This window comes from [Flexibacter] sp. ATCC 35103 (assembly GCF_001975985.1).
Classification (GTDB): domain Bacteria; phylum Bacteroidota; class Bacteroidia; order Flavobacteriales; family Flavobacteriaceae; genus Flavobacterium.
Genome location: NZ_MTQF01000003.1, coordinates 50,099 through 107,769, shown reverse-complemented (window position 1 = coordinate 107,769; position 57,671 = coordinate 50,099). Strand labels below are relative to the sequence as shown.

Sequence of the window (57,671 nt, the reverse complement as noted above, 5' to 3'; positions counted from 1 at the left end):
CCAAAGTTGTCAATTGATTAGAAATACAATATAAGTTTGTTAAAGATGTAAAATCTTGAATCCCTGTCAAATCTTCGATTGAAGAGTAGGAAACATCTAATTGAGTTACTGAAGATATCTTAGAAGTTAATATTTTACCGTCCGGGATTCCTGAATCTATTCCAAGAGAAATTAATTTTTTTTCAAAATTTTTATCCGGAATATTTGTTGTTGGATTACAATTTAAGCTAAAATTTGATGCTGCATCCTTACTGTTTGACCAATTAGTATTAGAATACGATATATCATCAACTTGAATACAAGTTAGTTTAGAATTGTTTTTAAAGTTGACACTAGTAAGGATATTATTGTTTGCGTTTTGGATATTCACAAACGTCAGGTTTCCGTTATTAGCGCAATTTAAAATCTGCAATTTTTTATTAGCAGTCAGATCCAGTTCTTTTAATTGATTTCCGGATACATTTAAATTAGTTAATAAAGTAAAGTCCTGAATTCCTGCTAAATTAGCAATGGAGCTAGAAGGAATATCTAAAGAAGTTACTGATTTTAGATTTTCGGTAAGGACTTCGCCATCCGGTGTTCCTGAGTCTATTCCGAGTGATATTAATTTATTCTCGAAATTAATATCAGGAATTAGTGTATAAAAAGGTTTTTGATTTTTAGCATTATATAAGTTCGTAATTTCCTCTTGCGTTAGCACGCGATTCCAAACTCCGATATCGTCAATTGTTCCTTCAAAATAATTGTTTGACTTGTTTTTTCCAATTCTAAAAAGAGTGTTGAAGCCATTTGTATACAAATCAGCAGTTCCGCTTAATTTGAGAACATTATTTATGTATAATGAAAAAGTATTTGTGTCATCATTGAAAACCATTGCATAAAATGTCCACTGATTATTAAAATAGTTTTCCGGAGATTGAAAAGTTTTAGAGTCCAACTGAATATTTAAATACCCATTTTTAGAAAAACTAATTTTAAACCAATAATTAGCATCAGTTTGATTTCCAAAACTTACAAGGCAAAAATCAGACTCTTTTGAGGTAATAATGTCAGTAGCTTTAAACCATCCGGTTAATGAGCGTGAACCGCCTTTAAGAGGATAGTCAACTATATTTGCTTCGATATTACTACTAGTACCATTAAAAGAATATGCAGCATTACTAATCCCAAATCTGTCAGATGTTAGTGTAACATCTTTAGGAGTTGTGGTACTCCCGCTTCCTGTTACGTCAGTTGCATTACCATTAAAAGGAAAATAAGCAAGTAGTCCATCCTTAGGTACATATGTTGGAACATTTGTGGTTTGTGCAGAAACAGAAAAGATGCCTAATAAAAGCAACAAGAGTAGTTTTGTTTTCATAAATTAAATTTAGAATTTTGGAAGTACAAGTATACAAATTGCAATTCATATTTCCTTACGGCAAGACGTAATCGTTTATTATTTAAATTTTTAAGAAAATGATAAACATAAAAAATCCCATTTTCAAATGAATGAACAATGGGATTTTTAATTAACGAATTGTAATTTTTAAAATTTTATTTGGTCTTGAATTTCCAAATCTGACCAACAGTTTCTCCTCCTTTGTTGTCTTTTACGACAACTCTCCAGAAATATTGTGTTGTAGGTTCAATTGTAGCATCAAACGAAATTGCACTTGTATTTGCGCTTACTTTCGTTGTAGGCGGATTTGTTTTTCCAAAATAAACATCATAACTCAAAACATCTGTTGCGTCTACATCTGTTGCATTCCATTTTAAAGAAGCCGTTGTTGTAGTCAATAGAGAGTCAATAACTGGCTGTACCAATTCAGGAGAAAATGGTAAATGATTCACCACAGCTTCTCCAGTTGTATAAAGTTTGAAAGTAGCAGAATATGCACTTGCTAATCCTTTACTGTCTGTTGCTTTTACTCTCCAGTAATAAGCCGTGTTTTTCTCTAATGCAATAGAAGTATTGTTAGCTGTAGCTTCAGTTGTTTTTACAATTTGAGCAAATGTATTGTCTTTTGCTACCTGAATTTGATATGTTATTACATCTTTTTCGGTATCGGTAGACAAATTCCATTGAAACGATACGGTATTGTCGACACATAATTTGCTGTCAGCAGGAGTAACTAATGCCGGTACAGTTGGTGCCGTGTTTTCAGGTTCTGAATCGTCTCCACCGCATGAAATAAATAAAAAACCAATGATTGCGAGGTATATATAATTCTTCATTTCTATTTTTTTATAATTTTAAGATATTCCGGAGTGTCTAAATTAATTTTGGCTGCATAAATTCCTGAAGGTTGACCCTCAAGGTTTAGATATACTTTTCCGTTTTCGATAATATAATTTTTCTGAGAAACTAACTGACCTCCAAAATTGTATAATTCTATAATAACTTCTTTTTTAGTTGTTGGAATTTCAATTTCAAAATGTCCGGATGTTGGGTTAGGATAGGCAGAAACTGTTCCTGATTCAAAATCTGAAATTGAAACTTTTTTAGCATAAATACCTTCACAAGCTTTTGCCGTTGCTACTTCTACTAATGCATCTTTATTAACATCTACAGAGAAACTGGCATCATTAGTTTGAAACTGTTCTGTTCCATCAACAAAAACGGTAAACGGCGCAGTTCCTTCTGTAATTTCTACTGCTAATTTTTTAGAACTTACAGTAGATTTTCCTGTAATATTGGCTCCTTTTGCAATCGCAAGAGTAAAGGTTTGTTCATATACTTCTCCCGGAATGGTTACAATAATAGTATATGTTCCCGGTGTCAGGCTGCTTACTTTTAAGGCATTGTTTGTAAACGCACTGGTTTTTCCGTTTATGTTTGCAACGTAAGGTAATTGTGCATTTGCTGTTATAGTGATTTCGCCATTGTTTTCACCAAGACAAGATTCTCCTTTTGATTCTACAGTAAAGTTTTTTGATGGTAAGCTAAAACCACATTCTGTATTATAACTTGCATTTGCATCCTTAAAAGCTACCCAAGTTTTATTCGCATAATCAACATCATCAACAGTTATGCATGATAAATTTGGGTTATTGGCAAAAGTGCTGAATATAGTAGTGCTAACTTTTTTATTACCGCCATTCTTTAAATTTAATTTCGTCAAATTATTACTACTACATATAATTTGCTTCAAGTTAGGATTTGCAGATAAATCTAAAATCGTTAATTTATTATTGTCGCAATAAAAAGTTTCTAATGCAGGGTTTTTTGAAACATCTAAGTTTGTCAATTGATTATAGCTGCACATTAAAACTTTTAACCCAGGTTTTTGCGATACGTCTAATGTTGTTAGTTGATTATAAGAACATCTTAAAGATTCTAAAGCAGGATATTTAGAAAGATCTAAACTTGTTATCTGATTGTTTTCGCAAGCGATATTTTTTAAAAGTTTATTGGCCGAAAAATCAATAGAAGTTAATTTGTTATTACTAACATTAATAGATGTTAAATTACTGTTTTTAGATACATCTAAACCAACAAGTTTTTCGTTCATACTGCAATCTAAAAATTCTAATGAACTATTTTTAGAAACATCCAAACTCGTTAGTAAACCTTGTTGTAAGCTAAATACGCCTTCTTTATTAGACGAAGAACAAGATAAACTTTTAAGGTTTATATTATTAGTAACATCTAAAACTGTTAATCTATTGTAAGAACAATCAAGGGTTGTTAATGCACTATTTTTAGAAACATCTAAACTAGTCAATTTGTTGCCATAACAGTTTAAATCTGTTAAAACAGTGTTTTTAGAAATATCTAATGTAATTATGCCGGATTGTCTACAATCTAATTTTTTTAAGAATTGATTTTTAGACAGGTTTACAGTTGCTACATTAGCTTCATAATTGTTCGGGAATTTTAATTCTTCTAATGCTTCAAAATCCTGAATTCCTGTTAAGTCCTGAATTTTATATTTAGTATTGGTATTGCTTAAATTCAATACTTTTATTTTTGCAATTCTATTAGTTAGGACTTTACCATCCTGAACACCGTCAATTCCTTTTTCTATTAATAGTTTTTCAAATTCAGCATCGGGAACAAAGGTGTATAATGGTGCAGAACATGCTCCTGAAGTATAATCTACATATGCGTCTTTATTTGTCCAGTTTTGAGTTGAATAATTTACATCATCTACCTGAATACAATACAAACCTGGATTAAGGTTTAAGGCTACACTACCATTTATAAGCTTTGTATTGTTACCATTTTTTAGGTTTATTTCGCCTAATACTTGATTTTGTTGACAATATACGGTAGTTAGATTAATGTTCTTAGACAAATCAATACTTTTAAACTGACTGCTGTTAGCATTAAAATATCTTAATTTTAAATTTTTAGAAACATCAATAGTGGTTAATTGAGCAGATCCACAATTAACGGATGTTAAATTGATATTTTTAGAAAGATCTATTGACGTGATTGCAGTAGCGCCAAAATTTACACTAGCCAATAAAATGTTATTAGATAAGTCAATATTTGTCAGTGGATTATTGTAACAAGAAAAATTAAGTAAACTTAAATTTTTCGAAATATCAATTGATGTTAGCGAATTTGCGTCGCAATAAAAGTTATATACATTTATATTTTTAGACACATCTAAAGTCGTTAGTCCGTTACCACTTACGTCTAAAACTTGTAAGCCTGGATTTTTACTAACATCAATGGCTTTTATTTTCGAGTAAGAACAATCAAACAAAGTTAAAGCCTGATGTTTAGAAATATCAATAGTACTGATTAAAGTGCTGCTAAATGATAATCTCTGTAAATACGGATTATTTGTTATGTTGATAGTTGTTATTTTATTTCCGTTAAAGATTAAAGAGGTCAACTTTGTATTATTAGAAACATCTAAACTTGTCAATTTATTAGAATTGCAACTTATAGAAGTTAAGTTGATATTTTTAGAAAGATCTAATTTTGTCAGTTTTCCATCTGAATCTCCATTAATAACATGACCACCTCCAGTAGCAGAAAGTGTTTCTAAGGCTTCAAAATCCTGAATTCCTGTTAAATCAGAAATAACTCTTGTATCAACGGTTAGTGATTTAACCGTTTTAATGTTAGACGTTAATACTTTACCATCTGTTGCACCAGCGTCAAGACCTAGAGAGATTAATTTTTTTTCGAATTCAATGTCAGGAATTGCAGTGTATACAAGCGGACATGAGTTTGAATAACTGGCAGAAGCATCTTTAAATTTTGCCCAATTTGTATTAGAATAGACCACATCATCCACAAGTACACAGCTTAAATTTGGATTGTTTTGTAAATCGATAAAAGTTATCTGACTGTTTTTACTGTTTTGCAGGTTCAAAGTTGTCATTTCACTATTTCCATTACATGATATTGAAGTCAAAGCAGTGTTTTTGCTTAGGTCTAGTGTTGTCAAACGATTTGAGTCAGCAGTTAAGCGAAGTAAGTTTTTATTTGTAGAAAGATCTAATGAAGTTAATTGATTAGAATCGCAATGAAGGTAAAGCAATTGGGTGTGTTTAGAAACATTTAGCGATGTGAGTCGGTTAAAGCCGCAGGATAGAACTACTAAATTTAAATTATTAGAAATGTCAAGCGTTGTCCATTTAAGCCCCTGAATGTCGAGCTCCCTTAAATTTGTAAGTTTAGAAATGTTTAAACTTGTTAAAGAAGTAGATCCACAATATAAATAAGTTAATGCTAAATTATTAGAAATATCAAGTGTAGTAATTGGGTTATTGCTTACAAGTAAGTATGTGAGAGCAGGGTTTGCAGATGTGTTAAGACTAGAAATTTTATTATAACTCATACTCAAAGTAGTCAATTTAGTATTATTAGAAATATCTAAACTACTAATTTGATTTCCGCCAATACCCAAAGATGTCAAATTAACATTTTTAGAAATGTTTATCGTTTTAAGTTTACCATTTCCTCCTGCACCAGTATATGAACTTGCATTACAAGTTAATGACTCTAAAGATTCAAAATCCTCTATTCCTGTTAAATCAGAAACTATAGAAGGATCAATAGTTAGTGATTTAACCGTTTTAATAGTAGACGTTAATACTTTACCATCAGTTGCGCCTGAGTCAAGACCCAAAGAGATTAATCGTTTTTCGAATTCAATATCCGGAATCGAAGTATATTGCAAAGGAACATCGGCAATATCTACAACCGATACATTATCAATTAAAATCTCAGAATTAAGAGATCCGGTTGTCCAGATATCAACTTCGATATTTTCTGAAACTTGTGAAGTATATTCAAATTCAATTTTTCTCCATTCCAGATTAGAAAAAGTAACATTAGATTTTTTGATTATTTCCTCTTTAAAAGTGCCTGGTTTATGATATAAACTCAAATCAATAGAAGAAAAGACTCCATTTAAAAGTCTGTGGTATATCGTTATACGATAGGTTTTGTTTGCCTGTACAGGAAAATATTCGCTATTAATATAGTTATATGTTCCTGAGGCAATCCTCATGTTTATGCTTGATTTACCACTTTGAGCACTCGCACTTTGAGAAACATACCCGCTAAAGTAGCGATACCAATTGTCAGGCTGCGATGATGAACTCCAGTTTTCGAAATCACCATTTGGCACCAGATTAGTTTGGGCAGTAATGGTTAAAGAAAGCAATAATAAAAATAAGAGTAATTTTGTTTTCATATAATCAGGTTATAGTTAGGTCGCGCAAGTATACAAATTGTAGTTCTTGTTTCCTTACGGGAAGACGTAATCAGTTATTATTTAATCTTTAAGAAAATGATAAACTAAAAAATCCCATTTTCAGATGAATGAACAATGGGATTTTTTAGTTTAATTAAGTTATAATTACTCGACGATCACTTTTTTCGCTGAAGCAGCATTCTGATTAATCAAATAGACATAATAAACGCCTTTTGGTAAACCAGATAAATTAATCGTGTTATTGGTACTATTTACATTCAAAGCAAAAGATTTTACTAATTGTCCTGTCGAATTGTAAACCGTTGCTTTTTCTAAAGCGATATTATTAATGTATACTTCGCCTCTTGTTGGGTTTGGATATAAAACTACTTTATCAAAAACAGCATCTTCGATACCTAACGTAGAACAAGTCGCGGAATAAGTAGTAGTAGGTTCTTTAATCCTGGACCAATTTGCATTAGAATATGCAGGATCATCTACTTTTATACAACTTAAAGTATTTAAACCCAGAAAAGTTGTCGTGATACTATTTGCTTTTTTATCTGTAGGAGATGCTACAACCATATTTCTGTTATTTCCATTCTGTAGATTTAATGAAACGATTGGATTATTTGCAATATAGATAATTTTAAGATTCCTGTTTTTAGAAAGGTCCAATGTTGTGATTTGGTTTGAAGAAGCATTTAAAGTTTCCAAAGCCAGATTTTTAGTAACGTTCAAAGTCGTTAATTGATTATTGCTGCAATCTAAATATACTAAAGAAGTAAAATTTTCGATACCTGATAAATCTGTAATATTACTATTCGAAAGATCTAAAGAAGTAACTGAACTAATATCTGCAATTGTTATTTTTCCGTTTAGACCATCAGTGTCAATTCCTAAATCAATTAATCGCTGCTCAAAATTCTGATTTGGAATCAAAGCAAAATCTCCTGCACAATTTGTATTATAAGTTGCCACAGCATCTTTTTGAGTAGACCATTTTGCATTAGAATAAGCGGCATCATCTACCTGAATACAAGTTAAATTTGGATTATTTCTAAAATCTACACTGTATAAAATAAAGTTTGGATTAGGATTATATCGGTCTAAAAGAGTATTATTTCCATTCTTTAAATTTAAGCTTACCAGTTTGTTAGAAGCACATTCAAATGAATTTAAATTAGTGTTCAATGAAACATCTAATGTTGTTAACAAGTTATTACTGCAGTCTAATAAACCTAATTTTGTGTTTTTAGAGACATCAAGATTCGTTAGCTTATTATTGTCACAATACAAATAATCCAGGTTTAAATTTTTCGAAACGTCCAAAGTTGTTATGGCATTGAAACTACAGTCAAAAGTCTCTAAATTAGTATTCAGAGAAACATTTATACTTGTTAACTGATTTCTGTAAACAAGAAGTCTTGTCAAAGCTAAATTTTGAGAAACATCTAAGTTTGTTAAGTTATTCGTATTACAGATTAATGTAGTTAAAGCCGTATTTTTAGAAACATCAATAGTAGAGAAAAAATTGTTTCCGGACCATAATTCAGTTAGTGCTGTGTTTTTAGTAATATCAAGATAATATATTTGATTAGAAGTACATGTTAACGATTTTAATGCCGTGTTTTTAGAGACATCAATATATCCTATTTTGTTATAACCAACATCAAGTTTTGTTAATGCAGTATTAGCAGTAACATCTAAATAAGTGATCTGGTTCGACGCACATTGTAAAGTCGTTAATGCTTTATTGTTGTAAACATCCAGCGTTTTTAATCCGTTAGAATAACAATTTAAATACGTTAATGCCGTATTTTTTGATACATCTAATGTTACTACCAAATAATTATTGTTACTGTCTAAATAGGTTAAAGCCGTATTTTTAGAAACATCTAATGTTTTTAATTGATAATTTCCATTACATTCTAATTTAGTCAAAGCAGTAAAACCTTGAATCCCTGTTAAATCAGTTATAGAACTGTAAGATACATTTAAAGAAGTTATGGTATTAATACTTGAATTTAAAACTTTTCCGTCAGCAACACCAGAATCAATTCCTAAAGCGATCAATTTATTTTCGAAATTTACATCAGGAATCAAAGTGTATAAGTTCGCACAATTTGCAGAATAACTTGCAGTTGCATCTTTGGCAGTAGCCCAGTTTGCATTAGAATAGTTTACATCATCAACCTGAATACAGCTTAAATTTGGATTTTCAGTAAGATTTAAACCAGAACTGTCCAACAACGTGTTTTTTCCATTTTTCAAATTTAAGGCAGACAAATTATTCCAGTCACACCATACATTGGTCAACGCCGGATTTTGAGATAAATCTAAACTTGTTAACTGATTTGAACTACAAGATAAATAGCTTAAAACCTTGTTTTTTGAAAGGTCAATTGTTGTTAAAAAATTTGAATTAAAATTAAATTGAATTAAACCTGTGTTTTTAGAAACATCTAAAGCGGTTACTTTGTTAGAAGGACAATCAAGGATTCTTAATAGAAGATTTTTAGAAACATCTAATGTACTAATGTCATTTAAACCACAAAATACGGTGGTTAATTGAGTATTGTTACTAAGATTTAATTCTGATAATCTATTAGCACTACAGATTAAAGTTTCCAGAGCTTTATTCTGAGAAACATCTAAACTTGTTATTTGGTTATTACCACAATATAAATATACTAATAATGTGTTTTTAGAAACATCTAAGCTGGTTAGTTTCCCTTCTCCACGATCGTATGAGTTTCCGCTAAAGCCATCACATCTCAATCCAGTTAACAAAGTATTTTTAGTAACATCTAAACTTAATAGATATTTCGAACTACAATTTAGATCAGCTAATAATGTATTCTGAGACAGATCTAAAGAGGTCATTAAATTTTCACTACAGTCTAAAGTTTTCAAAGCAGTAAAACCTTGAATACCTGTTAAATCTGATATAGAACTTTTATAAACATTTAAATGATTTACAGTGTTGATATTAGACGTTAAAACTTTTCCGTCAGCAACACCAGAATCAATTCCTAATGCGATTAATTTATTTTCGAAATTAATGTCTGGTATCAACGTGTATAAATTGTTACAATCTGCTGAATAATTTGCAGTTGCATCTTTGGCAGCAGCCCAGTTTGTATTAGAATAAGTTACATCATCGACTGTAATACAAGTAAGGTTTGGATTTTTAGTAAGATTTAAATTTGAACTGTTCAACAACGTGTTCTTACCGTTTTTCAAGTTCAAAGTAGACAAATTATTCCAGTCACAAGATACAATAGTCAATGCCGGATTTTGAGATAGATCTAAACTCGTTATCTGATTTGAACCACAAGATAAATAGTTTAAATTACTATTTTTAGAAACGTTTAAAGCCGTAAAACGGTTTCCGCTGCAGCTTAATTGCGCTAAAGCCGTATTTTTAGAAACATCTAAAGTGGTTAATTTATTACCACCACAATCTAAGTTTTTTAATGCAACATTATTAGTAACATCTAATGTCGTGATATCGTTTACATCACAAGATATGGTAGCTAGCGAAGTATTTGTGTTAACATTTAATGCAGACAATCTGTTAAAACCGCACATTAAAACTATTAAAGATGTATTCTTAGAAACATCCAGACTTGTTATTTGATTGCTATTACAGTATAAATGAGTTAATGCCGTATTTTTAGAAATATCTAAAGAAGTTAATTTTCCGTCACCTCTGGCATATGAGCTTCCGTTTAGACCGTTGCAGCGCAATGTAGTTAACAAAGTATTTTTTGTAACATCTAAACTTAATAGATATTGCGAACTGCAATTTAAATCTGTCAGTAAAATGTTTTTTGTAACATCTAAACTTGTCATAAGGTTTGAACTGCAATCTAAAGTTGTCAAAGCCGTATTTTTTGTTACATCAAGATTTGTTAAACTATTACTTGAAGCTTTTAGCGTTTTTAAAGCGGTAAAATTTTCAATTCCCGTAAGGTCAGCAATATTTGCACGACTTACATCTAAGGTAGTCACAGTTTGAATTCTTGAGGTTAAAACTTTTCCGTTTTTACCATCAGTATCAATTCCTAAAGCAATTAATCTTGTTTCAAAATTAGCATCCGGAATCAAAGTATACGCAGCACAACCAGTAGAATAACTAGCCGTTGCATCTTTTCTGTTTGCCCAGTTGGTGTTTGAATAAGCTACATTGTCAACAGATATACAGCTTAAATTAGGATTGCTTGTAAAATCTATATAAGTTGATAATGAAGTGTTTTTACCATTTTTTAAATTAAGATTTATCAATTGGTTCGATTTGCATGCAAAACCGGTAAGCTTAGTGTTTTTAGAAACATCCAGACTTGTTATTTTATTATAAGTACAATCTATATTATAAAGAGCCAGATTTTTAGAAACATCTAATGCCGATAACTTATTAGATTCGCAACGCAAATCTCTAAGAAGGGTATTTTTAGAAATATCAAGAACCGTTAATTCATTTGATCCCAAAAACAAATCTAATAATAAAGTATTTTTAGAAACATCTAAAGTTGTCAATTGATTTGAGATCGCATATAATTCTGTCAATTTAACATGTTTAGAAACATCAATTGTTTTTAACGGATTTGAACTAACACGTAAGGAAGTTAAATCTAAGTTTTTAGAAAAATCAAGAGTTGTAAGTTGGTTGTTCTGACACCATAAACTGGTTAGTTTAATGTTTTTAGAAACATCAATATTCGTCAACAAATTACCATTAACATCCAGATAAGTCAAAGCCAGATTTTTAGAAACATCCAGATTTGTTATTTGATTATACCGGCAATCTAAATAAGTCAAAGCCAGATTTTTTGAAACATCTAAGCTGCTTAATCTATTAGGACTATAAATACTCGAATCGCATGATAAATAAATCAAGTTCACATTTTTTGTAACATCCAGAGTCGTTAACGGATTTGTGCCAATGTAAAATATAGTCAGATTTAAATTCTTAGAAACATCAATATTTGTTATCTGGTTAGAATCACAATACAAATTGCTTAAGGCTAAGTTTTGACTAAGATCTAAAGTTGTCAAATTATTAGAAGAACAAACCAGTTGGGTCAGAGCCGTAAAATCCTGAATTCCGGTTAAGTCAGAAATATTGCTATAACCAACATTAAGCGATGTTACAGAATTAATATTAGCAGTCAAAACTTGTCCATCAGGAACACCGGAATCAATACCTAATAAGATTAATTTGTTTTCAAAATTAATATCCGGAATTACGGTGTATTGTGCATAAATAGAAAAATTTGCTAAAAACAGCAACAAAAGTAGTTTTGTTCTCATAAATTAAATTTAGAATTTGGAACTACAAGTATACAATTTACATTTGGAATTTTATTACGGAAAGACGTACTAAATTAATTCTCGTTTTTGATCCTGATTCATCATTAGCTATTTGTCTGACCTTTATTATAAGGTATAACAAATTGATCCGTATTACAAAGTTTTTGAAGTTCTTAAATATTAAAACAAAAATCATAACACAGTGTTAATCGTTAGTTTTATGTAACAAAAAATCATAATTTAGGCGCATATTTTAACTTTTATTAAAAATAGATAGATGAGTCCTATAAAAATAAATACTTTATCTGCTTTTGCATTACTTGTTTTAGCAGGTTGTAGCGCTACTGTACAAGCGCAAGTTTCAACGCCAAGAGAGCCTCTTATTGCTCCAATGGCAATTGTAAAAAAAGCACCCCTTAGCGAGAATGAATTAAAAAGATGGAGTCATCTTGATTTAGTCAAAGATTCAATTCCGGGAATGAGTGTTGATAAGGCTTATGCCGAATTATTGCAGGGAAAAAAAGGTGTAAAAGTAATTGTAGGTATAGTAGACTCAGGAGTTGATATCGAGCATCCGGATTTACAGGGAATGATCTGGACAAATCCTAAAGAAATTCCGGGTAACGGAATCGATGATGATAAAAATGGTTTTATTGATGACGTACACGGATGGAATTTTCTTGGAGACGCCGTTCATGAAAACCTTGAATTAACCCGTATTATAAAAAAAGGTGATGACGGTTCTGCAGCGTACAAAAATGCTTTGGCACAATATGAAGAGAAATCTAAAAAAGTTGTAGAAGACAAAGAACAAGTAGATTTTTTAATAGATGTTCATAATACTATAAAAAAAGAGTTAAATAAAACATCTTATAAATTAGAAGATTTAAGTGCTATTACTTCAACAGATCCAAAAGTTTCAAGAAGTAAAATGATTATGACTCAAATCCTGACAAACGCCGGACCTACTTTTGATCCGGAAGCAGAGTTAGAAGATTATAGAGAATCTGTTTACGATCAGTTCAATTATAATTTGAATAAAGATTATGACGGAAGAAAAATCGTTGGTGATAATCCGGATGATATTAAAGATGCTCATTACGGAAATAATGTAGTTTTTGGTCCTGATAAAGAAAAAGCACTTCACGGAACTCACGTTGCCGGAATTATTGCACAGGTTCGCGGGAATAATTTAGGCGGAGACGGTGTTTCAAACAATGTAGAAATCTTAACTGTTAGAGCCGTTCCGGACGGAGATGAGTATGATAAAGATATCGCTTTGGCAATTCGTTATGCAGTTGATAATGGAGCAAAAGTAATCAACGGAAGTTTTGGAAAAAGTTTTTCTCCTCATAAAAAATGGGTTTATGAAGCTATAAAATATGCTGCCAAAAAAGATGTTTTAATTGTACATGCAGCAGGAAACGACGGGTATGATATCGATAAAACAGAAAACATCAATTACCCAAATGATTCTGAAGATAACGTTAAAGAATTTACAAACAACGTCATTACAATTGGTGCAATCAACAAAGCATATGGAGAAAATGTAGTAGCTGCATTTTCAAATTTCGGAAAAATAAATGTAGATGTATTTGCTCCGGGAGAAGAAATTTATGCAACAGTACCAAATAATAAATACAAATATTTACAAGGAACTTCAATGGCATCTCCAAACGCAGCAGGAGTTGCTGCATTGATACGTTCATATTATCCAAAACTAAAAGCAGCTCAGGTAAAACAAATCCTTATGGATTCTGGAGTAGCGCTTCCTGCAACAGTAGTTTTAGGAGGAGATCATGAATCAAAACCAGTTTCTGAAACTTCAAGAACAGGTAAAATGGTCAATGCTTATAATGCTTTATTAATGGCAGAAAAAATGTCTAAAAAATAAAACAACACACATATTAACCTAATGGAAGAGCTATTGCTCTTCCATTTTTATTGAAAAAATGATGCGTAAAATTATACTATTTTCTTTTTTGAGTTTAGGCCTAAACTCGGCATTTGCCCAAAGTGCCCCATATTGGCAACAACATGCTGATTACAAAATGGAGGTTTCGATGGATGTAAAAAACTATCAATACAAAGGAAAACAAGAATTGGTGTATACCAATAATTCTTCTGATACTTTAAAAAAGGTATTCTATCATTTATTTCCAAATGCTTTTCAGCCGGGAAGCGAAATGGATGCCCGCCTGCATACGATAAAAGATCCGGACGGAAGAATGGTAACCAAAGTAAAAGATGCTGAAGGGAAGGAAACAAAACAAAGCCGAATTGAAACCTTAAAACCAAACGAAATTGGATTTCTAAAAATCACTAATTTCAAACAAGATGGCGTGACAGCTCAAACAAGAACTTCAGGAACCATTCTTGAAGTAACTCTGGCTAAACCAATCTTACCAAATTCGAAAACAATTTTTACATTAGATTTTGACGGACAAGTGCCGGTACAAGTTCGCCGTTCAGGACGCAATAATTCTGAAGGGGTAGAATTGTCAATGTCACAATGGTATCCTAAATTGGCCGAATTTGATTTTGAAGGATGGCACGCAGATCCTTACATTGCAAGAGAATTTCACGGTGTTTGGGGTAATTTTGATGTAAAAATTACAATCGATAAAGATTATACTATTGGAGGTTCAGGATATTTACAAGACAAAAACGAAATTGGTCACGGTTATGAAGATGCCGGTGTCACCGTAACTTATCCTAAGAAAGCAAAAACATTAACATGGCATTTTATTGCGCCAAACGTTCATGATTTTACCTGGGCCGCAGACAAAGAATATACGCATGATATTGTAAAAGGACCCAATGATGTCGATTTGCATTTCTTTTACAAGAACAATCCAAAAACAACTGAAAATTGGAAACAATTAGAGCCTTTAATGATAAAAGTGATGGATTATTACAACAATAGAGTTGGGGCTTATCCGTACAAACAATACTCATTTATTCAGGGTGGAGATGGCGGAATGGAGTATGCAATGTGTACTTTGATGTTAGGAAACGGAACACTTCAGGGAATTCTGGGAACTGCAACACACGAATTAGGACATTCCTGGTTTCAGCATATTCTAGCTTCAAACGAGTCAAAACACCCATGGATGGATGAAGGTTTTACAACCTACATCGAAGACAGCGCTTTGAATGAATTAAAAGGAGATAAAAAAGAAGTAAATCCGTTTAAAGGGAATTATACAGCATATTATCAATTAGTAAATTCCGGTAAAGAACAGCCTCAGGGAACTCATGGTGATCGTTACGACGAAAACAGACCGTACAGTATTTCAGCTTATGTAAAAGGAAGTATCTTTTTATCGCAATTAGAATATGTAATTGGAAAAGAGAATGTTGATGCCACTTTAAAAAGATATTTTAACGATTTCAAATTCAAACACCCAACTCCAAACGATATTAAAAGAACAGCAGAAAGAGTTTCGGGAGCTGAGTTAGACTGGTATTTAATCGACTGGACAGAAACGACCAATACAATTGATTACGGAATCAAAGATGTAGCAGATAATGCAGGAAAAACAACTGTAAGTTTAGAAAGAATAGGTAGAATGCCAATGCCAATAGATTTAACAGTACAATATACAGATGGAACTTCTGAAACTTTCTACATTCCGTTAAGAATGATGAATTTCATTAAACCAAATCCAAACCCGGATGCAAAAAGAACAGTTTTAGCTGATTGGGCGTGGGCGCAATCCAACTACAGTTTTACAATTGATAAAAATAAAACGGCGATCAAAAAAATCATTATCGATCCAAGCGGATTAATGGCAGATGTAAAACCTGCAAATAATGTTTTTGAAGTGAAATAAGCTTTATTAAACTCCATAAAAAAAGTCTCGTTTAATTACTAAACGAGACTTTTTTATTTTTATATCTTAGGATTATTTAGCTAAATGATCGAGCATATCCTTTGTCATCGATTCAAGATCAAAAGTATGTTTCCAGTCCCAGTCTTTTCTGGCTTCAGTATCATCAATACTTGCTGGCCAGCTATCTGCAATTTTCTGACGGAAATCTGGCTCATAAGTAATCGTAAATTCAGGAATATGTTTTTTGATTTCATTAGCAATTTCAGTAGGCGTAAAACTCATTGCCGCTAAATTGTATGAAGAATGTATTTTTATTTTCTCGGCCGGTGCCTGCATGATATTAATGGTCGCATCAATTGCATCATCCATATACATCATTGGCATTTTAGTTTCAGACGATAAAAAGCATTCGTATTTTTTATCAGCAATCGCCTTATAGAAAATATCAACAGCATAATCTGTAGTTCCGCCACCCGGAGGTGTAGACCAGCTAATTAAACCAGGATAACGGATGCTTCGAACATCAACTCCATAAATATTATGATAGTATTCGCACCATCTTTCTCCCGCTTGTTTACTGATTCCGTAAACCGTAGAAGGTTCCATAACCGTATACTGAGGCGTATTTTCTTTTGGAGTTGTTGGTCCAAAAACAGCAATACTTGAAGGCCAGAAAATCTTTTTTATCTTTTTTGCTTTAGCCAAATTCAAAACATGAAATAAAGAATTCATATTTAAGTCCCACGCAAATGCAGGATTTTTTTCGGCTGTAGCCGATAAAAGTGCCGCCATCAAATAAATATCTGTAATTTGATGTACTTCGACAAGATGTTCGATTTGATTGAAATCTAAAGCATTGACCACTTCAAACGGACCTGAATTAACAACGTCAGTATTTAATTTTCGAATATCAGAAGCAATTACATTGTCTGTTCCGTATAATTTACGCAGTTTTTGAGTCAGTTCTGTCCCAATTTGACCGCAAGCGCCAATGATCAATATTTTTGGATTCATTTGTGTTGTTTTTTAGATACGCAAATATAACGTTTTCGCAAATATTTTTACTTTTCAGAATAACAAATTATAAATTTAACAATGATGAAGTTCGTTTTTTGGATTATTCTCTGTGAGTGTATTATTGCAGGTTTTAATTTAAAGATGAATTTAGCCACAGATTTGGCTGATTAAACGGATTAACGCAGGTTGTTTTTTACCGCAAAGTTCGCTAATTTATTTCGCGCAAAGTCGCAGAGCCGCAAAGAAAAACTTAAAAAGAAAAAACTTTGCGGCTCTGCGACTTTGCGCGATTTAAAAAAACCTTTACGCACTTTGCGGTAAAATTTTTCAGATAAAGATTTAAAAAAGTAATCCGCGTTAATCCGTTTAATCAGCCAAATCTGTGGGCAAAATAAATAACCATGATTTATAGAATCTTTAGCAAAAAACAGCATTCGTAATTGTAAATTTACTTTGTAACTTTGTAGCTTAATGTTTTACCAAATGAAATATAAAATATCTCTTTTTCTACTTTTTGTTTTTGTGTTGAATTCATGTCAGAATGAAGATGAAAAACGTCGTGCCGAAAATGAAAAAGAAGCTAAAAAAAAGGAAGTTATTTTTGATAATATCAATAAAGGCTGGGTATTTATTGACGAACCTATCAATGAAATTTCAGAACAAAAAGCAAGTTCCTGGAATGAATGGCGCGATTTTTTAAAAGAAATTGGAGATAAACCAAGAAAAACAATTGGAGCGTTCCAAAAAAAGTCAACTGCGATTGCTAAAAAAGCAATGGCTTTAAACGAAAATATTCCTTCAGAATTTAATGTTCCTGCGATAAAAAGCCGAATCTCTATTTTGATTACCAAAATAAAAATGATGGATTTATTCATTCACTTAAATCAAATTCCATCTGAAAAAGTGACTTTTTTAATAGGGGAAATCAATAAAGAATTAGTTTCTCTGGAAAGACAAATGGATAATATTATTGTAAAAAGCAAGATTCCGAAAGAACAAGGAGAAGAAGATTTCTTAAAAATGTTAGATACAACACGTGCGATTCCTAATACAAAAAAAGACCCGCTCCTGGAAGACAAATAGATCAAAATACACTACAAGTTGAGTAAAAACGCCTTATATACCATGTATGATAATCTGCCAAAAAATCAGCAGATTGCCACACAATTATTAGAACAAAATCAGATAAAAATGCATCTTAACGGATTGTTAGGATCTGCAGTTTCATTTGTAATTCGTGCAGTTTTTAAAAAGACCGAGTTGCCTTTTTTAATTGTTTTAGACAATAAAGAAGAAGCCGCTTATTATTTGAACGATCTCGAACAAATGATTGGTGAACAGGATGTTTTGTTTTATCCTGCTTCATTTCGCCGCCCTTATCAGGTTGATGAAACAGATAATGCCAACGTTTTATTGCGTGCTGAGGTTTTAAACCGAATTAATTCCCGCAAAAAACCAGCCATAATTGTTACGTATCCTGAAGCTCTTTTTGAGAAAGTAGTGACGCGCCAGCAATTAGACAAAAACACGTTGAAAGTCGCTTTGAACGATAAAATTTCGATCGATTTTATCAACGAAGTTTTGTTCGAATACGAATTCAAAAGAGTTGATTTTATTACAGAACCGGGCGAATTTTCGGTTCGTGGAGGTATTGTCGATGTGTTTTCATTTTCTAACGATCATCCGTACAGAATTGAGTTTTTTGGTAACGAAGTAGATAGTATCAGAAGCTTCGATGTCGAAACGCAATTATCTGTAGAAACCCATAAAAAAATCACGATAATTCCGAATGTCGAAAACAAGATATTTCAGGAAAATCGTGAAAGTTTCTTAGATTATATTGCTGAGAAAACGGTTCTTTTTATTCAAAATACAGACGGACTTTTTAGTCAGTTAGACAAACAATTTGCTAGGGCAGAAGAAGCTTTTGAGAAGCTTTCGGGCGAAATAAAACACGCCACGCCGGAACAATTATTTTTAAATCAGGCTTCGTTTATCAAACGTGCTTTAGATTTTTCGGTTGTAGAATTGGCTTCAAAACCCATTTTTAAAACCACAAAAACGTTCGATTTTCATATTCAGCCACAGCCCTCTTTCAATAAACAATTTGATTTGCTGCTGAATAATTTAAGCGACAATCATTTCAACGGATACAAGAATTATTTGTTCTGTTCTAATGAAACGCAGGCAAAACGTTTTCACGATATTTTCGAAACTTTAGACGAAGCTAATTCAGAGAATATTCGCAAGCAATATCATACCGTTGTACTGCCTTTATACCAAGGTTTTATCGACGAAGAAAATCAAATTACCGTTTATACAGATCACCAGATTTTTGAACGTTATCATAAATTCAACATTAAAAACGGTTATTCTAAAAAGCAAAATATTACGCTTAAAGAATTAACCGCACTTTCGGTTGGCGATTATGTAACTCATATCGACCACGGAATTGGAAAGTTTGGCGGATTGCAGAAAATTCAGGTCGAAGGCAAAACGCAGGAAGCCATAAAACTGGTTTATGCCGATAATGATATTGTGTATGTAAGCATTCACTCGCTTCATAAAATTTCGAAATACAACGGAAAAGACGGAACGCCGCCTAAAATTTATAAGTTAGGATCGAACGCCTGGAAAATTTTAAAACAAAAAACCAAGGCGCGCGTCAAACATATTGCCTTCAATCTGATTCAGTTGTATGCAAAACGAAGATTGGAAAAAGGTTTTCAGTTTGCACCGGACAGTTATTTACAAAACGAATTAGAAAGTTCGTTTATTTATGAAGATACGCCGGATCAAACTAAATCGACTGCAGAAGTAAAAGCCGATATGGAAAGCGATCGCCCGATGGATCGTTTGGTTTGTGGCGATGTAGGTTTCGGGAAAACGGAAGTTGCGATTCGTGCTGCTTTTAAAGCAGTAGATAATAGCAAACAAGTTGCTGTTTTAGTTCCGACAACTATTTTGGCTTATCAACATTACAGAACTTTTACTGAAAGATTAAAAGATATGCCGGTTTCAATTGGTTATTTAAACCGATTTAGAACTGCCAAACAAAAAGCGCAAACCCTAAAAGATTTAGCCGAAGGAAAACTGGATATTGTTATCGGGACACATCAATTGGTAAATAAGAATGTAGTTTTTAAAGATTTAGGTTTATTGATTGTCGATGAGGAACAAAAGTTTGGAGTAAACGTAAAAGATAAACTAAAAACCATTGCGGCAAATGTTGATACGTTGACCTTAACTGCAACACCAATCCCGAGAACGCTTCAGTTTTCGTTAATGGCAGCAAGAGATTTATCGGTAATTACAACGCCACCGCCAAATCGTTATCCTATAGAAACAAATGTTGTTGGTTTTAATGAAGAAGTAATTCGTGATGCGATTTCGTATGAAATTCAGCGAAACGGACAAGTTTTCTTTATTAATAACCGAATCGAAAATATAAAAGAAGTGGCCGGAATGATTCAGCGTTTGGTTCCAAATGCAAGAGTCGGAATTGGTCACGGACAAATGGAAGGCGCCAAACTCGAGGAACTGATGTTAGGTTTCATGAATGGAGACTTTGATGTTTTGGTAGCCACAACCATTATCGAAAGCGGTTTGGATGTGCCAAATGCCAACACGATTTTCATCAATAATGCCAATAATTTCGGATTATCAGATCTGCATCAAATGCGTGGACGAGTTGGCCGAAGCAACAAAAAAGCATTCTGTTATTTCATCTGTCCGCCATATTCTTCTATGACCGAAGATGCGAGAAAACGTATTCAGGCATTGGAACAATTTAGCGAACTGGGAAGTGGTTTCAACATTGCGATGAAAGATCTTGAGATTCGTGGTGCGGGAGATTTATTAGGTGGCGAACAAAGTGGTTTCATTAATGAAATTGGTTTTGACACGTACCAAAAAATCATGAACGAAGCCATCGAAGAATTAAAAGAAAACGAATTCAAAGATTTATATCCGGAAGAGAATGATATTGAAACCAAAGAATACGTAAAAGATCTACAAATCGATACTGATTTTGAGCTCTTATTTTCTGATGAATATATTAATAATGTAACCGAACGTTTGAGTTTATACAACGAATTGGGTTCTGTGAAAAATGAAGCCGAATTAGTTATTTTCCAAAATAAATTAATTGACCGTTTTGGTCCAATGCCTCCGCGTGCCAATGCTTTGATGAATAGTATTCGCATCAAATGGATTGCCACAAACATAGGTATAGAAAAATTGGTGATGAAAAAAGGTAAAATGATTTGCTATTTTATCTCAGATCAACAGTCAGATTATTATCAGTCTTCTAAGTTTAGAAAGGTTTTACAATTTGTACAAAAATATAGTAATCTTTGTCAAATGAAAGAAAAGCAAACACCAAACGGTTTACGTCTTTTATTGACTTTTGAGAATGTAAAATCTACCAAAAGAGCTTTGGAATTGATGGAGATGTTGGGAGAATAAAAGAAAAAAATAGCCACGAATTTCACGAATTTGCACTAATTTAAAAAGGGAAAATTAATTTTAATTCGTGTTCATTCGTGAAATTGCTTCGCCTGTTCGCTATCGCTCGGGTCGTGGCTAAAAAAATCTTAAGTTTTATTTATCTTTTATTTAAGAAAAACCTTAGAACTAAAAAGTTTTCTTTGACTCAAAATTTCAAAGCCAACTTTTTATGCAATATCAATTTACACTTCTGTTTTTATTTTTAGGATTAACGTCAATTTCAGCTCAGGAAACCAAACAAATTATTTCAAAAGATACTCTTAAATCAGAAACAATTGATCCGCTTCGTCCCGCGAAAGCAGCATTTTATTCCGCTATTTTTCCGGGTTTAGGGCAGATTTACAATAAAAAATACTGGAAACTTCCGTTGGTTTATGGAGCAATTGGCACAAGTGCTTATTTTTATATCGACAGTCAGAAAAACTACAAAACTTATAGAGACGAATATAAAAGCAGATTGGCAGGAAATATAAGCAGTTCAGAATATATGGCTAACTTAAGCGAAAGTCAGTTAGTTTCTGCACAAAAGCAATTTCAACGCAATAGAGATTTATCCGCATTATTTATCGTTGGATTTTATGTTTTAAATATTATTGATGCCAATATCGATGCTGCTTTATCTCAATTTAATGTAAGCGAAAGATTAGCCTTTAAACCATCAATAAATTTCAAGAACGAAAACCTGCAATCTAATTTTGGATTTGCCTGCACATACACTTTTTAATAGGTTTACTTTTGTAGCAGAATTAGTTTAGAATCATTTTTAAAGCGAAACTATAATGAAGGAAATTAAAAAACTTGGTATAGTTGATATCACTGAAAAATTTGGTCTGGACATAGAGTTTAAGGATTTTATTTTTAAACCTCAGGAAATTACACCCAATCGTCATTTTGAACCTCATCGTTCTGAGATGTACAGCATTGGACTTGTTCTAAAAGGGGAAGCTGAATTTATTGTAGGATTAGAAAACTATCAGCTCAAAGCGCCGTATATTGTTATGGTCGCACCGGATGAAGTGCGAAACTGGATTCTTAACAAAGGCGCAATCGAAACCAAAAGCCTTTTCTTTACCGAAGATTTTGTAGTTTCAGGATTGATTGATACTTTATTTTTAAAGAAATTTTCTTTCTATAAAAGAAACGGACAACACGCGATTCCTTTAAATACGGAAGATTTGGCTATTATTCAGGCGTTATTACTTCAAATAGAACAAAAGAAAAATTCTGATTTATCTAATAAATTAGAAAGTATTCAGGCCTTATTACGTGCTTTACTTCTGGAAATTGAAGGATTATACGACATTAAGACCAAAAAAGAACACAATGCCTATTCAAGATCCTATTACCTTACCGAAAAATTTAAAGAGTTATTGGCTGAAAATTTCACAGAACATCGTGAAGTTTCTTTTTATGCCGAAAAACTTTTTATAACGGCAAAACATCTTTCTCAAATCATGAAAAATGAAACCGGAAAAACTGTAAGTGAGATAATTAATGAGATTGTTTGCCTTGAGGCCAAAGTTTTATTGCAAACAAAAGCATTGAGCATTGCTGAGATTTCGGTACATTTAAACTTTGCTACAGCTACTTTTTTTGGTAAATTCTTCAAACGTAATACCGGAATAAGTCCTTTAGAGTATAGAAAAGGATTATCTTAATAAAAATACGACATTTAGAACTTTTTAACGGCAGTTTAGACCTTCTCTTGCCTCTTTGTACATAATACCTTTGTTTTATTAAATTAATTAAATCGAAGAATTATGAAAACGAGAAAATTAGGAATAAACGGACCAGAAGTTTCTTCCATATCTATGGGATCCAGATTAATAATTGATGATCCGGCATCTTTGCAAACAGCAAAAAAGCAAACCATAGAAACACTACAATATGCAATTGATTCAGGAATTAATTTTTTAAATACTGCTGATTTCTACGGAATGGGAATGAGCGAACTTATTCTAGGTGAAGCCATAAAAGATCGTAGAGATAAGGTTTTTCTAAGCGTAAAAACTGGCGCATTACGAGATCATAAAGGGCATTTTTTAGGATTGGACGGAAGACCAAATGCAATCAAAAATTTCTGTGCGTATTCTTTAACCCGACTAGGCGTTGATGAAATAGATTTGCTTCAGCCTTCTCGTATCGATCCCGATGTGCCAATTGAAGAAACTGTTGGCGCCATAAAAGATTTAATCGACGAAGGAAAAGTTCGTTATGTAGGACTTTCAGAAGCCAATGCAGAACAATTGGTGCGAGCGAATAAAGTACATCCCATTTCAGCCTTAGAAATCGAATATTCATTAGCCACCCGATTTATAGAAAACGAAATTTTACCAACTGCACGAGAACTTGGCGTAAGCATTGTTCCTTATTCTGTTTTGAGTTATGGTTTATTGACCGGAAATTTGACTTTTCCATTACCTAAAGGCGATTATAGAAACATGCTTCCGAGATTTCAGGAAGAAAATCGCGCCCATAATCTACAATTAATCGAATTTTTGAAAGATATGGCAAGCCAGAAAAACATATCTGCAAGTCAGCTTGCATTGGCTTGGGCATTGCATCAGGGCGATGATATTATTCCGATTGTGGGAATGAACAAACCAAAACGTGTAGATGAAAATATCGAAGCATTGTCTATAGAATTATCTGCAGAAGAACTGAATTTACTAGACAAAACCTTCGCCATTGGTGCCATGAAAGGAGATCGTTATCCTGCAGCTTTGCAAAAAATGGCCGCTTCTTAAAAGTAGTTTTAACAAATATTGAGGTTTTGATTTCTAAATTCAAAATCTTTTTTTATTCACATATAAACTACTACTCTCATGATAAAGATATTCAAAAAAAGAATCAATTCAGCCACTATAGCGATTATGTTATTGTTGATTGCTGGTATTGTTTACGCTAAAGATTTAAGAATTATGAACACTAAAGAAATTTTGCCAGTAAAGGAATTACAGAATGCTTTTATGTACGACAGACCTAAAGCTGAAAAACTTTATAAAAACAAAATGGTAACTATAACAGGCGTTGTGGTTTATGTAGGACCGGATGTTTATGGACTGCCATCAATAGAAGTATCAGATAAAAAAGATGGGGCATCAATGGCACTTTGTGTACTTCCGATTTCGGATTATCTCAAATTACGAAAATATTCTAAAGGACATACACTTGTAATTAAAGGAGAAGCCCGTGATATTTATAAAGAAAGTATTGTAATTGTAAAGGAATGTAAAGTAATTGAAGAAAAAGGTAAAACTTATGGTATGAAAACAATTTCAAATGAAAAAGAACCAAGTACTGAAAGCCAGCAATTAGAAAAAAGACTTTTTCTTGCAGGAGTAAAAAACAACACATTTGCTCAGACAGTTAAAAATGACAGGGCAAAGCCGGCAACAAAACCAACACCCGAACTTTATAATAAGTACGATATAGCATCAGAACTTATAAATGGACAAAATGTTTGGACGATAGCGCCTAAAAAATCAATCAATAAATATTTCTTCTTCATACATGGAGGAGCTTATGTTTCAACTTATTTTCCGGAGCATTGGGTGTTCTTTGGTAAATTGATCGAAAGAACAGGCAGAACAGTGGTAACTCCTGATTATCCTCTGGCACCAGAACATCAATATGCAGAAACTACTGAAATGGTATATACCGCATTGCTTAATTTAATTAATGAGGTTGGAGCAGAGAATGTTATTCTAATCGGAGATTCTGCCGGAGGAGGAATGGCTTTTGCGCTGGCTCAAAAATTAAGAGATGAAAAAGACGTACAACCTTCTCAAATTATACTTTTATCTCCGTTGCTGGATATGACCAAATCCAATCCCGAAATAGTAGAGGTTGATAAATACGATCCTATTTTATCAGTCGAAAGATCAACGGAATGTAGCAAAGCATACGCAGGAAATACAGATCCGAAAAACTATTTGCTAAGTCCCATTTATGGTAATATCAAAAATCTGGCTCCTATTATTCTTTTTACAGGAACGCATGACATATTATTTCCGGATTGTAAAAAACTAAGTCAAATGGCAGAAAAAGAAAACGTCGATCTGACTTATTGTGAATACAAAGACATGCTCCATGTTTGGCTCATATTACCAGTCCCGGAAGCTGATGAAGCATTGGATCAACTAGTAGGCTTATTGGTATAAAGAGAACTAAATTATTCAATTAAAAAATAGAAGAAAAATGAAAATCATAACATTAGAAGAGCACTTTATAGATGTTGCAATTTCAAAAGCTTCAGCAGATGCCATAGAACGTTTGGCTCCAAGTCACAGAGCAGCATACAGCAATTACCCAAGTCATGCCACTTTTGATAAAATGACTGATTTAGGTCCTATTAGAATAGCCGATATGGATGCTAATGGTATCGATATACAGGTTTTAAGTATTGGTGGTCCCGGAATTCAACTAATTGCACCAAAAGAAGCCGTACCACTTGCAATAGCATCGAACGATAAATTAGCAGATGCAATCAAAGCAAATCCGGATCGTTTGGCAGGTTTTGCTACTTTACCAACAACAAATCCTCAGGCAGCAGCAGATGAATTAGAAAGAACGGTTACAAAATTTGGATTTAAAGGGGCAATGATCAGCGGAGCAACCAACGATAAGTTTCTGGATGAAGATGAATTTAGTCCGATATTAGAAATGGCAAACAAACTAAAAGTGCCCATTTATTTGCATCCAACAACAATCATGAAATCCGTACGCGATAGTTATTACAATTGCAAAAAACCGGATGTTAGTGCAAGATTCGCCGCTTCGGGTTGGGGATGGCATATGGAAGTTGGTGTTCATATTGTACACATGATCCTAAACGGCACGTTTGACAAATATCCAAATCTGCAAATGATTACAGGACATTGGGGCGAATTTGCAGCTTTATTTCTGGATCGAATGGATGAACAAATGCCACAAGAAATAACAGGTTTAGAACATACTATTTCTCATTATTATCGCAATCATGTGCACATTACACCAAGTGGTTTATTTACAATGCCGTTGTTTAAATGTGCTCTTGAAATGGTGGGAGCAGATCGTATTATGTATTCTGTAGATTATCCTTATGTTGGAAATGAAGGCGCAAGGGCTTTTCTTGAAAATGCTCCGGTTAGCCAAGAAGACATCGAGAAAATTGCTTACAAAAATGCAGAGAAATTATTGAATTTGTAATATCCAAGGGCAATAATAAAACAAAATGTAAGCTCGGATTAAAAAAATGAAAAAGATGAAGATGTCCGGAAAATTAGGAGCATTGATTTTAATGATTTTGTTTGCAAATGCTGCTTTAGCACAATCCAAACAAAATAAAATGTCAAACAAAGTAAAAAACACATCTATGACAGATTACGAAGCGATTAATAACCTGATTGTATCAGAAAGAATCTATAGAGCAAGTCATCGTAATGAAGAACTGGCAAAGTGTTATGCCGATGATGCAAAAATTAATACCAGTTGGCAAAGCGGAGGAGTAAACTCTTTTATTGGCAAAGGCTCTGATGAAGTCGTAGCAGAATTACCTATGGTGAATCGTTGTGGCGGTGCGCTAATCTATCAAAATGATAATAAATCATTTGTAGAATATCCTACAACAACTACTCGTGGCGTATATGTAAATGATGTCGAGGCTACATTAACATCTTATATGCGTTTACTTTATCGTGTAGAAAAACGTAACGGAGAATGGAAAATTACAGCAATGACTTCTATAAATGAGTCTGATGCATTGACTCCTGCAATTCCGGGACAAGACTTGAAGATTAATCCAGCGGATGTAAAAGGTCTTCGTCTTTCTTATCGATGGCTTTCTTATACGCGTCAAATTGTTGGAGGTACGATCAGTCAGGATCTTCCAGGTACAGACAGACCAACAGAAGTAAAGAAAATTTATGATGAAGAACTGGGTTGGCTAAACAAATAAGAGTGATGTAGAAAAGTATAAATAAAAAATGCCCTCAAAAAAATCTAGTTTTTTAAGGGCATTTTCATTTTGTCTATTTACAAAAGATTTTGAATTTCTTTATCTAAAAATTCATTAAATAACTTAGAAGAATCTTGCTGAATAAAATGATTTGGACAAGGAATAATAATATGTTTTCCGCCAGTTAATCTCGCAATCGCTTTACAGCATGCATCTTGAGAAGCACTGTAACCACCGGAAATAACATAAACAGGAATACCTTCGGCTTTTACAATATCTGCGGCTGCACGCATTTCTTGTGGTGTTCCTAATACAGCATTAAGAAGCGCACATCCTAAAGCTTGTGCACTTTCCGGATGAGCTTCCAGAGCTGCAGCCGAAGGGTTCAAACCTCCATCAATAGCTTGTCCCATACATTCTGAAAAAAGTCTGGCAAAATCTCCGGGACTTTCTGCAGCCATCAAAGGAGCCGAAACAACTTGCAAAGCTTCCTGAATTTCAGGTAATTTTAAACCTTCTATATCAGTTGCTAATATGGGTTGTAAAGCGGGTTCTATTAATATTAATGATTGAACTGCTTCAGGTCTGATTGCAGCAGCCAATAAAGCTTCGGCACCACCAAATGAATGTCAAACAAGGTGAGAACCTTTTCCTAATTCTTTTGCAATCCAAATCGCATCAGCAGTTTGACTATCTGCACCACGCGAAGGACTTTCTCCAAATCCGGGTCTGTTAGGCACTCGTAGTTTATAGCCTTTATCTGCAAGTTCACGTTGATTCATAAAGTTAATTGGTCCTCCGCCTAAACCGCCCTGAACTCCTCCATGAATTAGAAGCACTGTTGGTCCTGAATTTCCCCACTCCGTAATATGAATTGGATGCGTTTCCGGTGTAATTTCTCTTGCATCCTGTTTTTTATCGCATTGTTGCTGTAAAAATTCTTTCTTTTCATCTAATGTCATAGCAATATTTATTTATAGGATTGTTTCCTTTTATTTTGACCAAAATTAAGATCGATAAAACTCCTGCGCATTGACAAATGTCAAAAAATATATAATTTTTTTCTTACTTTTAAACTCTGTGACAATTAATTTTATCCTATATTTATAGGTCACTAAAATTACTTTAATTATTGTTCAATTAGTGGTTAAGCATGTTATTACCAATATTCTCATGACAGATATATTTAAAGATTTTATTACGAAACTAGCAGAAGTTAACACGCAGGATATGAATAGAATAATGTCTTGTATTACTGCTCATAAAGTAAAACGAAACACCATTATTTTATCTCAGGGAGAAGTATGTGATAAATTTTATTTTTTAGAAAAAGGCTGCATGCGTACCTATTACATCACAAAAGAAGGTCAGGAAAAAACAAGATTGATTTCTTTTGACAATACTCCCGTAACTGCCCTCACGAGTTTTATTAATCAAAAGCCTTCAATTGAATATATTGATGCTTTAGAAGATTCAGAATTATTGTCTATTTCTCATTCCGATTTTTCTATTCTTTTAAATGAAATTCCGAGTTGGGGATTATTCTATAGAAGAATGTTAGAATTAGCCTTTACTTTCCAAAATAACAGAATAGAAGATTTGGTTACGCTTTCAGCCAAAGAACGCTACGAAAAACTTTTAAAAGAGCAGCCTCATTATATTCAACGACTTTCTAATAGAATTATCGCTACTTATTTGGGAATTTCTCAGGAAACTTTAAGCAGATTAAAATCCAAATAATCCTTTTTGACATTTGTCAATGCACAGGGTTTTCTATCCGCCTAATTTTGTACTATAAATCATCAGAAACCAAACTGATGCAATCTATAACAAAATTAAAAAGAGGGAATTATGAAAACGCTGTTAAGAAAACCATCCGGAAGTACTTTAGAAAACGTAATTGATAAATTCAGTATTAAAGAACTTATAGAATTTGAACGTTTTTGCCGAGACAATGCGCAATGGGAAGAAATGAAGAAATGTTTTGCCGAAAATTCTACCGTAACAATTTCATGGTTTAAAGGATCTGGACACGATTTCGTTGAAGCTTCAAGCAAAATGGAAACTTATGCGCCTCACAAATTATTCGATACTTTAATCTGGCTGAATAAAGATAAAGCCGTTGCGATTACAATGGCGACAATTCAGATAAGACAGGAAATCCAGGGACATTTATTAGAATTAAGTTCTGATGTGAAACTTTTATACAAAATACAGAAAATAAATGGTCTTTGGTCTATTATTTCTATGGAAGGAATTTATGAAAAAGATGCTTTAATGCCTGTTTCTCCTGCTGATGGTATTACAATTCCGAAAGAAGAAATTGCCAAATTCAGAACAAGTTATGCGAATATGTCTTATGCTTTAAGCCAAAGTGGCTATCCTATAAATAGTAATTTGCCTGGAATTGACAAACCGGAAAGTGTTGCAAAACTGTACAAGGAATCTGAAAATTGGTTAAACTCTTAAAATTAAAAAAAATGAAAATTATTACAATAGAAGAACATTTTAGCTCGCCAAAAATCAGTGACAAAATGAAACAGTTTCAGCCAAAAAGTAATGATGCTGAAAAAAATAAAGACATGCAGGAATTAATAAAACATTTTTTACCCACAAATGATGATATTGAAGATGTTGGCGTACGCAGACTTAAATTTATGGATGAGAGCGGTATCGATATGCAGGTCATTTCATATGGCGGAGGAAGTCCACAAGGAATTACAGACCCTAAAATTGCAGTTGAACTTTGTGCTGAAGCCAATGATGAATTAGCACATTTAATCAAACAAAATCCAACCCGATTTGCCGGTTTTGCCGCTTTGCCAGTTGCTGATCCTGTTGCAGCAGCAGCAGAATTAGAACGTGCAGTAAAAAGTTTAGGTTTTAAAGGAGCTTTATTGGCGGGAACTTTTCAGGGGAAATTTTTTGATGAAACTGAATTTTTTCCAATTTTTGAAAAAGCGGCTGAACTAGATGTACCCGTTTATTTGCATCCCGGAATTATTGAAAAAGGAGTCGCAGACCATTATTTTAGAAATGATAATTGGTCAAAATTAGTAAACGGGGTTTTTCCGGCTGCAGGTTTTGGCTGGCATATGGACAGCGGAATTCATGTAATCAGAATGATTCTTTCGGGAGTTTTTGATAAGTTGCCCAATCTAAAATTGATTTCAGGACATTGGGGAGAATTTGTTCCTGCTTTTCTGGAAAGATTAGACGAAACACTTTATCCTGAGATTACAAATTTAAAACGTACGATTTCAGAATATTATAAAGAACACGTTTATATCACACCAAGCGGAATTTTCTCTGAAACTCAACTTCAGTTTGCCATTGCACAAATGGGAGCAGACCACATTATTTACTCAGGAGATTATCCTTATTTGATAAAAAACGAAACAGGAGATTTTCTTAAAAACGCTTCAATTTCTGAAGAAGACAAAGCAAAAATAGGACACTTGAATGTAGAAAAATTATTGAATTTATAATTCTTAAAATACAAAAGAAATGGAAAATGCTAAACAACCAATAGAAGGTGTAACAACAGGAATACTAAATGTAGCTGGAGCTGAATTGTATTATGAAACGAAAGGAAACGGACCAGTTTTATTAATGATTCCAGGAGCAAACGGAGATCATTTTATCTTTACACCCATTCGCGAAATATTATCTAAAACATTTATGGTGGTAACCTATGATCGCAGAGGATTCTCAGGTTCTAAATTAGTAGGTGAACAAGATTATACACATCGTATCAATACTGATGCAGATGATGCTGCAGCTTTAATTAAACATTTAACGAGTGAACCGGCTTTTGTATTCGCAAGCAGTTCAGGAGCTTTGGTTTCGCTTCAATTGATGACGCTTCATCCTGAAATTATAAAAGCGCTTGTTCCGCATGAACCAACTGCTTTAAAATATCTTCCGGATGGTGAAAAATGGAAAGCGACGACTCAGGAAATTTATGATCTTTATATTAAAGAAGGGGAAGGTGCGGCTAAAGAAAAATTCGTAAATGAATTGATTCCGGAAACCCAAGATGGTGAATACATGAAATCAGGAAAAGGACCAGAAACACCAAATACAAAGTACTGGTTCAAACACGAAGTGAGACAATATCCATCGACTGATTTTGACACCATCAAACTGGAAGAAAACAAGGATAAAATTATTTTCTGTGTAGGAAAGGATTCTGTAAATACAATGCCGGCATGGCCTGTTACTAATCTGGCAAAACAATTTGGAACCGAAGTTTTATATGTTCCGGGTGGACATTTAGGATATGCGCTTCATGCGGTGGAGTTTGCAAAAGATTTACTTGAAGATTTACAAAAAAGAGGAAAGCTTTAATTTTTTGCCACAGATTAAAAGGATTGAAAAGATTTTATAATCTGTGAGAATCTTTTTTAAAACAAAAATGGCGTATGAAAATCTCATACGCCATTTCTTTTTATAACTAAATTGAAGTTATTTAACAATCAACTTTTTAGTCACATTCAAACCTTTAGAATTTATAGTTACGATATAAATTCCTGATGCTAAATGATGATTAATTTGTCCTGAAGTCGAAAGTTTTTGAGTTAAAACAGTTTTGCCGTTCATGTCAGAAACTGTAATTAAAGCTAAATCTCCCGATTCTAATTCAGGCAATGAAACATTAAATTGGTTGTCTGTAGAAGGATTTGGATAAATGCTTACTTCTTTTTCTGTTGCAATGATTTCTTCTGTTTGAAGAGAAGATTTGGCACTTAAACCTGAAACTGTTGTAGATTCTAATTGCCATTGTGCACTAAACCAACCATCCTGAGAGTTTCCGTATTGAGCAGAACCAGTTTGATTTTCAACATGGATAATATTTCCGGTTTGCCATCTGTTTCTGATTCTAATCCAGGTTCCGTCGATATAATCACTTGACCATTGTGCACTCCAGAAAGTAGTATCGGTTATATTAGACTGAACATTTCCGGTTTGATTTTCGATATTCATCAATTCTCCAGTCGCTACATTTTTAAGCACAAAATAAGTGGCATCTATAGCGATTTTTTGCCATTTGTAATTGTTATTCGCAATCGTTGCACCGTAACCTACATTTGCTCCGGCATCAGATAAATAAGCACCAGTCCATCTGTTTTTGATCGTGTAATATGTTCCTGTTGCAGTCGAAACGGTAATAGAAACTATACTTGTTTTGCTTCCGTCAACGGTTGTAACCGTAATAGTGGCTGATCCGTTTGCTACGGCAGTTACGAATCCAGAACTATTTACAGTTGCAACTGCCGTATTACCAGAACTGTAATTTACAGATTTGTTTGTTGCATTTGCAGGAAGAATTGTTGGAGTCAATTGTTGTGTTCCGCCAACAGATAATGATGCTGAGGTTGGGCTCAAACTCACACTTGTTACTGCTACATTTGTAGCATTTACAGTTACTGCACAAGTTGCTGTTTTTGCTCCATCCTGAGTTGTTACGGTTATTGTTGCAGAACCTGCACCTACAGCGGTTATTAATCCGGAACTATTTACAGTTGCTACAGCCGTATTACTTGAACTATATGTTACAGCTTTATTGTTTGCTGTTGCAGGCGCAACTGTTGGCGTTAATTGCTGTGTTGCTCCAACTAACAATGTTGCTGTTGTTGGAGATAATGTTACTCCTGTAACTGCTACAACTGTTCCCGGATTAGAATCGTACCAAGTTGTATTCATGTACCAACCTATTTTGTTTCTGCTTAAATCAGCAGATTGACTAGTTCCGTCATTAAAAATTAAATTAGTCGAAGTTACATTGGTAAACGTATAACTGTACCAACCATTTCCTGCATCAGTCATATTTACGCCTGGCCATGAAGCATCAGCTAAAACGCCTGTTGGTAAAGTACTCCAATAATAAATTTTAATTCCGGTTCCCCAATTTGATGGTTTGTAGAAATAAACCGTGAAATTAGTATTCGCGTTTACAGTAATGGCTGCAATTGCAGTTTTGCTTCCGTCTTGTGTTGTTACAGTAATATTTGCTGTTCCTGTTGAAACCGCTGTTACTAATCCGGATGAATTTACAGTTGCAACGGCTGTATTGCTGGAACTCCATGTTACAGTTTTGTTTGTTGCATTTGCCGGAGCAATTGTAGCCGAAAGCTGTTGTGTGTTTCCTGCATATAAACTTGCTGTTGTTGGCGAAACACTTACTGAAGCAACCGGAATTGCTGCAACTGTTATAGCTGAAGTTGCTGTTTTGTTTCCGTCAACTGTTTTAACCGTAATAGTTGTTGTCCCTGCTGAAACCGCTGAAACTAATCCAGATGCATTTACAGTTGCTACAGCTGTATTGCTTGATGTCCAGGTTACGTTTTGGTTGGTTGCATTTGCCGGAGCAATTGTTGGATTTAATTGTTGTGTAGATCCTAAACCAACAGTTGCTGTTGCAGGACTAACTGAAACTCCTGTAACGGCTACAGTCGCAACATTTGTATTGGTTAAAACAATATATTGAAAAGCATTAAAAGATTGGGTAGCTCCCGAAACCAATGTTACGTTAGCACCAGTATAAGCATCTTTATAAGTTCCTGCCAATGCAGCCGGAATCACAAATGTTTTACTGGCATTTCTAAGATTGGTCATTACAATAACTTTCTCAGTTCCTAATGTTTTTGTAAAGGCACAGATATCATCACTGGCATATGGCGTCATTGTACCACGACGGATGGCAGCACTGCTATTTCTAAAGTTAAGAATCTTGGCAAATTCGGGTGTAGCAGCAGTATTGCTCCAGTTTATTTTTACGCTGGTATAAGGCCACGGAATTACCTGATTGAATGCTACTTCTTGTCCGCTGGTTAAAAAAGGAACACCTTTCATATAACCCGAAACTAAGAAATTGGCGACTACTCCGGCATTACTTTTAAATACAGTAAAAGGAGCGGTATCGCTGTTGTTTTCTGAATCATGATTTGCAGTCCATCTCACTTCTTGCTGACTTCCTGTTGCATACGTATATTCCATGTCATTTGTGGTTTGGAATCTTGTAGAAACCGGACCTCCGCCTGCAACATTTTTTAATGCATCATAAAACCATTTATCACCAAAATTCATATCAAATCCTGCCTGAAAATTTTGTAAACGATCTCCTTCGGCAAGCATCAATAAGTTATGAGAAGTAATACCTCTTAAATTGCTGATAATTTCTGTCCAGAAATCAATAGGAGGATTATTAGCAAAATCACAACGATATCCATCAATATTAGCTGCAAAGATCCAATAACGCATGGCATCTTTCATTGCAGCACGAAGCGCGGTATTGTTAAGATCCAGCGCGGCTATATCAGAAAAGTTTGCCAGCTGATTGATTGTTGTTCCGGTTCTTTGGTAATATTCCGGATGAGATACCGTCCAGGGATGATCCCATGAAGTACCGTTTACAGCAATGTCAAGCATTACTGCCATACCTTTGGCATGGGCTGCATCTACCAGATTACGCATATCTGTAAGCGTTCCGTATTCAGAACCTACAGATTTGTAATCTTTGATACAATAAGGAGAGTTGGAACTTCTTGAATCAGTTCCGTAAGGATAAATGGGCATTAAATAAAGCACATTGATACCAAGTGATTTAATTCGGTCTAAATCAGATGTAACTGCGGCTAAAGTTCCGGAAGCACTATGCGGACGAATGTGAACCTGATAAATATTGGCATCTCTCGGGTCCGGAACTCCTGTATATGGCGTACCATATTGAGCCGGATCTTGGGCATACACTGAACTTGCAAATAGTAACAGAAAACAGACTATTGTTTTCGTGAAATGAAATACTCTAGTGGTAATTTTGTTTTTCATAATTTTTGTTTTTTATGCTTGTCAGCATTTCTAACTAAAATTCATTCTCACTTGCATTGTTTTTAAATTTGACAAACATTTTGTGGTTAATAGTTTTGTAGTAAAATTTTTAATTTTTGCTCAGAAATGAGCGTAAGTTTCTGCCCCGAATTCACGAATTAAGTATTTATTTTAAAATCTTAATTCGAAAAATTCGTGAATTCGTGGCAAAAAAACTTAGTAATCTATAACTTTTTCAATCCCTTTAATTCTTTAGCATTTCCTTCTTTGATGCTAATAGCAACACCTCCGCCCGGAGCTAAATACTGTTTTAAAATTGTTTTTGAGGTTACAACAACTTTAGTCACGGTATATTTTTGTGGATTTTCATTCCAATTCGCTTCTTTGGCATCAGCGTAAATTGTGGCTATGAATTTTTTTCCGGCAGGTAAATAATCAAAAGTAATGTTTGCTGTTCTTGAGTTTTCGTCTGTGATTCCTCCCACAAACCAAGCATCTTTTCCTTTTGCTTTACGCGCAATCGTGATGTAATCTCCCGGTTCAGCTTCAAGAATATAACTGTTATCCCAATCTACAGCAACATCTTTAATGAACTGAAATGCATCTGGAAAACGCTCGTAATTCCCCGGAATGTCAGCCGCCATTTGCAACGGACTATACATCGTAACATAATACGCCAATTGTTTTACCAAAGTAGTATTAACGCGTTGAGAACTTCCTGTTCCGTAATATGAAAGATCAGTCTGGAAAATTCCCGGAGTATAATCCATTGGACCTCCCATTAAACGGGTGAAAGGCAAAATCGTGGTATGATCCGGCGCTAAACCTCCCATAGATTCAAACTCCGTTCCGCGCGCAGATTCCTGAGCAATCCAGTTTGGAAAAGTTCGGTGCAAACCTGTTGGTCGAACTGCTTCATGACTGTCGATCATAATTTTATAATCAGCAGCACGTTTGGCTACATTAATGTAATGATTCACCATCCATTGTCCGTCATGGTGTTCGCCACGCGGAATAATTTTACCTACATAACCTGTTTTTACAGCATCATAACCGTTGTCATTCATAAACTGAAAAGCACGATCTAAACGACGCTCATAATTGGTTGCAGATCCTGAAGTTTCGTGGTGCATGATAATCTTCACCCCTTTTGAAGCAGCATATGCATGAACTGCTTTTACATCAAAATCAGGATAAGCGGTTACGTAATCAAAAACTTCTTCTTTCCAGTTTCCAATCCAGTCTTCCCAGCCAATGTTCCATCCTTCAATCAGGATTGCATCAAAACCATTTTTAGAAGCAAAATCAATGTATTCTTTTGCACGTTCTGTTGTGGCTCCGTGTTTTCCATTCGGCGTAAGCTTCGTGAAATCATCCGTTAATTTTACATTGTTTTCTTTTCCGAAAGCCCATGTACTTTTTCCGGCAACGAAATATTCCCACCAAATCCCGATGTATTTTACTGGTTTTATCCATGATACATCTTTGTAACTTGTTGGTTCGTTAAGATTCAGAATTAATTTTGAAGCCAAAATATCTGTTGCTTTATCGCTTACAACAATAGTTCTCCAAGGCGATTGTGCATCGGTTTGCATATATCCTTTTGCCCCCACAGCGTCTGGTGCAAGATGACTTTTCATTTTATAGTTTACAGCATCAACTTCAAGATACATTGCCGGATAATTGATTAAACCTGCTTCGTGAATGTTAATGTACAAACCGTCGTCAGATTTCATCATTGATGGCGTTTGTACCGATAATTCTTTGATAGGCCATTGTGCATTGATTTCGATCGTAGCTTTTTTCATTAACGAAGGAACTTCAGAAATTTTCGAAGTTGTATAGGCATATTCATTGGTATCATAATCTCCCGGAATCCAGAAAATTTTATGATTTCCTGTCAGATTAAATTCAGAACGTTCTTCTTTTATTACAAAATAAGTTAAGTCATTTTGCTTTGGAAATTCATATCTAAAACCTAATCCGTCGTTGAATAAACGGAAACGAATGCGGATATATCTGTTGTTGTTTTTGGCTTGAGCCAAAGTAACAACCAATTCGTTATAGTTATTGCGAATTGTTTTTTCTTCGCCTAAAACCGGATTCCAATTTTCATCAACAGAAGATTGTGCTGTATTTGTAACGGTAAAACCATCCAAAAACGAAGGCATATTTTGAAGTTCTAAACCCAAAGAACTTGGTTTTATAACTGCTTTTTGTTTATATGATAATTGGTAAGACGGAATTCCGCCTTCTTTTAATTCAAATTTTAAAGAAAGATTTTTGTTTGGCGAAGTTATTTCCTGCGCCTGAATCCATAATGAATTGGCACAAATAAAAAGTAACAGTGCGATTTTTTTGCTCAAACGAATTTGAAGCGGCATTTTTTGGGATTGAAAATTCATGTTATTTAGTTTTTTGCAAATCTAATTTAATTTTAAAGTTGCGTGGGTATTAATTCTTCAATACTAAATATTGAAATGGAAGTAATGTAATTTCGTTGCCAACAGTTACAGAAGCTCCTGAAAAAGCATCTTTCCAGATTGCTTTCAAAGCTGGCGAAACAAGATATTTTACAGAACTATTAGTTAAATTAGAAAGCACAAGAACTTTTTCTGAATCTTTTACCATTGTAAATGCACTTACTGCATCGCTGCTATATCCGGTATAAGTTCCTGTTTTTATAGCTGTACTTGTATTTCTAAAAGCGATTATTTTTTTGTATTCGGCTAGCATTGATGCATCTGCAGTAGACCAGTCAATTGGCGTTTTGGCAAAATAATTTAATCTTTTTTCATAGCCAACTTCTTGTCCGTTGTAAATCATTGGAACAGATTTTAGATACGCAGCAACTACAAAAGTAGCGATAGATCCTTTTTTACCTCCAAAAAGTTCCAGCGGAGTTCCTTCAGAAAGGTTTACATCGTGATTGCTGGTATATCTTACCACTCTGTTTTCTTCATTATAATTGTTTGCATATTCTGTAGCATTCGAATCCTGAATAATTGTTGCAGGTTTAGTTTCTTTAAAAACTTTTTCTAACGTGCTGAAGAAATTGAATCCAAAAGTATAATCAAAACCAGAAGCAAAGTGATTTACTTTAGAACCTTCGGCCAACATTAAGATGTTTTGATTTTTTTTAATGCTTCTTAATTTCGTGATTGCATCAGACCAGAAGTTTTGCGGTACAAAATCAGCATAATCACATCTAAAACCATCAATGTTTGCATTGTAAACCCAATATGACATGGCGTCGATCATTGCGTCTTTCATCTCAGTATTATTGAAATTTAATTGGGCCACATCATTATAATTAGTTCCCGGAGGAATAATGATATTTCCTTTGTCATCTTGCTGGTACCAATCTTTATGTTGTGTAATCCAGGCATTGTCCCAAGCGGTGTGATTGGCAACCCAGTCCAGAACTACAGCCATATTTTTTTTGTGTGCTTCTTCTACCAAAACCTGAAGATCCTGTAAAGTTCCGAAGTCAGGATTTACGGCTTTGTAATCCTGCACGGCATAAGGTGAACCTAATTCTCCTGAAGCTTTTACTTTTCCAACAGGATAAATAGGCATAAGATAAATAACATTTGCACCCAACTCCTGAATTTGAGTCAGTCTATCCTGAACTCCTTTTAAGTTTCCTGCAGCACTAAAAGCACGAATATTTACCTGATAAATTACGGCATCTTCTTTTTTAGGCATTTTCTCGAACGAGGCTCCGTATTGTTGATAAGGAGAAGCCGGAGTTGAATCGCTATCTGATGAACTACACGAAATAAATGCTAGTGCAAGTAGTAAAGTATAGACGATTTTTATATTTGATTTCATATTTTTTTGAATTTGGTTTTAATAAACGCGGTATTATTTTAGGAGAAAGATAGCCTGCCTTTCGCTCAAAAAAGGCAGGTATCACTCAAACTAATCTAGCTTTATTACAATGTTAGATTATTTTTTACCGATCGTACAAGTTGCCGTTGCCGGATAACCTGCTGATGCCGGATCTACGTCGTTTATTGTAAAGGTAATTTCGTAGGTTCCTGCTTCAGCAATATCATAAGCACCGCCATTATCTTTATTTATCGTATTTGTTGTAGCGTCTGCAGGTCCGTAGTTTACATCCCACTTATCATTTAATCTGAATTTTAAAGCCCCAACTATTAAGTTGGCAGTAACTTTCCAGGTTTTTGTTTCATGATTATATGACATTGGGATAGAGTGGTTCCATCCATAATCTTTGTCTTCCGGAGTTGGCGCGTGAGTTGATGATCCTACGATTCCCCAGGCGTAAGGAGCAGAACTCCATTTTAAAGTATTAAGATTTACTTTTATCTGATAAGAACCTGCACCCGGAAGATGAAAATTAGGTTCACTCATATTTTTTAAATCATTGTTTGTATCACCTGCACCGTAATATTGATCCCAATTTCTGGCGGTGTTCAATTTAAAATCAGTACCATTTCCAGGAGAAAGAGTAACATACCCCTGATAAACGCCTTTTGAAATAGCGGTTAAAGCTGCGGCAGTTCCTACATTAAATTCTCCCTGATAGAATCCCGGCATATAAATTTCGCCAAAAACGACACTTTTTTCATAAGGCGTAACGGTTAAAGTGATTGGATCAGAATAAATTTTTCGATCCATAGCTGCTTCTACACGAACCACTAATTTTCCTGCAGCATCAATAGGTAATCCTAAATCTGTAGCAATTTTATTTAATTCGCTGCCAATAAATGCTTTGCTTAAAACATCCTGACCAACTTCTATTCGTTTGGCTTTTTGCCAGGCATTGGCACCGCTTGTGTCATTGATTAAATCAAATTGTATGGCATAAGTAACCGGCGCATCGATAGGAAATGTTACTTTGGGCCAGGAAATAAGCAGTGCATTATTGTCTGCTGTATCTTCGGTAAGAACTATTGTGCTGGAAGAAACCTCGATCGCAGCAGGAAAATTTACTGCTTTCAATGTCGTTAACTGACCTTCACTTTCACAGGAGGCGCCTAAAAAAAGTACACTCCCAAATAGGAATAATTTATTGATATATTTTTTCATGATAGTTTTGTTTTTAGTAACCCGGGTTTTGTTTAAGTCCACGATTAGCATCTAAAGCTGATGTAGGAATAGGGAACAATTTTCGGAAAGCTGGAGATGCCGGTCTGAATTCGTTTGCTAATAAAAATTTATCAAAACGAATCATGTCTTGTCTTCTGTGACCTTCCCAGTTCAATTCGAATCCTCTTTCGTTGTAGATGTCGTCAAGAGTAGGGTTTGCATCCAGTGCATTTAATCCTGCACGCTGTCTGATTTGATCAATAAAAGGTTTTGCAGCACCTGGGTTTCCTAAACGGGCATTACATTCAGCCATCATTAAAATTACATCAGCATATCTAAAAATAGGGAAGTCATTTGAAGCTCCTCCGCCACTTTTTGCTCCAGCAGGATAAAATTTTACATTACGAACTCCTGCCTGAGGATCAGCTCCGGGATTGTCCAGAGAAGCAACATCAAGAGTATAATTAAATCCTCCTGCTTGTTCTCCAACCAAAAATTGTTGTCTTCGAATATCTGTTAAGGCATATTTCAGGAAAAAGTCTTTTGGAACAATAGTTCCGTTCCAGCCAGCCATTCCAAATAAAGCGGTTCCATGCGGACCATACACGCTGCGAACTGCATAAATATTACGGGAAACTACATCAAGGGTTGCATAAATAGGCAATATAGTTTCGTCTTCAGGCAGTACATCTCCAAACAATTCATAATATTTATTTCCTAATGGACTAGCAGCATTTGCTGCTCCGGAATGTAGTGTAAAACCACCTTCGCTAACTTTGTTACAAGCCGCCAAACATTCGCTCCATTTTGCTTCTCCGGTATAAACCTGCGCATTTAAATAAACTTTTGCCAATAAGGTATAACCTGCCCATTTATTGAATCTTCCGTAATAATTTCCTCCTTTTGTGCCTGAAAGCTGATCTACATTCTCAGTTAATTCTTTTACAATAAAAGTGTAAATTTCTTTACGGCTTGATTGCGGGATTTTATCAACTGTAATATTATTATCAGTAAAAAAAGGAACATCTCCAAAATCATCAATTAATAAATAATAAAAGAAAGCACGTAATACTTTTGCCTCAGCAATTTTTGAAGCTTCGGCATTTGATTTTTCTAGTAAATCAACCGCTAAATTTGCATTAAAAACGGATTTATATAACCAGTTCCAGGTATTATTAATGATAAAATCTGTTGGTAACCATTCGTGTTTGTGCAAACGTGCAAAATCTTGCTGCCAGTCTCCCGTATTTCTATGCGGAATCACCTGCTCATCTGATGCCATACAGTTCATGTCATACCAGCCATTATCAGCTCCTGCATAACCAACACCAGGAACATTTTTACGTTGAAAATCTCCTGGAATTTCAGCATAAACACTTGCAAGAGCGATATCTGCTCCCTGAGGAGTTCCGTAAAAATCGTCAGCCGGATATTTATCGTACACATTTTCGCTGATATCCGTACAGCTAAAAAGTGTTAGGAAACAAACGCTTCCTGCTATTAGTATATTTTTGATTTTCATTTTTTTACTATTTAAATTTTACAGTCAGACCAAATGCAACACTTCTGGTACGCGGATAAATTCCTTTATCACCACCAAAATTATCATTAGGATCACCACTTCCGCTTATGTTCAATTCCGGATCAAGACCTGTGTAATCTGTAATTAATAATAAGTTGTTTCCTGTAAGCGAAAGTCGGATAGAGTCTACATATTTATCCGTAAAACGGAAAGTATATCCTGCGGTAACATTTTCTAAACGAACAAATGAACCATCTTCCAGCCATAAGTCAGAACCATAAGGAGAAGTATAAATTCCTTCGTCAAGAGCACTTTCCAGTACATTCGATTTACCTACATTTTCTAATCTGCTTAAATTAGAACGCAGTCCGTTGTAGATTTTATTTCCGCCTGAACCTCTCACTAACACTGATGTGTCAAAGTTTTTGTATCGGTAAGATGGATTAAAAGCAAAAGTATAAGTTGGCAAAGCAGAACCTGCATAGTAACGATCCGGACTTTTAACACCCTGATCAATAATGCCGTTTCCGTCACGGTCCTTTACAGTTTCGACATTGTTTTCGTTTTTACCCGTATGTTCTAAGATGTAAAATGCACCAACCGGTTTTCCTTGTACTAAATAAGAGTTTGCTGCTCCCCAGCCTACATAATCTGTATTTAAAGGAATACCGTTGATGCTTCCGCTTAAATTTAAGACTTCATTTTTCATGAATGATACGTTTCCTGCTAAGGTAAGTGTACTGTTATTCGTTTTAATAACATCATATGCAAGAGCGATTTCCAGACCTTTGTTTGAAATACTTCCTACATTTGCTTTTATTTGATTGTAAGGATAAGGAGGTTGTGGCACTGTATAATCAAATAATAAATTATCAGTTTTAGAGTCGTAAACATCTACACTACCTCTTAATCTATTGTCCAGAAGAGCAAAGTCAAGACCAATGTTGGTTTGCTTTTTAGTTTCCCATTTTAAATCAGCATTTGCATTTTGAGTAATATTGAAATTGGTAATAGGCATTCCTCCAAAATAAGTCGTTCCTGCGCTTCCCACTAATGACAATGAAGTTTGCGGATAAAGCCCTTGCTGATTACCAGTTTCACCATATCCAATACGTAATTTTAATTCGTTAATTAGCGTTTGGTTGGTCATGAACGATTCTTTGTTAATTTGCCATGCCACAGAAGCCGATGGGAAATTTCCCCATTTATTGTTTGCACCAAATACAGAAGATCCATCACGTCTGATACTTGCCGTTACTAAATAACGATCTAATAAAGAGTAATTTAATCTTCCTAAATAAGAAACTAAAGTCCTGTCATTTTTATAAGAAGAAATATCGCCAGACTGAACTTTAGAAAAATCACCAAACTGAAGCGCATTATAAGTTGTTTTATCATTTATAAAACCCCTTGCCTGTGCATAATTGCCCTGATAAGTCTGGCTTTGCCATTCGTATAAAGCCAATGCGTTGAAGCTATGAATACCAAAAGTCTTTTTGTACGTAAGGCTTACATTGGTTAATTTTTCGTTTTGTCTTTCATTTTTAATATTAGCATATCCTTTCTGGTCAATTGCCAAAGCATCTGTTGATTCTGCCGGCATAAAGTATCCAATGGTTTTATTGGTTTTTCTCCAGCTTCCAAACCATCCTCCGGAAAAACCTTTACCTAAATCCAATTCTGCTTTTAAACTTCCGAATAAATTATCATTTTGAGTTTCATTTGTAGCTGTCTGGGCTACAGCATAAGGATTTAAATATTGAAATACAGTTGGATCGGTATAATAAGTGCCATCAGTATTAAAAACAGGATCTGTTGGTCGCGCTAATAATGAATTGGTAATTAGGTTCGATTTATAAGAAACGGTTCCTACTTCGCCAATACTGCTTGTTACGTTGTTTACTCCTGTATTTAAATTAAAAGTTAATTTTAATTTATCATCAAGAGCTAATTGTGTAGCCTGGATACGACCAATATATTTTTGATTACTGGAATTAATTACAACTCCATCCTGCAAAATTGCTGTTAGAGAAGCTCTGTAATTAAATTTATCTGTTCCGCCGCCAAATGATAATGTATGCGTTTGTGTGATTCCGGTTTGAGTCAAAAGATTGTACCAATCTGTATTTGAACCATGATTTGCAGATGCCGGAACACCAACACTTTGAGCAGTTTCCCACCATTGATTAGCATCTAACATGTCTAATTTTTTTGGAATAAAATCAATAGACGTAGATCCTATGTATTCCATAGTTGTTTTGCCTGCCTTATTTTTTTTAGTAGTTACAATAATAACTCCCGGAGCACCTCTGGAACCGTAAACTGCAGTTGCCGAAGCATCTTTAAGTACATCAATGCTTTCGATTTCGCTTGGTGGAACTTGATTCAACAAATCCATATTTCCCTGAATTCCATCGACAACTACAAGCGGATCATTTCCTCCAATTAAAGAAGAAATACCACGAATACGAACACTAGGTCCTGAACCTGGTTCGCTCCCAATTTGAGTAATGTTTACACCGGCGGCTTTACCTGAAATCAATTGTAACGGATTTACAATTGCTCCCTGATTCATATCTTTTGCAGCGATTGAAGAAACTGCTCCTGTAACATCTTTTCGGGCTGTAGAACCATAACCCACAACAACTATTTCTTGTAGATCTGTAGCATCAGGAATAAGCTGAATGTTGATAACGCTCTGGCTGGCAACTACCTTTTTCTCCTTATAACCAACAAAAGATACAATGATTATTGCAGAACTGCTTTCTACAGTAAGTTTGTATTTTCCGTCAAAATCAGTTACCATTCCGTTTTTAGTTCCTTCCTCAAGAACCGAAGCTCCCGGTAAAGGCAAACCATTTTCATCTGTAATGATTCCGCTTACGGTTTGTTTTTGATATTGAATATTTTGTGTTTTTAATTCCGGTTTTTTCAGAATGATTTGAGTATCGCGAATTTTAAATTCGGTTAAAGTTCCTTTAAAAAGTTTATCCAAAACAATATTGATCGACTGGTCTTTTACAGAAATTGAAATTGTTCGATCTAAGTCAATGTCATTCAATTTGTAAATAAACCTGAAGTCTGTTTTTTGTTCTATGGTCTCAATAACCTTTTCGATGGTTGAATTGTTTAATTCAAGGGTAACTTTTGTTTTTTGGGCATAAGTATTTCCTCTAATATTAAACATGGCGACCAAAATAAGTAGTGTAGTTAGTTTCAATTTTAGGTCATTTTGGAACAATGAGTATAGGAACCCATTATTCTTAGATTTTTTTTTCATAATTTTGTTAATTGATTGTAGTTAATTCGTTATATTCAATCACTTAGTAAATCGGAAATTGTTCGCAGCTCTTTCCGATTTTTTTATTCCTTGAATTTTATTCTTTCATTTTTCTTCATGTTTTTAGTGGTTATTTAATTAGTATTTGATTGTTTTTTATAGTGTAATTTATACCATGAATATCATTAAAATAGCTCATAACTTTTTCAATAGATTCATCGTTAAAACTGGCATTGAATTTTTCGTTGGCCAATTTTTCATTTTTGTTTACAATTGTAACATTATAGCGTCTTTCAAGTTTTGTAATGATGTTTTTAAAAGCCATATTTCTAAAAGTCAATCCGCCATTAATCCATGAAGTATAAATATCAGTGATTACAGGTTTGGTAGAGATCAGTGCATTTTCTTTGTTAAAACTTCCTTTGTAACCCGGTTTTAAAATGGTGTTTTTAGCAGCATCGAATTCTTCATTTACAGGATACATTCCCACAGAACCTTCGACTAAAACAACATCTGTTGCAATATCTTCAGGATAATTTGAAACATTAAAGTGAGTTCCCAGAACACGTATATTCAAAGCATCGGCATTTACTATGAACGGATGTTTTTTATCTTTGGCAACATCAAAAAAAGCTTCACCATCCAGAAATACCTGTCTGTTTTCGCCGGCAATAAATTTTACAGGATATTTTAGTGTTGTTCCTGAATTCAGTTGAACAAGCGTTCCGTCAGACAATTGTAATCTGAATTTTTTACCATACGGAATTTTAATCGTGTTATAAGCGATTTTCTCTAAATCAGAATTAGTGTCGTAAATAATTTTGTCTCCATCCTGATTTCCAACAACATTTCCGTCAGCGTCTTTTACTACAACTTTATTATTTTCAGAGATTATTTGCGTGTTTCCATTTTCTAATTGCAATACGATATCAGAACTTTTAAAATCAAATTTTGGCTGAGGTTTTGCTGTAAAGGTTCCTTTTTGATATGCAAGTCCAATTCCTAATAAAACTACAATTGAAGCAGCAATTGCAATATACTTTCTGAAATTTGATTTTTCAGGAATAATTTCTATTACATTTTCTTCTTCTTTTGTGTTTGCGAGAATAGAAGCAAAAATAGAATCTGCAGTTTGCTGACTCATTTTTGGCATTTCGCTCAAAAGATTTTGAATGTCGGTTACAGAAGGGAAATCATCCGTAAGTTTGTTTTTTTTGTAATAGGCAATTACCTCGTTTGTTTCTTCGGGAGTACATTGGTTCAAAACAAACTTTTGTAAAAGACTTTTTATTTCAGAATTTGAATTCATCACGAATTGATTTTAGGGCTTGATTTTATATAATACAGTTGAAAGCAAGTTGAGTACTACTCAAACGTTGTAAATTTTTAAATTTTAACATTTGTGAGTACGATTATTGTATGGGTAAAACTCGTTATGTTCTGATTTTGTTGATATTTTTTGATTGAAACTTTAAAAAATATATATTTTAAATTCTAGGGTTTTTTAGGCTCAAGAAGTTGTTTTGTATTTCGACGGAGGAGAAATCACACTAGAAAATCGACAAAGATTGGTGCTTTTAAGAGCGGAATTACGACTGTGATTTCTCCTCCGTCGAAATGACAAGATTGTGGTAATTTGGATTCAGAAGAATTCCCTCATTTATATTAAGCTCTTTCGTTTAAGCAAAAAAAATCACTCTAAAAGAGTGATTTTAATGGTTTAATTGGTTTTTTGGTTTAGATAATCTTATCATGAACGTGAAAAAAGACTCGCATCGATTCTAATGCTTTGCTCATTTGGTTCCTGACTGTATTTATAGAGATGCCGAGTTCCTGGCTTATTTCTTCGTAAGTCATACCTTTTTTTCGGGACATCTTGAAAATTTGCTTTCGCTTTGGGGGTAATTTATTTATGGCTTCTTTTCGAAGTTTTTTACAATCTGCTTCACGAATGGAGTAATCTCCATAGTCGTGTGATTTCTGACTTTCATAAAAGATTTCTTCTTTAAGTAAGACATCATTTGCTGCTTTATTCAAAATATTAAAAGCTTGATTTCTGGCAATAGTAAAAATATAAGCTTTAAACGATTGCTCGATATTTAAGTTTTCACGATGCTGCCAGACTTTCATAAAAACATCCTGAACATTCTCTTCAGCAGTTTCTTTTGATTTTAACAAACTAATGCTATAACCATAGATATCCTGATGGTACAAATCAAAAAGTTTACGAAATGCTTTTTCGTTGCCGTTTTTGAGTTCACTCACCAATATTTTTTCGCTATGGTCTGTCGTTTCTAACATTAATTTAATTAGTCTTTATTTAATTCTAATTATATTATGATACTATCAAAATGGGTAGTCTAATTTACTGACTGGTTAGCAAATATATAAAAATATTATTCGCAACAAATTTTATTAAAAAAAACTTAATTCTGTTTTTTTTAATAAAATTACTGTTGAATGCCAGTAACGGTGTTGGTAAATAGCTTTTTATCAAGTCTATATATTTTTACCTGATATTTTATAAATTAATTATTCTCATGTGTGTTTATTGAGAATATTCTTATTGTAGCTATTGTTAAATGACAATTTGCTAATAAAAAAATCCCTGTATCATTTCAATAAGAAAAGATACAGAGATCATATATAAGTAGAAAAAATGTGAGTATTCTTGTCTGTTCTAAAAATAATTAATTTTTCAAGTCTTTAATCACTTTAAAAGCAACATCAACCTGATCTTCACCAACTAAAATAGTGAATTCGTTTGAAGTAGAAATTACCTCATTGATAATAATTCCTTCCCAGGCTAAACGTTGAAAAATGAAATAATAAATACCTGGAACAACAATGTTTTCTTTAGGTAATTTTACTGTAATTGATGCCAGATTATCTAATTTCTGAATTAGTTTTTCACGCATAAAATGCTTTTCAACCAAATGGTTTACACTACTACTAACCACGATGTTAGTTTCGTTTACACCACGTGATGAGGTATAGAATATATCTGATAAAGCATTAATATCTGAAATTAAATCAGCCTGTTTGTTTAAAACAGTTTCAGAAGCTGCAAAAGTATAATCCGTTAATTCAGAACGAACCGTAATTTCGCCAATATTCTTGATTACCTTATTAATTTTATGGTTCAATTTAAAATCCAATTCTTCTGTAAGTCGTTTTAGAGACATTACAACAGCGCCTTGTTTCACTTCTTTACCAAATTCACTTTCCAGTTCAGTCATAATGTTCCGGGAAAGCGACGTTAGATTGATAATTCCTAGCGATAACGCATTTAATAAAAAGGGTTTTGTTTTGATGTAATTTTCGACGATTGAAGAAACGGTTTTCATAGTTTTTTTTCTTTTTTTTTTTTAACTTAATTGTGCTGGTTTAGTTATAGAGGTGTTATAAATCTCTGCAAATATAAATAAAAAAACAATTTGTTACAAATATAACAATAAAAAATTATGTTAAAAATGGTAAAAAGCATCTGTAAGATGTTCAATTGCAAATGCTTCGCTATTTTTATGAATTGCGATGATGTCAAATCTTACATCAAAATCTATATCCCTATAGTTTATGTAGGCATTTACTGCTTTTATGAGAAGCTGAATTTTTTTTGGTTTCACAAAATCTTGTGGAGACCCAAAATCTAAACTAGATCTGGTTTTTACTTCAACAATAGCCAAAACAGCCTCTTTTTGTGCAATAATGTCAATTTCTGCCTTTTGAAAAGTCCAGTTTCGTTCTAAAATCTTATATCCATTTTGCTCCAGATATTCTACGGCTAAATCTTCGCCTTTTTTTCCAAGATCATTATGTTCAGCCATTTTTTAGTTTTAAGTCTCAGTCTCAGTTTTTCAGTGTGAGTTAGGAATATTATGTTAGAAATGTAAATGCATATAAAGACACAAGTTGTAAANNTTTACAACTTGTGTCTTTATAAAATATGTTGTGGTATTTTTTCTTATTTAAAAGAAAACGGAATCAAGTAATTATTTTTGAAAAGAAACTGTACTTCCTGTTTCATTTACTTCAATCGAAATGGTATTTCCCATAATCAAAGCTCTATTATCCTGAATATGTCCCGCCGGAAAGTTGAAGATTACCGGAATATTGTATTTTTTAGTAACATCGTCTACTATTTCGACTGCGTTTTTCCCCCACGGAACTTCGTTGTCTTTCATTTTGGTCATACCGCCAACAATAATTCCTCTTAGATTTTCTATACAGCCGTTGCGTCTTAAATTCATCATCATACGATCGATATGATATAAATATTCATCTAAATCTTCGATAAATAAAATTTTATCCTTGCAGTCAATTGCTGATGGAGATCCTAATAAGCTATATAAAATAGATAAATTTCCTCCCACTAATTCACCGGTTGCTTTCCCAAAACGGTTCATTTTGTCCGGAGCAATTGTATACGATAGCGGTTCGCCAAACAAACTCGATTTCATTGAGCTAATAGCAGCAGGAGTTGCGCGCGGTATTGTTACCGGCATAACACCATGAATCGATTTATAGCCCATCGTGTTTAAATGATTGTGTAAAACGGTTACATCACTAAATCCGATAATCCATTTAGGATGTTGCTTAAATTTTGTAAAATCAAGCAAATCAATCATTCTCACAGTTCCATATCCGCCACGGACACACCAGATTGCTTTAATATTTGGATTGTCTAATTGATGCTGAAAATCGGCGGCGCGCTGTTCATCAGTTCCGGCAAGCTGATTAAAATCAAGTCCGATTGAAGTTCCAACAACAGCTTCTAATCCCCAGCTTTTTAGTAAATCAATCGTAGGTTTTAAGTTATCATCGATATTTTTTCTGGCAGTTGCTAAAATAGCTATAGTATCTCCTTTTTGTAAATAGGGTGGTGTTATCATGTTTTGTTGGGATTGACAAGTGAATGAATGCAAAGCAAAAATAAGGAATATGAATTTACAATAAGAAATGTAATTTTTGAAGTTTTGGTTTAGGCTCATGTTCATAGTTTCTATTGCTAATTCTTATAAAGGTAAACAAATATAGAAATTTTAAAAATTAAAATAATTAGAAAAATCCTACAAATAAATTAATTTGCTTACATTGAACTTTTTAAAATATCAAAATTCATGAGCATTCTTAGATTATATTTTTATTTTATCGCCCTTCTTTCTTTTTTAATCTCCAACGGTCAGTCTAAAAAATACACGATCCACACAGTCGCATTTTACAATTTCGAAAATCTTTTTGATACTATAAACAATCCAACAACTCATGATGATGAATGGACACCAAATGGCGCGCAACATTGGACCAAAGAAAAATATGAACAAAAACTGAAGAATCTTGCCAAAGTTTTATCAGAAATAGGAACCCCGGAAAACACAAATGCTCCCACAATAATTGGCGGATCAGAAATTGAAAACCGAGGCGTTCTTGAAGATTTAATCAAACAGCCTGCGTTACTTAATATTGATTACGGAATCATTCATTTTGATTCTCCTGACAAACGCGGAATCGATGTTGCGCTATTATATCAAAAGAAATATTTCAGACCAACATCGTTTTCGAATATACCTTTATATATCTATAAAAATAATGCGATTGCAAATGAGCAGAAAAAAGAAGATATAGATGATGAAGTCGAAGTAAAAACCGAGAATAATAATCGAATTTTTACAAGAGATCAGCTTTTGATTACTGGTTTTCTCGAAGGCGAGGAAATACATATTATTGTCAATCACTGGCCATCGAGATCAGGAGGAGAAAAAAAGAGCAGTCCGTTTCGTGAAGCAGCTGGAAATTTGAATCGAAAAATTATCGATTCGCTGCAAAAAATAAATCCTAATGCAAAACTACTTACCATGGGAGATTTAAATGATGGCCCTTTTAATCGCAGTGTAAAAGTGGCATTAGGAGCAAAAGCTAAAAAGAATGAAGTTGCGGAATTTGGTGTTTTTAATCCGTTTGAAGAAATGGCAAATAAAGGTATGGGGACAATTGCTTTTAGAGATTCCTGGGATATTTTTGATCAGATTATAATCACTGAATCCTTTATAAAACCTGATTTTTCAACTTTTAAATTTTGGAAAGCAGGCATTTTTAGTAAACCCTATCTTATCCAAACCTCAGGACAATATAAAGGATATCCGCTGCGGCATACTCTAACCGAAGTTGGATTTAGCGATCATTTCCCTGTTTATGTTTATCTGATAAAAGAAAAGCCATAGGCATATTTAGAGCTTTCAGTCACAGTTTCAGTTTTCAGAATATTGTAACTGTAAACTGTGACTGTAAACTGAACACTTTTTACTAACTTAGCTTCATAGAAATTTATTACCACTAAACATGTCAATAGCAAAGCCCTTCAACCTAACAAAATGGATCGACGAAAATCGTCATTTACTTAAGCCACCTGTTGGAAATAAAAACCTTTATGTCGATTCCGGCGATTATATTGTCATGATTGTTGCTGGTCCAAATGCCCGAAAAGATTATCATTATAACGAAACCGAAGAGCTATTTTATCAACTTGAAGGCAGTATAAAAGTCATTATTCAGGAAGACGGGGAACGAAAAGTAATGGAATTAAATGCTGGCGACATGTATTTGCATCCGGCAAAAATTCCGCATTCACCAGTTCGTTCAGAAGGTTCTATAGGTTTGGTAATCGAGCGCAAACGTGCCGGAAAAGGCTATAGAGACGGATTGCTTTGGCATTGCGACAATTGCAATTACAAGCTTTATGAAGTGTTTTTTGAATTGCATAACATCGAGAAAGATTTCCTGCCACATTTCGAACATTTCTATAATTCAGAAGAATTGAGAACCTGCGACAATTGCGGAACTGTAATGGAATCTGATCCTCGATTTGTAGCGAAGAAATAATATATTGCATCATCATATCCTAACAGGTTTTTAAAACCTGTTAGGTATTTATATTAGAATTAAGAATAAAAATCCTTTAATCTCTGAATCTGTAGCTAACTCGTTTACAACTCAAATCTCTTCCCTTGTTCCGGAAAAATAATCTTCAAGCCTAAATCGTTTTGCTTTTGCAATTGTTCTTTAAGTTTGATGATGTTTTTAGTTGGCGGTTTCAAATGTGTAACAATAATATTGAAACCTTTCAAAGTATCTTTTCCTGACAAATCAGCTAAAGTATGAAGTTCCTTCATCAAGTGATTGGGAGTCAAATGACCAAAAAGAAATTGGTCTGGTTGCTCATTCGGGAATGAAACTTCGATAAAAATTCCTTTTAATTGTTTACTTTTTATTAGAGGAGCAATAGCGGTCCAGAGTGATTTTAATTTATCGCTTTTTTCTACTGAGTCAGGTCCGGTATCTCCTAAATAAAGTACATAAGAATCTCCATTTCTAATCAGAAAAGCAGTGCTTTCAAACGGATTAACATGACTTAATGGAAAAGCTTTAACCGTCATTGTAGTATTTGTAATTAAAGTTTCTTCTCCTGTATTCAAAGTCTGAAAATGATATTTTTTTAAAGGTTTTCCGGGACCTTTATCACCAAAATTCGCCCAGGTTTGATCATTAAAATAATGGTTTTCCATCATTTCCATACATTTTTCAGTTGCATAAACTGTTTTTGAAGAATCTGCCGGAGAGTTAATAATTAATCCTGAAACGTGATCTAAATGTGCATGCGAAATAAAATATCCTTTGATGTATTTTCGTAATACTTCTTCTGTTGAAACTTTAAATGTTTTATTTTCAATTGCTTTTTCGATTCCTGCATTTATAGTTCCTGCATCCAGAGCAATAAAATCGTTTGTATGTATTGGAGCGACTAAATAAGCCGAAAGATTTTTTTCGTCAATTCCGCCTTTTATTCCTAATGGAACAACTTGAAAAGACGCTTTCTGTTCTTTTTGAGAAAATGCATTAAATGAAACTAAAACCAAACAAATCAGGAGACGATTGAAAAGAAACATATTTAAGTAATTTTGTTGGTGCAAAGTTCCTGAATTAAGACGAATAAATTGAGGAATATTTCTTTAATTCATTTTTATTAATCCTAAATTTACTTGATTTTAACAATATGCTTCGATTGAAATTCAACTCGAAATAATATCTTTACATAAAAATATAACAATTTTAACTAAAAAAGTTACAATGACAACAATAGCATCGCAATTTGGAATGAATGAGGCTCTGGAAAAATTGGGCATCAAATTGATAAATGAAGGAACATCTACAGGTGTTGTAAATTTTTCATCTGGAGAAATTTTAGATAGTTTTTCACCGGTTGACGGAAAATTGATTGCTTCGGTAAAAACATCTACACTTGAAGATTATGAAAAAGTGATGCGTTCAGCAACAGAAGCTTTTAAAACTTTTCGTTTAATTCCTGCGCCGCAACGTGGAGAAATCGTACGTCAGTTTGGGCAAAAGTTACGTGAAAATAAAGAAGCCCTTGGTAAATTGGTTTCATATGAAATGGGAAAATCCTTGCAGGAAGGGTACGGGGAGGTTCAGGAAATGATTGATATCTGTGATTTTGCAGTAGGTTTATCTCGCCAGCTTCACGGATTAACGATGCACTCAGAAAGACCGGGACATCGTATGTATGAACAATATCATTCATTGGGAGTTGTGGGGATTATTTCGGCATTCAACTTTCCGGTTGCAGTTTGGTCCTGGAACACTGCTTTAGCATGGATTTCTGGAGACGTTTGTGTTTGGAAACCTTCTGAAAAAACACCTCTGTGCGGAATCGCCTGTCAAAATATAATTGCACAAGTTATTAAAGAAAATAATTTACCGGAAGGAATCTCATGTTTAATAAACGGAGATTATCAAATAGGTGAATTGATGACAAAAGATACTCGTATTCCTTTAATTTCTGCTACAGGTTCAACCCGAATGGGTAAAATTGTCGCACAGACAGTTGCAGGACGTTTAGGAAAATCATTATTAGAATTAGGAGGAAACAATGCTATTATAGTTACTCCGGATGCTGATATTAAAATGACAGTTATTGGTGCAGTTTTTGGTGCAGTAGGAACTGCGGGACAACGCTGTACATCTACTCGTCGTTTGATTATTCATGAAAGTATTTATGATAAAGTTAAGGACGCTTTAGTTGCTGCATATAAGCAATTACGAATAGGAAATCCGCTTGACGAAAACAATCATGTTGGGCCACTAATTGATACTCATGCTGTTGAAATGTATGCCATAGCCTTGAACAAAGTTGTAGCTGAAGGAGGAAAAATTTTAGTTGAAGGAGGAGTGCTTTCCGGTGAAGGTTATGAAAGTGGCTGTTATGTAAAACCAGCAATTGCCGAAGCTCAAAATTCTTATGCAATTGTACAACACGAAACATTTGCTCCGGTTTTATACTTAATTAAATATTCTGGTGATGTTGATAATGCTATCGAAATTCAAAATGGAGTAGGGCAAGGATTATCATCTGCAATTATGACGAATAATTTACGTGAAGCCGAAAGATTTTTATCAGTTGTAGGTTCTGATTGCGGAATTGCAAATGTAAACATTGGAACTTCCGGAGCTGAAATTGGTGGTGCTTTTGGTGGAGAAAAAGAAACCGGAGGCGGACGTGAATCTGGATCTGATGCCTGGAAAATTTACATGCGCCGTCAAACGAATACAATCAATTATACAACGAGTTTACCTTTGGCACAAGGAATTAAATTTGATTTGTAATATTAATATATCTTATGAAAACCGCGGTTTTTATAAATTAAAAAGGCTTCCAGTTTTGGAAGCCTTTTAGTTTTGGATCAATTTATTTCTTTAAAATGGTTTGTTTAAATGAACCGTCTTTTGTGTGTATTTTTACTAAGTAAGTTCCCGGAATTAATTGATTCAGATCGATGCTTTCTGTATTTTTCCCAGCACTTTTAACCAATACTCCAGATAAATTATAGACTAAAACCTGTTCTACTTTTTGACTTGAATTAGACAAGTATAAAGTGTTTGTTACAGGATTTGGATACAAAATCACTTTTGAAGATTCGGTTGTTGCTTCGCTCTCAGTAAATTCTGAAGTTTGCGTTATTCTTGCCGTACTTCCATTATATTTTGTGCTTATATAAAATAAGTTAGCAACAGATCCTTTGGTTATGGTGTGAGAACCGGCAGCAACTGAAGCAGTGACTATTCCGGCAGAAGCAGTGTATGAGACATTGTCTACTAATATTGTTCCTGTAAAGTTTGAATCGAATACTAAAGTCAACGTCGAAGCACTTGTCGTCGTATATTTAATTGATGTGCTTGATTCAATTTTTAAACGCGCTGTCAATGTTATTCCTGCATATGTTACAGATCCTGCAGAAGAATTCATGTTGCCTGCTATGCTATAAAATGAACTCGTTTTTCCTGATGTTGTAAAATTATGAATTTGATCTGTACCCGGATTACTGGTGGTTACAGTAATTGTTCCTGATCCTGTAGCAGCCGTTCCTGTTCCTGTTGTAGCAATAGAGTAGGATAATGTTGCTGTTGGAATTCCTGTGATAGTAATAGTTTTAGCGATACTATTTTTTACAAAACTAATTCCTGATGCTGGTAATCCGGTTACAGTTGCATCAGTTGCACTGCCTCCCCAGGTAAAAACAATTGATCCAATTGCCGTTCCACTTGCTACGGTTTGGTTATTGTTAGAAGTAGAAGTAAGAGTTTGTGTACTTGATGTAGAAACCGTAATTGTTCCCGATCCTGTAGCAGCCGTTCCTGTTCCTGTTGTAGCAATAGAGTAGGATAATGTTGCTGTTGGAGTTCCTGTAATGGTAATAGTTTTAGCTGTAGTATTTTTTACAAAACTAATTCCTGATGCCGGTAATCCGGTTACTGTTGCGTCAGTTGCGCTTCCTCCCCAGGTAAAAATTATAGAACTAATTGCTGTTCCGCTTGCTACGGTTTGGTTATTGTTAGAAGTAGAAGTAAGTGTTTGCGGATTTGCCGGTGGAGTACCTTCGCCTTGTACTGAAACTAAAGTTCCTGAATAATTGGTAAGCGCAGATTTTAATGCTGTAATTACAGTAGATGATGTATCATCTGTTGAATTATTAAAGGTCCATTTCAGATCGCCTCCGGAAACACGTCCTGCATATTGAGTTATTTTTGTTTTGGCTGTTGCTGGTTGGTCTATTGCTAGATTTTTTACATATAATGCAGCATTAGTATCGAAGTTGTTATAGATGTTTGCTCCGGATTTAGATTTTACATTACTGCTTACAATTTCACCTCTTGTTGTGGCAACATAAGCATCAAAATCTGTTGTAGAGCTAATTTTTCCTGAAATATTATATAAAGGATTTGTATCTCCGTAAGCAACAAAGCGCATATTGTTTGTTGCAATATCTGCATCAAAAGTATTATTGAATGCTTTAATTGAGCCTCCTGCTTCACCTGAAAATGTTCCCATTGTTCCGGCATTATTAACCTGATTTGCTTCGTCCCAGATATCACTTCCCTGCAATGATGTCAGCATTGGGTGTTTGCTGTTTCTGAAATAGTTTCCTTCAAGAAATAAAGAAGAGCCTAGTGTCGAACCTGATCCGTATTTTGAAACTCCATCAAAATAATTATTGTAGATGTGTGCAGAATAATAACGAACACGTGGATGACGAGAATCAGAGTGGTCAAACCAATTATGGTGATAGGTAACATACAAACCACTTGTAGAACCTTCGCTTAATCCTAATAAACTTGCTTTGCCGCTATCCCAAAAGTGATTGTAAGCTAATGTAATATAAGTTGATGTTTTATTGTCTAAGGCACCGTCTCCTTTTATTTGGTCTGCATCGCTGCCGGCGTTTCCGTAAAATAAATCGCAGTTATGAACCCAAACGTGATCATTATCTTGTTGCATTCCAATATTGTCACCCGCTGTACTGTTGCAATTCATGACACCAATATTGCTAACTTCAATATTCGATGCTGATTTAAGGCGTACTCCCCAGCCATTTGCAACTGCATCTGTACCAACGCCTTCTAATGTGATATAGCTAGAGGCATTATTAGCATTTTCAATTACAATATCTCCGCCTTCCATTACGCTCAGATCAGTGATATTGCCAATCAGTCGGATAATAAAAGGACGTGTGTCTTTTCCTTTTTTAATGGCATATAGAATATTTTGTAAACCAACGCACGGATTAGAACTTGCGCCTGTAATATCTATAGATATTGTGTTTTTGGTATTTTGAGTTACATATAAAATTACCGCTCCTGTTTTTGGAGTTCCATCTGCATTGTATCCGCCTGGTACGCGTCCGCCGTCGAATGCGAAACCATTGCGGTCATGAGCCAAAACGGTTAGATTGCTTGTAGTAGAACCGCTTCCTTCTGTTCCAGAAATTACGGGTTTTACTTTTACAGTATAAGTTCCGGCTTTAAGACCAGGAATATCCGCTCTGTAATAAGAACCATAACTTCTTATTAACTGATCGTCTATTTTTTTATCAACAAAGCCATTTCCTGTATAATAAACATTGTAGGTTTGGGCATTGCTTACGGGCTGCCATTTAACAAAAACAGATTCCAGCCAGCCTGATACTTCGTTAATTTGAACTTGTTGTGCCCAAATTTGTGAGCACATAAGTAAAAAGGTCAAAATAAGTAGGTTTTTTTTCATAATTGTGGTTTTTTAGTTAATAAAGTTTTTGTGGTTTTTTGATTGTCGAAACTATTCCATGAATTGTAATCGATTGCACAAAAATATATTTAATATTTTAAATTCTCA

Annotated in this window: 37 protein-coding genes (1 of these 37 cut by a window edge); 17 read left to right on the top strand and 20 right to left on the bottom strand. The window is 34.1% G+C overall.

Translation table 11 applies throughout. The features are described from left to right. The 4 genes from BXU01_RS04745 to BXU01_RS23610 form a co-directional block, all read right to left on the bottom strand. Nucleotides 1-1,360 carry the start of a leucine-rich repeat domain-containing protein gene (locus tag BXU01_RS04745; protein WP_083691958.1) on the bottom strand. The gene continues 2,840 nt to the left of window position 1, outside the view, so 1,360 of the gene's 4,200 nt are visible here — the first part of the coding sequence; the start codon lies at nt 1,358-1,360; its stop codon lies beyond the left edge, outside the window. 176 nt (nt 1,361-1,536) lie between these two features. Then, complete coding sequence (locus BXU01_RS04740; protein WP_083691957.1) at nt 1,537-2,217, bottom strand: hypothetical protein; 681 nt, start codon at nt 2,215-2,217, stop codon at nt 1,537-1,539. Between the two features lie 2 nt (nt 2,218-2,219). Beyond that, a complete protein-coding gene (locus BXU01_RS04735; protein ID WP_083691956.1) occupies nt 2,220-6,644 on the bottom strand; it encodes a T9SS type A sorting domain-containing protein in 4,425 nt (1,474 codons plus the stop codon). Nucleotides 6,645-6,809: 165 nt separating this feature from the next. Next, the gene (locus BXU01_RS23610; protein ID WP_165689760.1) at nt 6,810-11,960 is read right to left on the bottom strand and encodes a leucine-rich repeat domain-containing protein; all 5,151 of its coding nucleotides are present in this window, start codon (nt 11,958-11,960) and stop codon (nt 6,810-6,812) included. 277 nt (nt 11,961-12,237) lie between these two features. Here BXU01_RS23610 and BXU01_RS04725 point away from each other — a divergent pair, with 277 nt between their 5' ends. Next, on the top strand, nt 12,238-13,854 hold the full coding sequence (locus BXU01_RS04725; RefSeq protein ID WP_083691955.1) for a S8 family peptidase: 1,617 nt from the start codon (nt 12,238-12,240) through the stop codon (nt 13,852-13,854). Between the two features lie 61 nt (nt 13,855-13,915). Next, nucleotides 13,916-15,796, top strand: coding sequence for a M1 family metallopeptidase (locus BXU01_RS04720; RefSeq protein ID WP_083691954.1), 1,881 nt, complete (start codon nt 13,916-13,918; stop codon nt 15,794-15,796). A 72-nt stretch (nt 15,797-15,868) separates the two neighbouring features. Here BXU01_RS04720 and BXU01_RS04715 read toward each other — a convergent pair whose 3' ends face one another. Beyond that, nucleotides 15,869-16,810, bottom strand: a complete 942-nt coding sequence (locus BXU01_RS04715) for an L-threonine 3-dehydrogenase (RefSeq protein ID WP_083691953.1) — start codon at nt 16,808-16,810, stop codon at nt 15,869-15,871. Nucleotides 16,811-17,296: 486 nt separating this feature from the next. On the opposite strand from BXU01_RS04715, the gene BXU01_RS04705 reads away from it, so the two are divergent. The 8 genes from BXU01_RS04705 (at nt 17,297) to BXU01_RS23735 (ending at nt 27,260) form a co-directional block, all read left to right on the top strand. Beyond that, nucleotides 17,297-17,896 carry a hypothetical protein gene (locus BXU01_RS04705; protein ID WP_083691951.1) on the top strand — a complete coding sequence of 200 codons (600 nt, stop codon included), beginning with the start codon at nt 17,297-17,299 and terminating at the stop codon, nt 17,894-17,896. 18 nt (nt 17,897-17,914) lie between these two features. Beyond that, the gene (gene mfd / locus BXU01_RS04700; RefSeq protein WP_083691950.1) at nt 17,915-21,280 is read left to right on the top strand and encodes a transcription-repair coupling factor; all 3,366 of its coding nucleotides are present in this window, start codon (nt 17,915-17,917) and stop codon (nt 21,278-21,280) included. A 211-nt stretch (nt 21,281-21,491) separates the two neighbouring features. Further along, entirely contained in the window at nt 21,492-22,046 is a 555-nt protein-coding gene (locus BXU01_RS04695; protein WP_083691949.1) for a DUF5683 domain-containing protein, read from the top strand. Between the two features lie 55 nt (nt 22,047-22,101). After that, nucleotides 22,102-22,980, top strand: coding sequence for a helix-turn-helix domain-containing protein (locus BXU01_RS04690; protein WP_083691948.1), 879 nt, complete (start codon nt 22,102-22,104; stop codon nt 22,978-22,980). Nucleotides 22,981-23,082: 102 nt separating this feature from the next. Next, entirely contained in the window at nt 23,083-24,069 is a 987-nt protein-coding gene (locus BXU01_RS04685; RefSeq protein ID WP_083691947.1) for an aldo/keto reductase, read from the top strand. Nucleotides 24,070-24,147: 78 nt separating this feature from the next. Continuing rightward, nucleotides 24,148-25,485: an alpha/beta hydrolase fold domain-containing protein gene (locus BXU01_RS04680; RefSeq protein WP_083691946.1), complete on the top strand. Its 1,338-nt coding sequence runs from the start codon at nt 24,148-24,150 to the stop codon at nt 25,483-25,485. Nucleotides 25,486-25,522: 37 nt separating this feature from the next. Beyond that, complete coding sequence (locus BXU01_RS04675) at nt 25,523-26,512, top strand: amidohydrolase family protein (RefSeq protein WP_206196605.1); 990 nt, start codon at nt 25,523-25,525, stop codon at nt 26,510-26,512. Nucleotides 26,513-26,558: 46 nt separating this feature from the next. Beyond that, nucleotides 26,559-27,260 (top strand): hypothetical protein, encoded by a 702-nt coding sequence (locus BXU01_RS23735; protein ID WP_206196604.1) that lies wholly within the window; start codon nt 26,559-26,561, stop codon nt 27,258-27,260. Between the two features lie 77 nt (nt 27,261-27,337). Here the strand turns inward: BXU01_RS23735 and BXU01_RS04665 are convergent, their stop codons facing one another. Both BXU01_RS04665 and BXU01_RS04660 read right to left on the bottom strand, forming a co-directional pair. Beyond that, nucleotides 27,338-27,862 carry an alpha/beta fold hydrolase gene (locus BXU01_RS04665; RefSeq protein ID WP_083691945.1) on the bottom strand — a complete coding sequence of 175 codons (525 nt, stop codon included), beginning with the start codon at nt 27,860-27,862 and terminating at the stop codon, nt 27,338-27,340. A gap of 27 nt (nt 27,863-27,889) precedes the next feature. Next, the gene (locus tag BXU01_RS04660; protein ID WP_083691944.1) at nt 27,890-28,222 is read right to left on the bottom strand and encodes an alpha/beta fold hydrolase; all 333 of its coding nucleotides are present in this window, start codon (nt 28,220-28,222) and stop codon (nt 27,890-27,892) included. Nucleotides 28,223-28,433: 211 nt separating this feature from the next. Between BXU01_RS04660 and BXU01_RS04655 the strand changes: the two genes are divergently transcribed. From BXU01_RS04655 to BXU01_RS04640, 4 genes are all read left to right on the top strand, one after another. Continuing rightward, nucleotides 28,434-29,000 (top strand): Crp/Fnr family transcriptional regulator, encoded by a 567-nt coding sequence (locus tag BXU01_RS04655; RefSeq protein ID WP_083691943.1) that lies wholly within the window; start codon nt 28,434-28,436, stop codon nt 28,998-29,000. A 111-nt stretch (nt 29,001-29,111) separates the two neighbouring features. Next, nucleotides 29,112-29,729, top strand: coding sequence for a nuclear transport factor 2 family protein (locus BXU01_RS04650; RefSeq protein ID WP_083691942.1), 618 nt, complete (start codon nt 29,112-29,114; stop codon nt 29,727-29,729). An 11-nt stretch (nt 29,730-29,740) separates the two neighbouring features. Continuing rightward, a complete protein-coding gene (locus BXU01_RS04645; protein ID WP_083692691.1) occupies nt 29,741-30,748 on the top strand; it encodes an amidohydrolase family protein in 1,008 nt (335 codons plus the stop codon). A 19-nt stretch (nt 30,749-30,767) separates the two neighbouring features. After that, entirely contained in the window at nt 30,768-31,610 is an 843-nt protein-coding gene (locus BXU01_RS04640) for an alpha/beta hydrolase (protein WP_083691941.1), read from the top strand. A gap of 117 nt (nt 31,611-31,727) precedes the next feature. On the opposite strand, the gene BXU01_RS04635 is transcribed toward BXU01_RS04640, so the two are convergent. The 11 genes from BXU01_RS04635 to BXU01_RS04585 all read right to left on the bottom strand — a co-directional run bounded on the left by BXU01_RS04635 (nt 31,728) and on the right by BXU01_RS04585 (nt 49,842). After that, nucleotides 31,728-35,090, bottom strand: coding sequence for an Ig-like domain-containing protein (locus BXU01_RS04635; protein WP_083691940.1), 3,363 nt, complete (start codon nt 35,088-35,090; stop codon nt 31,728-31,730). A gap of 224 nt (nt 35,091-35,314) precedes the next feature. Then, a complete protein-coding gene (locus BXU01_RS04630) occupies nt 35,315-37,495 on the bottom strand; it encodes a glycoside hydrolase family 97 protein (protein WP_206196603.1) in 2,181 nt (726 codons plus the stop codon). A 49-nt stretch (nt 37,496-37,544) separates the two neighbouring features. Continuing rightward, nucleotides 37,545-38,924 carry an alpha-amylase family glycosyl hydrolase gene (locus tag BXU01_RS04625; RefSeq protein ID WP_083691939.1) on the bottom strand — a complete coding sequence of 460 codons (1,380 nt, stop codon included), beginning with the start codon at nt 38,922-38,924 and terminating at the stop codon, nt 37,545-37,547. Nucleotides 38,925-39,041: 117 nt separating this feature from the next. Beyond that, complete coding sequence (locus tag BXU01_RS04620; protein ID WP_083691938.1) at nt 39,042-40,148, bottom strand: SusE domain-containing protein; 1,107 nt, start codon at nt 40,146-40,148, stop codon at nt 39,042-39,044. Between the two features lie 13 nt (nt 40,149-40,161). Next, nucleotides 40,162-41,670 carry a RagB/SusD family nutrient uptake outer membrane protein gene (locus tag BXU01_RS04615; protein ID WP_083691937.1) on the bottom strand — a complete coding sequence of 503 codons (1,509 nt, stop codon included), beginning with the start codon at nt 41,668-41,670 and terminating at the stop codon, nt 40,162-40,164. A 7-nt stretch (nt 41,671-41,677) separates the two neighbouring features. Next, nucleotides 41,678-44,890, bottom strand: a complete 3,213-nt coding sequence (locus BXU01_RS04610; protein WP_255373706.1) for a TonB-dependent receptor — start codon at nt 44,888-44,890, stop codon at nt 41,678-41,680. Nucleotides 44,891-45,080: 190 nt separating this feature from the next. Next, nucleotides 45,081-46,259, bottom strand: a complete 1,179-nt coding sequence (locus BXU01_RS04605) for a FecR family protein (protein ID WP_083691935.1) — start codon at nt 46,257-46,259, stop codon at nt 45,081-45,083. Nucleotides 46,260-46,687: 428 nt separating this feature from the next. Next, the gene (locus BXU01_RS04600) at nt 46,688-47,251 is read right to left on the bottom strand and encodes an RNA polymerase sigma factor (protein ID WP_083691934.1); all 564 of its coding nucleotides are present in this window, start codon (nt 47,249-47,251) and stop codon (nt 46,688-46,690) included. Nucleotides 47,252-47,640: 389 nt separating this feature from the next. Next, nucleotides 47,641-48,297: a hypothetical protein gene (locus tag BXU01_RS04595; RefSeq protein ID WP_008466087.1), complete on the bottom strand. Its 657-nt coding sequence runs from the start codon at nt 48,295-48,297 to the stop codon at nt 47,641-47,643. A gap of 120 nt (nt 48,298-48,417) precedes the next feature. Beyond that, nucleotides 48,418-48,777, bottom strand: a complete 360-nt coding sequence (locus BXU01_RS04590) for a YraN family protein (RefSeq protein WP_083691933.1) — start codon at nt 48,775-48,777, stop codon at nt 48,418-48,420. Nucleotides 48,778-48,942: 165 nt separating this feature from the next. Next, nucleotides 48,943-49,842 carry an LD-carboxypeptidase gene (locus BXU01_RS04585; protein ID WP_055097527.1) on the bottom strand — a complete coding sequence of 300 codons (900 nt, stop codon included), beginning with the start codon at nt 49,840-49,842 and terminating at the stop codon, nt 48,943-48,945. 228 nt (nt 49,843-50,070) lie between these two features. Between BXU01_RS04585 and BXU01_RS04580 the strand changes: the two genes are divergently transcribed. Both BXU01_RS04580 and BXU01_RS04575 read left to right on the top strand, forming a co-directional pair. Next, a complete protein-coding gene (locus BXU01_RS04580; RefSeq protein ID WP_083691932.1) occupies nt 50,071-51,171 on the top strand; it encodes an endonuclease in 1,101 nt (366 codons plus the stop codon). 118 nt (nt 51,172-51,289) lie between these two features. Further along, nucleotides 51,290-51,829: a 3-hydroxyanthranilate 3,4-dioxygenase gene (locus BXU01_RS04575; protein WP_083691931.1), complete on the top strand. Its 540-nt coding sequence runs from the start codon at nt 51,290-51,292 to the stop codon at nt 51,827-51,829. A 104-nt stretch (nt 51,830-51,933) separates the two neighbouring features. Here the strand turns inward: BXU01_RS04575 and BXU01_RS04570 are convergent, their stop codons facing one another. Further along, nucleotides 51,934-52,893 carry an MBL fold metallo-hydrolase gene (locus BXU01_RS04570; protein ID WP_083691930.1) on the bottom strand — a complete coding sequence of 320 codons (960 nt, stop codon included), beginning with the start codon at nt 52,891-52,893 and terminating at the stop codon, nt 51,934-51,936. 181 nt (nt 52,894-53,074) lie between these two features. Between BXU01_RS04570 and BXU01_RS04565 the strand changes: the two genes are divergently transcribed. Continuing rightward, complete coding sequence (locus BXU01_RS04565; protein WP_083691929.1) at nt 53,075-54,628, top strand: aldehyde dehydrogenase family protein; 1,554 nt, start codon at nt 53,075-53,077, stop codon at nt 54,626-54,628. Nucleotides 54,629-54,710: 82 nt separating this feature from the next. On the opposite strand, the gene BXU01_RS04560 is transcribed toward BXU01_RS04565, so the two are convergent. Beyond that, nucleotides 54,711-57,563 carry a T9SS type A sorting domain-containing protein gene (locus BXU01_RS04560; protein ID WP_083691928.1) on the bottom strand — a complete coding sequence of 951 codons (2,853 nt, stop codon included), beginning with the start codon at nt 57,561-57,563 and terminating at the stop codon, nt 54,711-54,713. Nucleotides 57,564-57,671: the final 108 nt, after the last annotated feature.

Bases quoted from the DNA above. Each gene is read 5' to 3' on its own strand.
- BXU01_RS04740 (WP_083691957.1), bottom strand. From the start codon at position 2,217: ATGAAGAATTATATATACCTCGCAATCATTGGTTTTTTATTTATTTCA.
- BXU01_RS04735 (WP_083691956.1), bottom strand. From the start codon at position 6,644: ATGAAAACAAAATTACTCTTATTTTTATTATTGCTTTCTTTAACCATT.
- BXU01_RS23610 (WP_165689760.1), bottom strand. From the start codon at position 11,960: ATGAGAACAAAACTACTTTTGTTGCTGTTTTTAGCAAATTTTTCTATT.
- BXU01_RS04725 (WP_083691955.1), top strand. From the start codon at position 12,238: ATGAGTCCTATAAAAATAAATACTTTATCTGCTTTTGCATTACTTGTT.
- BXU01_RS04720 (WP_083691954.1), top strand. From the start codon at position 13,916: ATGCGTAAAATTATACTATTTTCTTTTTTGAGTTTAGGCCTAAACTCG.
- BXU01_RS04715 (WP_083691953.1), bottom strand. From the start codon at position 16,810: ATGAATCCAAAAATATTGATCATTGGCGCTTGCGGTCAAATTGGGACA.
- BXU01_RS04705 (WP_083691951.1), top strand. From the start codon at position 17,297: ATGAAATATAAAATATCTCTTTTTCTACTTTTTGTTTTTGTGTTGAAT.
- BXU01_RS04695 (WP_083691949.1), top strand. From the start codon at position 21,492: ATGCAATATCAATTTACACTTCTGTTTTTATTTTTAGGATTAACGTCA.
- BXU01_RS04690 (WP_083691948.1), top strand. From the start codon at position 22,102: ATGAAGGAAATTAAAAAACTTGGTATAGTTGATATCACTGAAAAATTT.
- BXU01_RS04685 (WP_083691947.1), top strand. From the start codon at position 23,083: ATGAAAACGAGAAAATTAGGAATAAACGGACCAGAAGTTTCTTCCATA.
- BXU01_RS04680 (WP_083691946.1), top strand. From the start codon at position 24,148: ATGATAAAGATATTCAAAAAAAGAATCAATTCAGCCACTATAGCGATT.
- BXU01_RS04675 (WP_206196605.1), top strand. From the start codon at position 25,523: ATGAAAATCATAACATTAGAAGAGCACTTTATAGATGTTGCAATTTCA.
- BXU01_RS23735 (WP_206196604.1), top strand. From the start codon at position 26,559: ATGAAAAAGATGAAGATGTCCGGAAAATTAGGAGCATTGATTTTAATG.
- BXU01_RS04660 (WP_083691944.1), bottom strand. From the start codon at position 28,222: ATGACATTAGATGAAAAGAAAGAATTTTTACAGCAACAATGCGATAAA.
- BXU01_RS04655 (WP_083691943.1), top strand. From the start codon at position 28,434: ATGACAGATATATTTAAAGATTTTATTACGAAACTAGCAGAAGTTAAC.
- BXU01_RS04650 (WP_083691942.1), top strand. From the start codon at position 29,112: ATGAAAACGCTGTTAAGAAAACCATCCGGAAGTACTTTAGAAAACGTA.
- BXU01_RS04645 (WP_083692691.1), top strand. From the start codon at position 29,741: ATGAAAATTATTACAATAGAAGAACATTTTAGCTCGCCAAAAATCAGT.
- BXU01_RS04640 (WP_083691941.1), top strand. From the start codon at position 30,768: ATGGAAAATGCTAAACAACCAATAGAAGGTGTAACAACAGGAATACTA.
- BXU01_RS04635 (WP_083691940.1), bottom strand. From the start codon at position 35,090: ATGAAAAACAAAATTACCACTAGAGTATTTCATTTCACGAAAACAATA.
- BXU01_RS04630 (WP_206196603.1), bottom strand. From the start codon at position 37,495: ATGAATTTTCAATCCCAAAAAATGCCGCTTCAAATTCGTTTGAGCAAA.
- BXU01_RS04625 (WP_083691939.1), bottom strand. From the start codon at position 38,924: ATGAAATCAAATATAAAAATCGTCTATACTTTACTACTTGCACTAGCA.
- BXU01_RS04620 (WP_083691938.1), bottom strand. From the start codon at position 40,148: ATGAAAAAATATATCAATAAATTATTCCTATTTGGGAGTGTACTTTTT.
- BXU01_RS04615 (WP_083691937.1), bottom strand. From the start codon at position 41,670: ATGAAAATCAAAAATATACTAATAGCAGGAAGCGTTTGTTTCCTAACA.
- BXU01_RS04605 (WP_083691935.1), bottom strand. From the start codon at position 46,259: ATGAATTCAAATTCTGAAATAAAAAGTCTTTTACAAAAGTTTGTTTTG.
- BXU01_RS04600 (WP_083691934.1), bottom strand. From the start codon at position 47,251: ATGTTAGAAACGACAGACCATAGCGAAAAAATATTGGTGAGTGAACTC.
- BXU01_RS04595 (WP_008466087.1), bottom strand. From the start codon at position 48,297: ATGAAAACCGTTTCTTCAATCGTCGAAAATTACATCAAAACAAAACCC.
- BXU01_RS04590 (WP_083691933.1), bottom strand. From the start codon at position 48,777: ATGGCTGAACATAATGATCTTGGAAAAAAAGGCGAAGATTTAGCCGTA.
- BXU01_RS04585 (WP_055097527.1), bottom strand. From the start codon at position 49,842: ATGATAACACCACCCTATTTACAAAAAGGAGATACTATAGCTATTTTA.
- BXU01_RS04580 (WP_083691932.1), top strand. From the start codon at position 50,071: ATGAGCATTCTTAGATTATATTTTTATTTTATCGCCCTTCTTTCTTTT.
- BXU01_RS04575 (WP_083691931.1), top strand. From the start codon at position 51,290: ATGTCAATAGCAAAGCCCTTCAACCTAACAAAATGGATCGACGAAAAT.
- BXU01_RS04570 (WP_083691930.1), bottom strand. From the start codon at position 52,893: ATGTTTCTTTTCAATCGTCTCCTGATTTGTTTGGTTTTAGTTTCATTT.
- BXU01_RS04565 (WP_083691929.1), top strand. From the start codon at position 53,075: ATGACAACAATAGCATCGCAATTTGGAATGAATGAGGCTCTGGAAAAA.
- BXU01_RS04560 (WP_083691928.1), bottom strand. From the start codon at position 57,563: ATGAAAAAAAACCTACTTATTTTGACCTTTTTACTTATGTGCTCACAA.